Source organism: Hungatella hominis (assembly GCF_014288005.1).
Classification (GTDB): Bacteria; Bacillota; Clostridia; order Lachnospirales; family Lachnospiraceae; genus Hungatella; species Hungatella effluvii.
This window is the reverse complement of the sequence record NZ_JACOPB010000007.1, coordinates 1-57,671: the sequence shown is the minus strand read 5'-3', so window position 1 is coordinate 57,671 and position 57,671 is coordinate 1. Positions and strand designations below refer to the sequence as shown.

Genomic DNA, 57,671 nt, shown 5'->3' with positions numbered 1-57,671 from the left:
CAGTTTGCAGAGGAACGGGACTGGGAAGATGTGCTTGTTATGACGGACGTATCCAACGAGTGCTGGCCGTTTTAGGAGGAGGAAGTATGAGACAGATCGTATTAATTGTGGGTGTCGAGAATCAGGAGGCGCTTGAGACAGCCGCCTGGTACTTAAAACGCGGAGATGCCGTCTATGCGGGGGTAACGAATGGAGACGCGGCGCTTAATGTGAGATTGGAAGAAACGTATCCGGGCCTTCACGTGAACCAGCTCGATCTCGGAACAGAAGAACCGGCAGCGCTGGCGGAGCAGATCATGCAGGCAGAGAAGAAACTGGATGTTCTGGTGCTGCAGGCAGGATGCCGCGCGGAGCACGATGGGGAGATCGGCTGCGAGGACGGCAAATATCATGACTACGATGACATGCTCCGAGTTTTAGATTATAATATAAACGGAATGCGCCAGGTGATTGAACAGAGCATTCCGCTTCTGAGACTGGGGGAAAAGAAGAGGATTGCGGTGATTACCGAAAGCAGCTCCAGTGTCGGATGGACGAGAGAAACAGACGCGTTTGCGTACCGCATGTCACTGGCGGCAATTCATATGATGGAGAAGATATATTTTAACCGTTTGAGGCCGGAGGGATTTACGTTCCGCTGTTATGCGGCGGAGGGGAAGGGCGGCATAAGCGGTGCGGAATACATAGAACAGGGACTCTGCTATGATGAGAAGGAACCGTATATTCATTCGGATGAAAACCGCCTTGTCATGAGGAACCGGTATCTGCAGGAAATCCCGTGGTAGAGGAAATCCCGCCTTTCTTCACAATGCATTACGCAGTGCAGCACTTATTGGGGGGATCAGAAATATGAAACTGATGGTGGTTGATGATGAGACGGCTACTAGAAACGGAATATTAAAGTATGTGCACTGGACAGAGCTGGGGATTGAACAGATCAAGGCCGCAGGCAGCGCCCTGGAGGCGCTGCGCATCAGCTCTGTCTGGGAACCGGATATTGTCATTTCCGATATCCGTATGCCGGATATGGACGGTGTGACCCTGTGCCGGAAGCTGAAAGAAATGCTTCCGGCCTGTTGTCTGATCTTTATCAGCGGCTATGCGGATAAAGAGAACCTGATCGCCGCGATCAGCTTATCGGCGGTGAGCTTTGTGGAGAAGCCATTTTCCATCGAGGAGCTGGAGGCAGCGATCCAAAAGGCGGTGGACCACTGCTTTGCCAGCCATGAGACGGCTTACTTGAAATCATCTCTCCGGTGCAATATGCCGGTGATCGAGGAGTATGTGGTCAAGGGGCTGGTGAGAGAGGAGATTACGGATGAACTGCTGGATAACTGCCGTTTCCTGGAGTTTCCATTGGATCAGAAGACGTGTTTTCAGGTGCTGTTGTTTGAGGCAAGGGAGGCAATTAAGGTTCGGGCGGAGTTTTTGGGAACCATTCTTCCGTACTTCGAAGAACGGCAGGAGCGGACGCTTAAGTATTTTCGCAGCGAACGGGAACTGGTGATGATCCTGTTCAGCCCCGAAAAAGGGTGTTTTATCAAAGAGAGTATACAGAATACAATAATGGAAGTGATTGAGCGGCTGAATCGTGAGGGGATACCGCTCTTTTGTGCTGCCGGCTCCGTTGTCCGGGGATATGAGCAGATTGCGGCCTCTTTTGGAAAAGCAGAGCAGATGAAGGAGGAACTGTTTTTCACCGGTTACGGGAGCGCGTCGTTCTATAGGAAGAACGGCGGGGAGAGGACGACCAGCGGCCAGCTGATGAAGCTGTCAGAGATCGAGGAAGCCATCCGGCGCTACGATGTGCCGGGGATCTGTAAATGGGAGGAACGGCTGTACCGGACGATTCGCCGGGGGAGCGTCTGCTCGGTCAGCGAGATCCGTAAGGTCTATTTCCAGCTGCTCTATGCGGTGGAATGCGCCGCGCTGAAGCTGCTCCACCAGGAGGTGGTGAGGACCGGAGACGAGATCTGGTGTACCGCCTGCGCGGCCAGGACACTGGAGGAACTTCACTCCTGTTTCATAGAAGCAGCGGAGAAAAAGCTGGCGCCCAGCCATGAGAGGGAAGGCTTAAGCGACACCGTCTTCCAGGTGATCTGCCAGATCAAGAAGGATTATTCCAGAGAGGATTTAGATATCACTACGCTGGCGGATAGCGTCTATTTAACGCCCACGTATCTATCCAACCTCTTTAAAAAGGAGACCGGATTCACGATCGGACAGTATATTACTCTGGTGCGGATCAAGGCGGCAAAAGAGCTTCTGGGCGATAAGTCCTTAAAGCTTTACCAGGTTGCAGAGCAGTGCGGCTACAGTGACCAAAACTATTTTGCCAAGATTTTCAAACGGCAGGAAGGCATCAACCCGTCAGATTTCCGGAAGACGAGGATGTAGGGGGAGACGATGAAAAATGCTTCACTGAAGACAAAGTATGTAGTGGTATTTTTAGGTGCCGCCATGGTTTCCTACGCGCTGATCTTCTTCTTTATCTATGCCAGAACCATGCAGTACGAGATGAGTAATCTACAGCATTTTCTCGATAATTCCATGGAACAGGCGAAGACCTTTGTCGAGTCGGAGACAAAGATGGTGACGTATGCCTCGGATACTCTGTATTATAACCGGGACGTATACCTGGTGCTGGACGGATGCGTCAACGAGACGGATCGGGATCCGGGGCAGGAGTATCGGTACTGGTCGGATATATCCAAGTTTATGCAGTCTCTGGAAACGGGCAATATCTGCAATGTCTGCATCTACGCTCCCGACAATTACACCTATAAGGATACCAGCCGGAACTTTTCCTCCCTGGAGCGGCTGGACCCGGCGCTTATGGAGCAGATGGAGGGAAAGGGAGAGCGGGCCGTATGGTCAGCTCCCTATGATTTCATCATGCCTCTGACCGGGGAGACGAAGCGGGTGATTTCTTTGACCAGACGGGTGGTTCAGCAGGACGATTACTCGAAAACCTTCTGCGTGGAGCAGGTCAGCCTGCCAGTGGACTCGGTCAGCGAGATCCTGGAAAAGGCGGACAGCACAGAGCGGGGCTGTGTCTATATTGCCAATCAGGATCACGAACTGATTGGAAGTTCCAAGGCAGCCATGGCCGAATCCATGGAGCCGGATTTCTTCCTGCTGGAAAATGGAGACGGAGCGAACGGGTGGAGAGAGGTAAAGAAGGACAAAGAAATCTATATGATGAACCAGATGGAGCTGGAAAATACCGGCTGGAGTATGGTGGCAGTCGTGCCGTTAAAAGAACTGAGGGCCAAGAGCCGCCGGGTCTGTGATGGCATGATCTGGGGGCTGCTTCCGATTATGGGCGTGGCAACGTGTATCATCTACTTTTTTGCGGGCAGTTTTTCCGATAGGATCAAGCGGCTCTCCTACCAGATGAGCCACTGGCGGGACCAGGATGTGGCGCAGGAGGTCTCCACCGATCCGGCCGACGAGGTCGGGCGGCTGGGACGGGAGTATAAGGAGATGCGCAGGGAGATCGACGAACTGATGCAGCAGAAGTATGAGAGCGGCATTGCCATCAAGGACGCGGAATTAAAGGCGCTCCAGGCCCAGATCAATCCCCATTTCCTCTACAATACACTGGATCTCATCAACTGGGAAGCCATGGAGCGGGATGCGCCCGAGATCGGCGAGCTGGTGCAGATGCTGGCGCGGTATTACAAGTCTGTATTGCGCAAGGGATTTGATACCGTCTCCCTTCACCATGAGATTGAACATATTGTAACTTACGTAAAAATTCAAAATTTCCGGTTTGACGGAAGAATTCATTTAAAAGTGGAAATTCCAGAGGAGCTGATGAGTAAGAAAATGTTGAAGCTGACCCTTCAGCCGATAATCGAGAACTCTGTTTCCCATGGAATCTCTGCCGAGGATGAAGGGGAGGAGACAATTACCGTCAGGGCGCGGGAGGAGGGCGGCGACCTGATCATAGAGGTACAGGATGATGGGAAAGGGATGACGAAGGAGCAGCTGGAGACCATCCTGAAGGTGGACGAGAACAATTCCCATTACGCCGTGTTTAATATTCATGACAGAATACGCTTAAAATACGGGGAGGGATACGGTCTGCGGTATGAGAGCGCCGTTGGGCAAGGAACTACGGTGACGATCCGTACCAAGACACAATCTTAGTTTTGTCCTTAAAATCGCAGTTTCCTTATATTGGAAGTGGCAGGTGGCTATAGTAAGATATTGCTATAGCCACAAGTTATTTCACCAGAGAACTGGGAAAGGGGGAAACGCCCTTTGGGGCAGGGCGTAACGTTAGCAATGAAAAAAGAGGGGATCTTACACGAACTGAAGAGGAACAGAACGCTGTTTCTGATGATTCTTCCCGCAGTACTTATCGTGCTGGTATTCAGCTATATTCCGTTAAACGGACTGGTGCTGGCATTTAAGGATTTCCGGTATGCAAAGGGGATTTGGGGAAGTCCATGGAACGGATTTGAGAATTTCCGGTTTCTGTTTGCGTCGGGCAAAGGCTGGCAGCTGACGCGCAACACAATTCTCTACAACGTAGTAAACCTGCTGATCTCGCAGGGGCTGGCACTGGTCGTGGCCATCGTGCTCAGCGAAATGAGGGGCAGGCGGTTTAAGAAGACGACCCAGTCCATCATCTTTCTTCCTTATTTTATATCCTGGATCATCGTCGGGGCGTTCGTGCAGAACATTTTCAATTATGAAACGGGAACGCTGAACAATCTTCTGACCAGTCTGGGGATGGAACCGATCAACATGTACGCGATACCGGCGGCCTGGATTATCGTTATCATCTTTTTCAACTCCTGGAAATGGGTGGGGTACAATTCCGTGATCTACATAGCGGCGGTCGCGGGCCTGGATCGGGAGTGCTTCGAGGCGGCGGATATTGACGGAGCAAATATCTGGCAGAAGATCCGGTACATAACGATCCCGGGAATCAAGCCTACGCTGATTATCATTTTCCTGCTGAACCTCGGAAAAGTGCTTCGCGGAGATTTCCAGATGTTCTACCAGATCATCGGAATGAACGGCCAGCTCTACGACATTACGGATGTGATCGACACTTACGTATTCCGCTCCCTGCTTTCCGGAACCGATATGGGAATGACGGCGGCGGCCACACTGTACCAGTCGGTGATGTGTTTCGTAATCATCAATATTGCCAATGCCGTTGTGAAGAAGATTGATCCGGATTACGCGCTGTTCTGACCGGAACGGGACGCATGTCTGATGGAAGAGAGGGGAAATAAATGGGGAAATCAAAGGAAAATGAAACAGTTGAGTTAAAGGTAAGACGGGGGAAGGAACAGCGGGTGTTCGATATTCTGGGCGTCGTGATCATGGTGGTTCTGGCAGCGATCTGCCTGCTTCCCTTTATCATGCTGCTGTCCGCTTCCATAACGGAAGAAAACTATATTATGCAGCACGGCTATGGACTTCTGCCGGGAAAGATCAGTTTTCAGGCGTACCGGACGCTGTTTGAGCATCCGATGGATATCTTAAGGGCCTACGGTGTGACGATCTTTATCACGGCAGCAGGAACGGGGCTGGGACTCTTGATCACCTCCATGGCGGCCTATGTGATCTCGAGACCGGACTTCAAATACCGGAACAAAATATCATTCTATTTTTACTTTACCACGCTGTTCAACGGAGGAATGCTCTCTGTCTATATTTTCGTGGTGCGGTACCTTGGATTGAAGGACAGCCTGATGGCGCTGATTCTTCCTTATCTGGTCAACGTATTCTACATGCTGGTGCTGAAGAGCTTTATGTCGAGCGTGCCGATGTCCATTATCGAATCCGCGAAAATGGACGGGGCCGGCGAGTTCCTGATCTTCGTGAAATTCGTTCTTCCGCTGTCCAAGGCGGGGCTGGCCACGGTTGGACTCTTCGTCGCGCTGGATTACTGGAATGACTGGTATAATGCCATGCTTTACATCGAGAGCAACACAAAATATCCGCTGCAGTACCTGCTTTACAACATGCTGGCTGCCAAACAGGTACTGGCGAGAATAGCCGCGCAGATCGGAATTTCCGCCAACAGTATGCCGTCCAATTCTCTTAAGATGGCCATGGCGGTCGTGGCGACGGGGCCGGTAATCCTGGTATATCCATTTGTACAGAAGTATTTCGTACAGGGAATTACCATTGGTGCGGTCAAGGGATAATGGGGTTACTATTAAAAATTTATCATAATAAAAGGAGAGGGAATTTATGAAGAAGCTGAGAAGGAGCGCGGCGCTGCTGCTGACGGCCAGTATGCTGGCGCTTACCGCATGCGGGGGAAACAGTGGGAAGACAAGTACAACGGGGGAACAGACGACATCGGCAAAGGCTGGGGAGACGGAAGGCGCAGGCCTTTCGGAACGGGTGGATTTAGTTATGTATCTGCTGGGGCCGCGGCCCGCCAGATACGACGCAGTTCTGGAGAAATTCAATGAACTGGCGTTAAAGGATTTAAACTGTACGCTGACCGTAAACTTCATCGAATACGGTGACATGGCAACCAAGTATCCGCTTATTTTCTCCTCAGGAGAGGAGTTTGACTTAGCCTACGGCGGAACGTGGGTAAACTTTGCAAACCTGGCTCAGAAGGGGGCATTTATGCCGCTGGAGGACCTTCTGCCAAAATACTGTGCGGAAAGCATGAAGCTGCAGCCGGAGGAGTCCCTGGCCCAGGCAACCATCAACGGCCACATCTACGCGTACCCTACGAACTTTTATACCTACAGTGCCTACGGTGTCACTGTGCGGGGCGATATGATGGAGAAATACGGTTTCAATGAGATTAAGGATATCGACCAGTACATGGAATACTTAGAGGCAGTGAACGCGGGGGAGACCCAGTTCAGCAACTTGGCAGCTATCGGCCAGGATCACGTTCTGACGGATATCTATTTGGAATCTAAGGGGCTTTATCCGGTAAATGGCGGCCAGTATGGAATGTACTATATCGACAGCTCCAGCGGAAGTCCGAAAGTAATTGCGGCTCACGAGTGGGAGGGCTACGAGGATTATTTAAACAAGGCCAAGAAATGGTCGGACGAAGGTCTGTGGCCCAAATCAGCGCTTTCTATTAAAGATACATCAACCGATATGGTCCAGGCCGGTGTGGCAGCGGGCGGTTTCGGCAACTTCGATCAGGGCGTTTCCAACTATCAGTTATGCGATCCCTCATGGAAGGTGCGCTGGTATAATGTTCAGCCCAATGTAAACCATCTGGCTTATACCCAGGACTGTATGGTGGTTCCCAGCTCCTCGAAGCACCCGGAGCGGGCTCTGATGCTTCTTGACAAGTTAAAGACCGATGAAACGTATTATAATCTGCTGACCTACGGCATTGAGGGGGAAGATTTTACCAGAGATGAGAACAACCGCTATACGTGCCTGGACACTGCACAGTTCATACCGGAGCCGGGGACATGGGGCTTCAGAAGTCAGCAGTTCTATCTCGTCCCGACCAATGCACCCGCAGATTACGAGGAGCAGAAACAGGCGCTGGAGGACGTCACGGTAGCGAATATTTTCAGGAACTTCAACATGGACACAGACCCGGTAAAATCAGAGTACGCGGCCATGCAGAACGTATACGCCCAGTATAACGCGCCGCTACGGCTGGGGATGACGACCGATGTGCAGAAGGATCTGGCTCAGCTGACCGAGAAAGCGAAGGCCGCCGGCAACGACAAGGTGAAGGCTGAATTACAGAGGCAGGTGGATGAATTCTATGCAGCAAATAACAAGTAGTATGGCGGTGAAAGGGCAGGCGGTCCACACCGGCCGGATGAAGATCATCATCTACTGCCTGTTCGGAATCATGTTCTTCTTTGCAATCTCTTCGACGATGATCGGAATCCTGATCCCGGAAATGACGGAGAGCTACGGCTTAAACAACACCCAGATCGGAATTATCGGCTCCGTTCAGAATGTGGGCGGAATTGCAGCCATGGTATTCGGCGGAGTCTTATCCGACCGGTTTCCGAAGCTGAAACTGATCGTGGTATTCTTTACCATCTATACCGCGGTGCTGTTCGGAATCGGGGCCGCACCGGCCTATGTCATGCTTCTCGTATTCTTTTTTGCGCTGGGTGTGGCAAACAGTTATTTGAATCTTTTAATCAGCGCATTTGTGTCGGAGGCGTACGGGGAGAAGAGAACCGCATATCTGAATATGATCCATGCATTCTTCAGCCTCGGTTCGCTGGCAGGTCCGATCTATGCCTCCATGGTCCAGCGGAGTGGCCAGCCGTGGAACCGGTCCTTCGTAAACCTGGGCGTTCTCTGCACCGCAGTAACCCTGGCTTTCGTCATCATCGCGATACCGGTGAAGGACCAGAAAAATATGGCGGGCGGCGGCAGCCTGCTGGGAGGCGTAAAAAGCCTCCTGGCGGACCGGACCATCCTGATTCTGGCACTGCTGTGTGCCGCTTACATGGGGCATCAGGCGGCCATAGGCCTGTGGATCACCACCTATATCCAGGAGGGCCTGGGCCTGGACCGAAGCATCGCGAGTATGGCCCTGATCCTTTTCTGGGGCGGAATCGTAGTCGGAAGGTTTATGTAGCCTGCTGTGGACCGTAAGATAGAGTACAGCAAATGGCTCTGTATCACATGCCTCCTGTCGGCCGTCCTTTATACCGCCGCCTTTCTAATCGGAAGCGGAGTCTTCCTGGTTGCCGTCCTCTTTACGGTGGGGGCCCTGACGGGAGCCGCCTTTCCTTCGATCATCGGAATGGCATGCAGCAGGTATCCGCATTTATCAGGAACCGCCACCTCTACAGTCAGCCTGACCAGCTCACTGATCGGCACGCTTCTGTCCGGCTTTATCGGAGCGCTGGTGGATGTGGCCGGTTATCTGGCCGGTATGATGGTTATCCCTGTTTTGCTGGTTTTGTGCACCGTGATCCTGGTTATATACCGGAAATTATAGATACGCCTCACCCCATTTTGCCATCTCTACAAAAATGGGAAACAACGCCCTCCCTTTGTCGGTCAAGGAATACTCCACATGGGGAGGGATTTCGTTAAACTGCTTGCGGGTGACAATGCCTAATTCCTCCAAATCTCTTAATGTGGAGGTCAGCATGGTATTTGTAATTTTTGGAATCGCCTTTTTCAATTCGCCGAACCGGTACGATGGTTTCTGGCATAATTCATATAGAATCCGTGATCTCCATTTCCCGCTGAGAGTCTCCAGCGTTCTGTGGACCGGACATGTATCCGGTGAGACTGTATCCGGCTTACCCTGTAAAGATGCTTCTGCTTTGATTTCCTGTTCCATATGGCAACCTCCTTGATATGAAGTACGCTGAACCGTACCAGGTATGATAATTCTGCGTACTTGCTTAACTTTTTCGTACATAGTATGATTATCATATCATAAGCGAAGGAGGATTCATACTATGGATATGAAACAGACAATATTAACCAGACGGTCATGCAGAAGCTTTACAGGAGAGCAGATTACTGAAAATGAGTGTACTGCCCTTTTGGAGGCGGCCAATGCGGCACCGGTTGCGAATGGAAACTATTCAGACGTTAAAATAAGCGTAATACAGGATCAGGAGCTTCTTGCGAAAATCGAGGCAGCGGTCTGCGCCGCGATACCGGCAGTAGGAGCGCACCCGATCTATCATGCGCCAACAGCGATCCTGATCAGCGGCAGGAAGGGAGAAGGCCCCAATGCTGCCATTCCATACTGCAATGCCTCCTGTATTGTAGAGAACATTTTATTGGAAGCGACCAATCTGGGATTAGGTTCCATCTATTTATTTGCCGTTCCGGCCGTGATGCAGATGCTTCCTGAACTGTGTGAATTAGCGGGAGTTCCGTCCGGATTTATGCCGATTGCAATGGCGGCTGTGGGAAAGGGAACCGATGGGCTGGCGGCCCGGGAGGCAGATCGAACAAAAATCGAAACGGTTCGTTTATAAGAGATGGTTTCAGACTGTATCAGTTTTTATAAGTCAGAAATATGGCTCCTTAGCGGAATATCTGAATAATTTTCCGGAAGGAGCCATTATTAATCTTTCTAATCTAGATTTCTCCGTCCATTTTGGAATACCGGCGGCTGTATTCCATTGCTAAAAATTCTAAAAATATAAAAATTCTAAAAAACACTTGACCCTTCCCTTACGTCACCCTATATAATGGTATCATAAAGATCCCAGAACAAAGGCGGTGATGCAGAATATGCAAGGGTATTATACTTCCGGAGAGTTCGCAAAAAAGGCAAACGTATCAATCCGGACGATCCGTTATTACGACAAACAGGGCTTGCTGAAACCGGCGGGCATGAGCGAGGCCGGATACCGGCTGTACACGGATTCCGATTTTGCCAAGCTCCAGAAGATACTTTCACTGAAATATCTAGGCTTCTCCTTAGACGAGATCCGCTCGATCACCATCAACGATGATGACAACGGCTATGTAGAGCAGTCCCTGGAGCTTCAGCTGGATTTGGTGAAGAAACGGATCGAGCATTTGAAACTGGTGGAGCAGACACTTTCGGAGACCTCGAAGCTGGTAAAGGACAATCCGGTCATTGACTGGAATAAAATCCTGCACTTAATCCATATTACCAATATGGAAAAGAGTCTGGTGGAGCAGTACAAGAATGCGGCCAATATCAATATCAGGATCGATCTTCACAAGAAATATGCGAAGAATCCCATCGGGTGGTTTCCGTGGCTGTACTCCCAGCTGGAGCTGAAGGACGGTGAAACAGTTTTGGAGACCGGATGCGGAAATGGAGAACTGTGGAGAGAAAACCGGGATTTAATCCCGCCGGAAGCGGTGATCTGCCTGTCCGATGTCTCGGAGGGTATGATCCAGGATGCCAGGGAACATTTAAAAGGTGTGCCGGGCAGATTCTCCTATGAAGTCTTTGACTGCGGCAGGATTCCGAAGGCGGAGGAGAGCTTCGATAAGGTCTCGGCCAACCATGTGCTGTTCTATTTAAAGGACTTAGACGGTGCGCTGGAGGAAGTGCGGCGGGTGCTGAAGCCGGCCGGGACATTTTTCTGCAGCACCTACGGCCGGGAACATATGAAGGAGATCAGTCAGCTGGTGAAGGAGTTTGATTCACGGATCGTGCTGTCGGAAGTGAACTTATACGACGTGTTTGGCCTGGAAAACGGCCGGGAGATTTTGAACCGCCATTTTGACCAGGTGGAAGAGATCCTGTATGAGGACCATTTGGAGGTACGGGACGAGGGGCCGCTGATGGAGTATATTCTTTCCTGTCACGGTAACCAGCAGGAGTATTTGAGCGAGCGGTACGATGAATTCCGGGAATTTCTAAAAAAGAAGATCGAGAAAAAGGGGACGCTTTATGTCACCAAGAGAGCCGGTATCTTTCGATGCAAGAAGAAAATGAACGGAAGAAAAATACCGGAAAAAATGAGTTCAAGAACTAAAACTGAAAACAGATAAAATAAAATACGGAGGAATACACTATGAAGGGAATTATCCTCGCCGGAGGCTCCGGCACAAGACTTTACCCGCTGACCATGGTCACATCGAAGCAGCTTCTGCCGATCTACGACAAGCCGATGATCTACTATCCGCTGTCCGTTCTGATGAACGCGGGAATCAGAGATATTCTGATTATCTCCACACCGGACGACACGCCGCGGTTCGAAGCGCTCTTAGGCAGCGGAAGCCAGTTTGGGATCCACTTGTCCTACGCGGTTCAGCCGTCACCGGATGGGCTGGCCCAGGCGTTTATCATCGGCGAGGAATTTATCGGGGACGATCATGTAGCCATGATTCTGGGCGACAACATCTTCGCAGGACACGGTCTGACCAAACGTCTTCTGGCGGCCGCCAACAAGAAAGAGGGGGCTACCGTGTTCGGATATTATGTGGACGATCCGGAACGGTTCGGCATCGTGGAATTCGATTCCAACGGAAAGGCCATCTCCATTGAGGAGAAGCCGGAGCATCCGAAGAGCAACTACTGCGTGACCGGGCTCTATTTCTACGACAATAAGGTCGTGGAGTATGCGAAAAACCTGCGGCCTTCCGCCCGCGGTGAGCTGGAAATCACCGATTTAAACCGGATCTATCTGGAAGAGGGCAGACTGGATGTGGAACTTCTCGGACAGGGCTTTACCTGGCTCGATACAGGAACCCACGAATCCCTGGCGGACGCCACCAACTTTGTCCGCACCATGGAGACCCATCAGCACAGAAAAGTGGCGTGTCTTGAGGAGATCGCGTATTTAAACCACTGGATCACCAGGGATCAGCTTTTAGAGGATATTGAACCACTTAAGAAGAATCAGTACGGCCATTATCTTATGGATGTTCTGGCCGGTAAATATATTGATATTAAGTAAAAACAGGAGGAAATCACATATGAAAATCATCGTTACAGGAGGCGCAGGCTTCATTGGAGGCAACTTCGTCCATCACATGGTAAACAAATACCCGGATTATGAGATCATCAACTTAGACTTATTAACGTACGCGGGCAACTTAGAGACTTTAAAGCCGGTAGAGGACAAGCCGAATTACAAGTTCGTAAAGGGTGATATCGCGGACCGCAAATTCATCTTCGACTTATTTGAAAAAGAGAAACCGGACGTGATCGTCAATTTCGCGGCGGAGAGCCATGTAGACCGCTCCATTACCGATCCGGAAAGCTTCGTCAGAACGAATGTTATGGGAACCACCACTCTGCTTGACGCCTGCCGTGAGTATGGAATCAAGAGATACCACCAGGTATCCACCGACGAAGTGTACGGAGATCTTCCGTTAGACCGTCCGGACTTATTCTTCACGGAAGAGACCCCGCTCCACACTTCCAGCCCGTATTCGTCCTCCAAGGCGAGCGCCGATTTATTCGTGCTCTCTTACCACAGAACCTTCGGGATGCCGGTAACCATCTCGAGATGTTCCAACAACTACGGACCGTACCATTTCCCGGAGAAACTGATTCCGCTGATTATCAGCCGCGCGCTGGCCGATGAAGAGCTTCCGGTCTATGGAACAGGTGAAAATGTCCGTGACTGGCTCCATGTAGCTGACCACTGCGAGGCAATCGACTTAATTATCCACGAGGGCAGGGAAGGCGAGATCTACAACGTAGGCGGCCACAATGAGAGAACGAACCTGGAAGTGGTAAAGACGATTTTAAAGGCATTAAACAAGCCGGAAAGCTTAATCAAGTACGTATCCGACCGTCCCGGCCATGACAGACGTTACGCCATCGATCCGAAAAAGCTGGAGACAGAGCTTGGATGGAAGCCGAAATACACATTTGATACGGGAATCGAACAGACTATTCAGTGGTATCTGGACAATGAAGACTGGTGGAAGCACATCATCAACGGAGAGTACCAGAACTACTTTGAGAATATGTACGGAGACCGTTTATAATTCGCAGAAAGCACACTGGAGGCGTATATGAAAGTATTTGTAACAGGAGTAAAGGGCCAGCTGGGCCACGATGTGGTCGATGAGCTGGAAAAGAGAGGCCATGAGGCGATCGGCGTGGATATCGATGAGATGGACATTACAGATGCCGGGAGCGTAAACCGTGTGATCCGGGAAGCCAGTCCGGATGCGGTGATCCACTGTGCGGCCTATACGGCAGTGGACGCGGCGGAGGACAATTTGGAGCTTTGCAGACGCGTGAATGCATACGGCACGGAGAATATTGCCAGGGTCTGCCGGGAGCTGGACATCAAGATGATGTACATCAGCACGGACTACGTATTTAACGGCCAGGGCACCCGTCCTTGGGAGCCTGACGATGAGAGAGAACCGTTAAATGTCTACGGCCTTACGAAGTACGAGGGTGAGCTGGCGATCGAGCAGAATCTCACCAAATACTTTACCGTACGCATCGCCTGGGTGTTTGGCGTAAACGGCAGGAACTTCATAAAGACCATGCTGAATCTGGGAAAGACCCGCGACAAACTCACCGTGGTATCCGACCAGATCGGTTCCCCCACCTACACCTACGATCTTGCCCGCCTTCTGGTGGATATGATTGAGACCGACAAGTACGGCCGCTATCATGCCACAAACGAGGGACTGTGCAGCTGGTGTGATTTTGCACGGGAGATATTTAAACAGGCAAACATGAATGTCGAGGTAATTCCGGTCACCTCCGCAGAGTACCCGGCAAAGGCGAAACGGCCGATGAACAGCCGCATGAGCAAGGATAAGCTGGAAGAAAACGGATTTGAGAGACTGCCATCCTGGCAGGATGCGCTGGAACGGTATCTGAAAGAAATCCAGTAACGAAGTACAGAAGCAGTACAAAGAAATAGGATTCTCCGCTGTTATAATCGGAGAACCCTATTTTTTGTTCCGCAGGAAGGATCAGCGGTCTTTTCTATACTCGCTGGGAGTCATATAGTAAAATTTCTTGAAGAAACGTATGTAGCTTCTTACATCGCTGTAGCCCACGGCTTCGCTGATCCAGCCGATGGTCTCCTCCGTATTCATCAGCAGATCCAGGGACTTCTGGGTGCGGTAGTAGTTTAAATACTCCGACAGCGTCTTTCCGGTAGAGAGCTTAAACAGCTTCGTCAGATAGATGGAACTGACGCCCACGAAGCCGGCAATCTGCGGGATGGTGATGGGCTGCGAGTAATTCTGTTCGATATACTGGATCGCCTTCTGGATGTAACCGTAGGATTCCGTGGAAATCTTGTTCTTTGCATCCAGCATCCCAAACAGGCAGTTGTAGAAATACTTATTGATTTCCTCGATGGAGGAGGCGTTTTCCAGCTTGCGCACAGAGGCGTTTATCTGGATGTCAGGAATGTCCCCGTTGATCTCCAGAAGAGAGGCGTAGATGGTGCTGACGGTGATGAGAGCCATCCGCCTGACTTCTTCCTGGTCCTCGCTCTCCAGATAGCGGTCGCGGAAGGCATCGGTCTGCTCCTTTAAGCCGGCGCCGTCTTTATCGATGATTGCCTGGGTGATGCGGGACAGCATATCCTGGTCGATAGAGGAGGTGAATTCATTCTGATAGCTGAGCAGAACGAAATCATCGGCATCCGCGGCCGTAAAGATGAAGTTACGCCGGGCCAGCTGCCATACCTGCCATGGGGCCGGTTCCGTCTCGGAACAGATACCTATGGAGAACAGCGGGTAGACACTGAGACTCTGTTTCATCCGCTTCTTCAGGGCGGTACACAGCTTCGACAGCTCCTTTCCCAGGGCGTCGGACAGTCCGGTATTCAGGATAATGCAGATGCTTTTATTGTCAATATAAAGGCTGTAGGCAGTGCCCAGGGCGGAAAAGGCGTTGGTGGTATTGGTCCGGATGACCAGCTTCAGCTGTTCGCGCCTCGTATAGTCCTCCATCTCGTCAAGAGAGGGAAGGGAAATAAGGATAACGGCGTAAAACGGATAGGGAAATACCAGCCCGTGTTCCTCGTATTCCGGCGGAAGACTGGTGATATCCACGTAATTATAGAGGATGCCCGACAGCAGCCGTTCGCGTACCAGCTGCTGGTTTTCATGCATGACGGTCCCGATGTCGGACAGCTGCGCGTTCAGATTATCGAGTGCGGTGCTGATCAGCGAAAATTCGTCTTCCCGGACTCCGGGAATCTCCGTGTAGGGATTGATCCCGATTTTCTTCATGATCGCATCCACCGGGCGCAGCATAATCATGCCGTAAATCATGGAAGCGGCGAAATCGGCCGCAGCCACGGCCAGATAGATGATAAACCACTGCAGGAGCGTGGCGCTTACTGCGGTGAAGAGGTCTATCCTTGACGCATAAAAAGAGCACCTGGCCCCGATGGTGGAGAAGGAGGAGAACGTGGAGGTGCCTGGCAGCAGAAGTTCCTCATTCTCAGAGACAGACAGCCCGTTGTCCCAGTTCTTCATGACGGTATTGGAGGAAGACCAGAGCAAATGGTCCTGAAAGGAAACCGTGGCCGTGTAAGGATTGTGGCCTGCGGTTTCTGCGGCGGCCTTCTGAAGCCGGTCGAGGGAGTAGGACACCGTCACATAGCCCCGCCCCTGGGATTTATACAGAGGGAGCCTGCGCGCATAGGTTATTACGGTAACCGCCGGAGAGGGGGCGTAGTAACGTTTATAGGGAACGTTAATCAGCCACATCTCTTCTCCCTTCATATTCTCAAGGGTGTTTAGCAATTCTTTATTATAGAAATCACTGTAATCATACATCCCGCCGCTGGAGTCAAAGACTCTCTGGGAGCGGTTGAAAAAGAGGCAGATGGACTCGTAGTGGTACAGGGTGGAGTAGGGAGTCACATCGTTGGTCATGCGTAAGAGCTGATCCAGTGTGGGCGCCTTCGACTCCAGAACCTGCTCGATGGATGCCAGATTCCCCATAAATACCGCGCTGCTTTTCATGTTGGACAAATTATCCTGAACCGACAGCGCCACATAATTCGCTTTCATCTCCAGATTTTCGTGAAGCTTCATCCGGTTCTGAAGCGTAATCACCACGCCGCCAATGATAAAGATTACAGTAGTGAATAGAAATGTAATATAGAAAAATGAACGGAAATGTCTGGATTTCAGAATGTTTTTCCATTTGCTGTCCCTGGTGTTTTTGTGCTTAATTCCCAATGGTCCCATCCTTTCCAATGATTAGTTGTATCCAATTATAACAAAAAACGGGCAGATAGTCAAAAAGATTTGTACGAAATGAGCGAAAAGGTTTCCGCGTAATGGTAAAAATCAAAACACAAATTGGATATAATGTATAAAATCAATAGCAAAAAATAAACTTAATTGGTTAAAAGGCAGATGAATTTTTGCAATCCTCATTGAAAATAAGGTAAATATGACGGTTTGTGAAAAAATGAACGAAATAGGCTTATTTTTTGTACTTATTTTAGTACAATAGTTTGCTATGCTTTAGTCACGAGAAATGTAAGAGATTTCACGTAAGCGGCCAAAGGATGTCCGCTAAATGCTCATAACGAGGAGGGAGAAGGTTGGGGAAAGCAGTCGTAAGTAAAAACAGAAAGGTGAGAAATGGGCCCGGTATCAAAACTTATATATGGAAACACAAGTATCTGTATCTGATGCTGGTTCCGGCAATTGTCTATTACATCATCTTTTGTTACGTACCAATGTATGGGGTGACAATCGCATTTAAGGATTTTAACCCGATGAAAGGAATTATGAGGAGTTCCTGGGTCGGCTTTGAAACATTTCAAAAGCTGTTTTCTATGGAAAAGTTTTATTCGGTGTTCTGGAATACCATAAGGATCAGCCTGATCCGTCTGATATTCGGTTTCCCATTTCCGATTATCATTGCTCTCATGTTAAATGAACTGCGCCACCTGCGGATGAAGAAAGTGATTCAGACGGCCATCTACATTCCCAACTTTATATCATGGGTAGTTCTTGGCGGTATTCTGACGAGTATTCTTTCCATGGATTCGGGAATTGTCAACGGAGTGATCAAGAGTCTCGGCTTTCAGCCCATCGGATTTTTGACGGATGAAAAGTTTTTCGTGCCGACCATGGTAGTGTCCATGATCTGGAAGACCTTCGGCTGGAATACCATCATCTATCTGGCCGCAATTACAGGCATCGACACCCAGCTCTATGAGGCGGCGACCGTGGATGGCGCCAACCGGTGGCAGAAGCTCGTACATATTACGGTTCCCTGTATTCGTTCCATCATCATTGTAATACTGATTACCCGTATCGGAAGTCTGATGCAGGCCGGATTCGAGCAGATCTTCGTTCTCTACCATCCGGGTGTCTACGGGACAGCGGATATTATCGACACGTACGTATACCGAATGGGCCTTCAGGACGGAAAATTCGAACTGGCCACGGCGGTCGGCCTGTTTAAATCGGTCATTAACTTCGGCCTGGTAGTGGCCGCCAATAAGATTGCAAGAATGTCGGGAGAGGAGGGAATTTACTGATGCTGAGATTGAAAAAACAAGAGGGAGGAAGCCATGTTAAGGTTTCCGCAGGAAGCAAAGTCTTTGATGTCGTCAATGTGACGCTGCTGACGCTGCTGGCTCTGACGACCTTTTATCCCTTCTGGGACTGTCTGGTGGTGTCATTTTCCTCACTGAAAAGCTATCTTGCGACCAGTATCCATCTGTGGCCTTCCGAATGGTCACTTGACGGCTACGCCTACATGGTGAAGAATATAGAACTGTGGACCTCCTACGCTAACAGCCTCTTCATAACAATTGTAGGTACTCTGATTAATATGACGATCACGACGATGGCGGCCTATGTGCTGTCAAAGAAGGATTTAAAGGGACAGCGGTTCTTCATGTTCCTGGCGGTGTTTACCATGATGTTCTCAGGCGGTATTATTCCGACCTATATCGTGGTTAAGGACCTTCATCTGATGAATTCCCTGTGGTCCATGATCCTTCCATCGGCGATCAATACCTACAATCTGATTATTTTACGCAATTTCTTCATGGATTTACCGCTGGAGCTGGAAGAGGCGGCGCTGCTGGACGGCTGTACGGAAGTTGGAGTCCTGTTCCGTATCATGCTTCCTATCTCCAAACCGGCTCTGACGACCGTTACGCTCTTTTATGCGGTGGATCACTGGAATGACTTTTTCTCGGCGATCATGTATATCAACAGCAAACAGGCGTGGCCGCTGCAGTTGTTCCTTCGTTCCATGCTGTTTCAGAACGATGCAGCGTATTCCAGCGGAGGCGAGAGCCTGTTCCTGCTGGGGCAGCCGATGAAGATGGCTGCGGTTATGATGGCGATTATTCCGATCATGTGCGCCTACCCATTCTTCCAGAAATATTTTACAACAGGAATGACGGCGGGGGCGGTCAAGGGTTAGTACTACCTTGCGCAAGGTTGTACTGGAAGTGTACCAGGAACACCCGAAATACGGTAAACAGCAGATTTATATAAAAGAAAGAGAGGGTATGTAATGAAAAAAAGACAGGTAATGAGTTTGGTACTGGCGGGAGTTATGGCAGCCTCTTTAACGGCCTGCGGGGGCCAAACCGCGAAGACAGCCGGTAAGACGGAGACGAAAGAGGCATCTGGCAAGGAGGCAGCTTCTTCAAAATCAGAGGATAGAGTTCCCATTCACTGGCTGACAACAGGTGATGGGGCAGCGAAGGCGATCAAACCGGATGACCGGATTGTGGCAGCCATTAATGAAAAACTGGGCATTGATCTGACTGTAGAGATCGTGCCGGAGGCAAATACGGAGAAGGTTAATGTGGCCATGGCTTCGGGAGATTTTCCGGATGTTGTGACGGGAGCTTATGGAACAAGCGCTACGAAGCAGTGGATTGATGACGGAATGGTAATTCCGCTGAATCAGTATTTTGACACGAAGCCCAATATAAAAGCATGGCTGGAGAATGACTACCAGTGGTCTGCTATCGACGGGAACTACTACGGACTTCCATTTATTACGCAGTACAGTGCGGCCAATTCCCTGATTGTTTTCAGACAGGACTGGCTGGATAAGCTGGGGCTCTCTTATCCGAAGACACTGGATGATATGAAAAATACGCTGATTGCATTTACAAACGATGATCCGGACGGCGACGGAAAGGCCAATACTTATGGATATACCGCTGAGAAACCGAGCAGCACAACAGGAGGCACGCCGTTTGACTGGGTATTTTTTGCCTACGGTCTCCCTTATGCCGACTACTCTGTTAATGCGGGCGGAGAGGTCATTCCATTTTTCGAAGATCCCTCCTTTATCCCGGCGATGAATTATATCAAGGATTTATGGGATATGAAAGTGGTGGATCCGGAGCTGATGCTGAATGATAATCCGAAAAAAGAAGAAAAATTCTATCAGGGTAAATGCGGCTCCATGCTAGCGCCATTGTTCCGCCATGTGACACGCCATGAAAACAGTGTAAAAGAGCTGTTTCCGGACGCTTCTATTAGCTACGGACTTCCACCGGAAGGACCGGACGGCGCAAGCGGATTGAATAAGCAGGGGAAAAACGGCATGATGACCTGTATCACCACAGCGTGCAAGAACCCGGATAAGGCGGCTGAATTTGTCGATTTCATGGTTTCTAAGGAAGGCAATGACTTACTGAGACTTGGTATTGAAGGAATCCACTATACAAAAGACGGAGACACCATCACCTTTAACGAAGAAGAACGTGCAAAAGACGCATTTGCAGATGACGGCTGGGCCCATGCTCTGGCCTGGGGCTCCTTCTACTGGCCGTTAGAGAGCGGATATATTCCGGTATCCGATCCCAACAGAGAACGTGCTCTGGATACCGTAAAGGTAGCTACAGAGTGCCAGATGCCGAATTTGATCAAACAGAAGACCCCGGCGGAAATTGAAAATGGATCCGCAGTGAATGACGTATTTATCCAGTATTTCTCCGATATGCTTCAGGGAAAGATTTCCATCGAGGATGGCGTGGTATCTCTTGGGAAAGAGTGGAGAAACCAGGGCGGCGATGAGATCTTAAAAGAAGCCAATGAGATCTACAAGTCAGAAAAACAGGTGGAATAATCGATGAGAAAGAAACCAAATATACTCTTCATACTTACAGATGATCAGGGGGCCTGGGCAATGCATTGCTCGGGCACCCCCGAGCTTTCTACCCCGAATCTGGACAGAATAGCCGCTTCGGGGATGCGTTTCGACAACTTCTTCTGCGCCTCGCCGGTCTGCTCGCCGGCCCGTGCGTCACTCCTCACCGGAAAGATTCCGTCGGGCCACGGTGTCCTGGACTGGATCCGGAGCGGAAGTGTGGACGCGGAGAAATTTGCCGCCCAGGGAAAAGAGAATCCCTATGCGGACGGCTATAAGAATGAGCGGAAGCCTATCGCCTATTTAGACGGGCAGACTGCCTATACGGACATCCTGGCGGAGGACGGATATCACTGTGCCCTGGCGGGCAAATGGCATCTGGGGGACAGCGTGACGCCCCAGCATGGATTTGAAAAATGGTACACTATCGGTCTGGGCGGCTGCTGTTATTACCATCCGGACATTGTGGATCACGGGGAGATCACGGTGGAGCACGGCAAATACGTGACGGAACTCTTCGCCGATAAGGCCCTGGACTATTTAGAGGAACTGGCAAAGGAGGAGGAACCGTTCTACCTGGCTGTGAACTTCACAGCGCCTCACGCCCCATGGGGAAAGGAGCACCATCCGGCCAAATGGATCGATTTCTATGAGGACTGTGATTTTGCCTCCATTCCGGATATTCCGGACCATCCCGATTTGCTGACCGGGCCGGTCTACGGTACGGAAAAGAGGAAGGAAAATCTGCGGGGCTATTTTGCGGCGGTCAGCGCCATGGATGAGCAGGTAGGAAGAATTTTAGACGCCCTGGAAGAGAAGCATTTGACAGAGGATACCATCGTGATTTTCTCTGCGGATAACGGCATGAGTATGGGGCAGCACGGAATCTGGGGAAAGGGAAACGGAACCTTTCCTATGAATATGTACGATTCGGCAGTCAAAGTGCCGTTTCTTATATCTTGGCCTTGCCATATCGCTCCCGGAAGTGTATGCTGTGAGATAGTGAGTGCGTATGATTTGTTCCCCACACTGCTGGAACTGACCGGCCTGTCTGACCGGTTCCCGGAAGGTCTTCCGGGGAAGAGCTTTTCCAGCCTGCTTACCGGCGGGGAACAGGAGCGGACGGGAGAGATCGTCGTGTTTGACGAATATGGCCCGGTGCGGATGATTCGGAACAGAGAATGGAAGTATATCCACAGATATCCCTATGGAACGCACGAACTCTATCACCTGACCGACGACCCGGGAGAGACAGAAAACCTCTTTGGGCTTCCGGAGTATGAAGCTAAGGTTCTGGAGCTGAAGAAGCAGATGGAAACGTGGTTTCTCAAGTATGCGGATCCTGCGATCGACGGGGTAAGGGAAGGTGTGACAGGATCGGGACAGCTTTGCAGACCCGGCCTTTACGCTGTACGCACAGATGTATATGGCCCGGTGGGGACGTAAAGTAGTGCATGTTTGGAAACAGAGGAGAGAAATCATGGCAGTACAACCGAATTTTTTATTTATCTTTATGGACGATATGGGCTGGAGGGATCTGGCCTGTACCGGCAGTACCTTTTATGAGACGCCCAATATTGACCGGCTTTGCAGGCAGGGGATGGTATTTGCCAATTCCTACGCGTCCTGCCCGGTCTGCTCTCCGTCAAGAGCCAGCTATTTAACCGGACAGTATCCGGCCAGGCTGGGAGTGACGGACTGGATCGATATGGAAGGGACCTCCCACCCCTTAAGGGGAAAACTCATTGATGCTCCGTATATCAAGCATCTGCCGGAGGGGGAGTATACAATCGCTCAGGCGCTAAAGGATGCGGGATACGAAACGTGGCATGTTGGGAAATGGCATCTGGGAGGAAGAGAATACTACCCGGAACATTTCGGATTTGATGTCAATATAGGCGGCTGTTCCTGGGGCCATCCCCACGAAGGATATTTCAGCCCCTATGGGATCGAGACGCTTCCCGAAGGGCCGGAAGGGGAATATCTGACAGACCGGATCACGAACGAGGCGGTCCGCCTGCTGAAAGAGCGGAAGGCGTGCGGGAGCAGGAAGCCATTTTACATGAATTTATGTCATTACGCAGTACATACACCGATACAGGTGAAGGATGAGGACCGGGAGCGCTTCGAAAAGAAGGCGAGAGAGCAGGGGCTCGATCGGGAGACGGCCCTGGTGGAGGGAGAATTCCACCATACCGAGGATAAGAAGGGACGGCGCGTGGTCAGAAGAGTGATTCAGTCGGATCCGTCCTATGCGGGAATGATCTGGAATCTGGATCAGAATATCGGACGGCTGCTGGAGGCGCTTTCCGAGTGCGGAGAAGAGGAGAATACCGTGGTGGTATTTACTTCTGATAACGGCGGACTCGCCACAAGCGAAGGCTCACCCACCTGCAATCTGCCCGCTTCGGAAGGAAAGGGCTGGGTCTATGAGGGCGGGACCAGGGTTCCGCTGATTGTTAAGTATCCGGGCCACGTGGCTCCGGGGAGCCGGTGTGACGTGCCTGTTACGACCCCGGATTTCTATCCCACATTCCTGGAACTGGCCGGCGTACCGCAAAAAGCGGGCACTCCTATCGACGGAAGGAGCATTGTTCCTCTGCTGGCCGGTAATCACATGCCGGAAAGGCCTGTCTTCTGGCACTACCCACACTATGGTAACCAGGGAGGGACTCCTGCCGCTTCCGTTGTTCTGGGAGACTACAAGTATATTGAGTTTTTCGAAGACGGACGCGGGGAACTTTACGACCTGAAGGCGGACTTCAGTGAGACGAACAATATTTATGAAAAAATGCCTGAGATGGCTTCGCGGCTCCGGATGCTCCTGCATGGATGGCAGCGGGAGGTATGCGCCCGTTTCCCGGAAGTAAATGAGGCGTATGGGGAGGCGTGATGAAAGAGAACAGAGAATATCAGATAAAACTGATGAGCGCACTGGCGAAGGTATTTCCCGGACAGGAGCCGGAAGAGGACCCGTGCTGCACCGGATTTACGATGCTTCGCGGGGAGACGTTCAGCTTCGTGACCGCGTATACCTGCGGCGGCGGAAATGGCGGCCGGGGAAATTTCGATGCAGTGGTGCGGGTGGAATCACCGGCTGCAGAATACTGCCGTATCCGGGAGATCATCCCGGTTCCATCCTTACGTCCGGTAAACAGCTGCGCGGACAGCAATTATCTGCGCACACAGCCGGGAATGTATCCGGATCTGCTGACCGAGCCGGCAGGAGGTCGCATTACCTTCACGCCGGGCCAGTTTAAGAGCCTGTGGATTGATGTGGAGATTCCGGAGAACGGACCATATGGGGATATTCCTGTGGCTGTGGTATTTGCCTCGCCAGAGGGAGAGGAGCTGTGCAGGAGAGAGGCCTCCATAAAGGTGTACCGGACCATACTCGGTCCCCAGAGACTCCTGCGCACGGAATGGTTCCACGGAGACTGCCTTGCCGACTATTACCAGGTGCCTGTCTTTTCCGAGGAGCACTGGAGGATCATGGAGAATTTCATATCGGCTGCTGCGTCCAGGGGCTGTAACATGATCCTGACGCCGCAGTTCACCCCGCCTCTCGACACGGCGCCCGGCGGAGAGCGGACTACAATTCAGCTGGTGGGAGTAAAGGTGCTTCCCGGGGGCGGCTATGAATTCGATTTTGCCAGGCTGGAGCGATGGGTTGCCATGTGCTTATCCTGCGGCATGACCTGTTTTGAAATGTCCCATCTCTTTACCCAGTGGGGAGCCGGTCATCCTCCGAAGATCATGGCCGAGGAGAACGGGAAGGAAATAAAGCTGTTCGGCTGGGATGATCCGGCCGTGGGCGGACGCTACACCACATTCCTGGAGGCCTATCTTCCCAGGCTGACGGAAAAACTGCGGGAATTAGGCATTGCCGGGATAACCAGATTTCACATTTCCGATGAACCGGAGCCGCAGCATCTCTTATCCTATAAGCAGGCGAGAGAATCCGTGGCGCCGTATCTGAAGGATTTTGTCATCATGGACGCCATCTCCAGCATCGCGGTCTGCAGGGAGGGAGAAATCGACTGCCCGGTGTGCTCCAATGACCATATGGAACCATTTCTGGAAGCGGGCGTTACGCCTCTGTGGAGCTATTACTGTACAGCCCAGGATTATCTGGTCAGCAACCGCTTCATGGCCATGCCGTCCGCCAGATGCCGTATCTATGGCGCGCAGGTCTTTAAATACGGCATGGAGGGGATCCTTCACTGGGGATACAATTTTTATAATTCCCAGTACTCATTAAAGACCCTGGATCCCTACCGGTCCACGGATGCCGACGGCGCATTTCCATCCGGTGATTCATTCCTGGTGTATCCGGGGGCGGACGGAAAACCGGAGGAATCCATACGCATGATGGTCCTGTGCCATACGATGCAGGACGTGAGGGCCATGGAGCAGCTGGCCGATAAGAAGGGGAGAGAGTACGTCGTTGATATGCTGGAGGAGGATTTGGGAGAGCCCATCACCTTTAAGCGGTATCCGAAGTCGGATTACTGGATTCTCCAGATGAGAAACCGGATTAACCGGGAATTGGATGAAGATTAGTGTGTGTTTGTTTGTTTCAATCCACATTCTGAGTCCAGAATACAACACCCAGAATGACATGGCAGTGGGGGATATATGCCCGCCACTGCCGCTGAACTTGTTTTTGCGATTCATCTCCCAGCCTCTTCAGGTGGGAGATGAATCGCATATTTTGTTAAATTACATTGCAGAGAACCACAATGCTGTACTAGATACTACTGCAGCATAATCTTAATAATCTCTTTATCGGTCTGTTTCATGCCTTCTTTTCCAATGTATCCCACACAGCTGATCGTCTCGCCGGCGTCCTCCTGGAGAATGCCGCTGTCTGCCTGGTAGGCCCTGTCGTTCATGGCGAGATAGTGGGCCATCATGGCGGCATCCAGGCTTGTGGCGATCTTGGCGGCGCAGGAAATCTTCGCTCCGTCGCAGATGATGCCCGGGATATTGGCTAAGACATTCCCGATGGTGTTCTTAATCTGTTCCAGGGTTCCGCCCACCAGATAGGTGATGGCGGCTCCCGATGCGCAGGAAGCGGATACGGCGCCGCAGAAGGCAGACAGCTTGCCGATAAACTCCTTCTGATAGATGGTCAGCAGGCTGGAAAATGCGAGAGCCCGGTATAGACGTTCCTGGCAGATATTATTTTCCCTTGCATAGACAATGACAGGTACAGAGGAGGCGATTCCCTGGTTTCCGCTGCCGGAGTTGATCATGACCGGCATGTCACAGCCGCCCATTCGGGCCTCCGATCCGGCGGCCGCGTAGGCTTTCATGCGGACAGCCACGCCGTCCGGGTACGATTCCTTGATGATCTTTCCGATGCCGAGTCCGTAGCTTCCGGCCATTCCCTCATAGGCAATGTTCATATTATGAATGATGACCCGGTCCAGCAGCTCATGGATATCCTTAAGCGGTACCTGGTCTGCAAAATCCTTGATATTATCCACGGAGAGCAGGCTGCGGTCCGCCAGACTGCATCCGCCTTCCTTATGGTCTGAACTGAAAATCACTTCTTCGTCTTTCGTAATCTTCGTGATGTTGGTGTGGTCATACCGGATCTCCAGCGTTACAACGGAAGCGTCCTTATGCAGCTCCAGGATGATGTGCAGCGGAATCTCAGAATCCAGATATTCCACGGTACAGACTCCGTCTCTCAGCATAGCGGCCGCCGTCTTCCGGTCCTCATCTGTCAGATCTTCTAAAACTTCCATACATTTGGAGGCATTGCCTCCGACAATTCCCAGCATGACGCCGGCTTCGATGCCGACCATACTCTCTGAGTTGGGAATCGTGACACAGCGGACATTTTTAATCATGTTGCCGCTGCAGTAAGCGATGACTCTGTCGGGCAGGCAGCCCAGCACCTCTCTGGCCCTGGCTCCGGCGTAGGCCAGTGCGATGGGTTCAGTGCATCCCATGGCGGGGATCAATTCTTCAGCCAGTATCTTCAGGAATTCATCGTGTATTCTCTCGTTCATCATGAGTATCTTCACCTTTCCATTCATTCATATTGTAAGCAGGTAAATCAGCATGAAGCCCGAACAGGTAGTGAAATTCCTTGTGGCTGCTGCGCTGAATTAGGATGTTTTAATAATAAAAATTTATCAAATTCCGAATGGAAAGTCAATGGTTTTGGGGATATTGCATCGTTTCCAGCCACGGTTTGAGTTTCGGGCGACGTATCAGCCGATATTTTTATACAGGAAATGGATGAAACACTTTTTTTCTGATCTCCTAACAGATAATATTTTCTTTGGTATCGGTAATAATAGTGCATAAAACGTAAAATTGAAAAGGAGAAGACAGATGGAGACAGAAATGAATGCAGATATGATGTTAGAAGAGTATCGAAGGTATCTCATCTACAATGAGAAAAGTAAGTCGACAGTCAGTAAGTATGTACGGGATGCTGGTAAATTTCTGGATTTTTTGCAGACCTGTGGGGGAACGGAAGACAAAATAACGAAAGAAAACGCCATGCACTACAAAACAGAATTAATGGGAAGATATAAGCCTTCCAGTGTGAATTCCTTTTTAACCGCGCTGAACAGTTTCCTTACATTTTACGACAGACAGGAATGCCGCGTCAGGCTGCTGAAGATCCAGAAACGCGTTTTTACCGATCAGAACAGGGAGCTGACCAGAGAGGAATACATTCGACTGGTCGAAGCGGCCCAGATTGAGAAGAAAGACCGGCTGGCCCTGGTTATGGAGACGATCTGCGGGACCGGAATTCGCATCAGCGAGCTGCGCAATATAACAGCAGAATCCCTGCAGAGGGGGTATGCGAGCGTCTCGTGCAAAGGAAAGGAGCGGATTATCCTGATTCCTCTAAAGCTGAAGGACAAACTAAAAGACTACTGTATCAATAACGACATCCAGTCGGGAAGCATCTTTATAACCCGGACAGGTAAACCGATCGACCGCAGCAATGTCTGGACTGAAATGAACAAAATATGTGAGAGAGCAGGGATTTCCCATGAAAAAGTATTTCCCCATAATATGCGTCATCTGTTTGCAAGGACATATTATGGAAAACAGAAAGATATTGTGCATCTGGCAGATATTTTGGGGCACAGCAGCATCGAAACAACCAGGATTTATACTATGACGAGCAGTTGGGAATATGAAAGACAATTAAATGAAATGGGTCTAATAATATAAAAATACAACATATTACACATTATGTTGTGACAATTATACAACTCTTAGATTTTTATGTCAAGGATTTAATACGGTAAACTACATATTACACAATATGTAGTAAAAAAGGCCTGCGCTGTCATGTATTTGCGGCCTTTTTCCGTATTTGGAATAAATGCCGCTGTCCGAGCGCAGACCTGATCCTATTCGTTTTTATTGCCGCAAAGCCTTACAGGTTCTATAAAAAAATACCCTGTCGTATATTGACAACGAAACTTCGTTGCTGTATGCTTATCACAACATAATGTGTATTATGTTGTAAACCGAACTTGGACGGTTATTTCTCGGGCAGAATCAGAGAGCCGAGGCGGCATAATATTCCAATCATGCAGACAGGGCAATTGCGGACAGGTCTTTTAATCAGGTTATTTCAATCAGGAGGAGAAAAGATGAGAGGAAAAACATGGAAACTAGCAGCTGTTACACTGGGACTTAGTATCAGCGCGGCAGCAGCCGTCTACGCGCAGACGCCGGGATGGAGTTTAACCGGGGAGGGCTGGCGTTATATGTCTGTAGAAGGGCAGTATCAGGCAGCCAGATGGTTCCAGGATACAGATGGGCGCTGGTATCATTTTGACCAGAATGGAATAATGCAGACCGGCTGGTTTCAGGATGGCAGCGGCTTGTGGTATTTCCTGGCAACAGACACAGGAGCGATGAAGACCGGCTGGCACCAGGATCCTGATGGAAAATGGTATTTTCTCGCTTACAGCGGAGCCATGCAGACCGGCCTGATCAAAGTAGACCAGAAAGTATACTATATGGAACCGGGCGGAGCGCTGTTTACTGGGGATAAGGAAATTAACGGTGTGATCTATCACTTTACGGAAAATGGAACCGTAGGATCCGTACCTCCTGTTCCGACTGCGCAGGTGTGGTCCGCCAACGGAAACCAGACTTCCGGTTCAGACAGCAGTTCATCCAGGGAAAAAGTGCGGGTCAGGGACGTCGTACAGAATGACATCATAGATGCAGTCAATCAGACAAGCGGGAGCGAACACATAGCCAGCGCTTCCATTGACGGACAGAGCATTCGTGTGACTCCGGTTGCAGTTTCTACCATGCTGGAGGGACTTCCGGCTGCACAGTCGGTTTTTGAGGTGTTTCTGTCCTCCGGATATATCAATGAAGTGACAATCAGCGGTCCGGGAGGAAGCGCAGTGGTTCATGAGGCAGGCGACCTGGTGGGAGCGGCGAGAAGCCTGGGCTTTTCGGGAAGCGGAAGCTTTTCTCAGGCCAGAGGGTCCTACACGGTGACGGTATCCTATTCCGGAACGCTGGACTATGGTTATGAAGACGGAACTCTCGTATATTCCGTTGCTGTCAATTGAGTGACGGTCCTCTGAGATGATTCAAAGAACAAAATGTTTATCAGTAATCCTTTTTACATTTCTTTTATCCATTATATTTGTTTTGATCACACCGTTGACCGGCTGCGCCTCCGGATTAAATGCCAGCGAGCAGGAGCTGGTGGCAAAGGCCAAAGGTACGTTTGAATGGAATGGAAAAGAGTACCGGGCAAAACAGACGTATATCGACCAGCTGATCGCATACCTCTGCAGGGAGGATGTGGACTTAAACGCAGATACCTGCGCCGCCGCGGCCGCAGAAATGTACGGCAGTGTGGAACGCGGTGTGACGGAAGGCTATCTCTATGAAGTCGGAGGCAGTGGGGATACCGCTACAGATACCAGAGAAGCGATGGAGTCAGATGTGGGATCTCAGGAAGAAAAGGGCTATGGACAGGAAGGCTTGTCAGGAGATGAGGAGCGGTCCAACAAACAGCTTGGGGAGAGGTCTGACGAACCATTTGAGGAGTGGACTGGCAATAAGCTTGATGAAAAGTTCAAGAAGTGTGCTCCTGTTATTGTCCGGCTGCCGGGGTGTTGGTGGTTCGGAGGGAATCGTGCGGGAGGAGAGAACGCAGGAACTGGAGTTGGAACAGAAAATGGGTGGCTCCGTCTGTTAGATCCGACTCTTTACTGCCTGCTCATGGTGGGCGAAGCCGTGTGTTTACTCATTTTGATAACGGCATTGGCCCAAACTGCCAGGAACCGGAGCTTAAGGCGCCGGAGCAAGGTGAGAAAAGTGCTGCAGACGATTGTAATCTGCATGACGGCCGGCGCCTGTTTCCTTTCAGGACTGCTTCTATCGCTTCGCATTGGAGCATTTTCAGAACAGGCGGTGTTAAACCAGATCGAAAAGACTTCCTGGTACCAGACGGTTTATGACGATATGAAACGGGAGACATTCAGGACTCTGTCCTTGATCCAGGCGCCTGAATATGATTACGGGGACACGGTCAAGTATTCCAATGTGGTACTGACTGCCAGGCAGCAGGTAAAAGCAGAGCTTGAGGGAGAATCGCCGCACACTGATTTAGCGGGAGCGATGGAACCGCTGCGGTCTTTTGTATCTGCCGGTTACAGGCATGCATATCCGAATTCTGAAGTGGCTGCCGCGGGCATGGAGTACCTGATGAACGGCCTGGAGGCACGGTGTGAGAATCTGGTGCACTGGGCGGGGATGGACTGGTGGCGCCAGAAGACGAGGGATTTTGTGCGCTGGATGCCGGTTTTACTGGGAGGCGCTGTTCTGGTCTTTTCACTGGGGACCACAGAACTGATCTGCCTGAGCCGTTCCGGTTACCGGGCAGTCAATAGATTCGGAGCCAGCCTGTTTGTGGGATTTTTAGGCCTTGCCGTCTGCGGTCTTTTGCTTTGGCGATTCGGAGGGGATGGAACTGTATGGACAGAACCGGTCTATATGAATGAATTTGCCCGGTATCTGTCAGTCTCAGCCGGATACAGTGCACTTTCACTTGGAGGCATGGGCTGCTGTTTGTCAGCAATGGCATTCTATATATCAAAATGTATGAAGTACGAAAGATGAAGTCGGGAGGATGGCATGAGAGGAATGAGAAAAGGAAGAAATAAAGATAATAATGATTATCAGAATCATTTCGGGGGGGGGGGGGGTACAAAAATGCCGCTCGGTCTATTTGATCTCCACTGCCATCTGCTTTATGGAATAGATGACGGTGCCGTTTCTCTGGAGGAGTCTCTGCGTGCTGTTCAGATGGCGTGGGATGAAGGTATCAGCCATATCGTATTTACCCCTCATTATACACCGGGGAAGGTTTCGGCGGAGAAGGAAGTCATTGTAAAACGAATAAATGAGGTCAAAGAGGCCGCCGAAAATGCAGGGATTCAAGGCATAAAGTATTACTGTGGCAACGAAGTGCTCTGCGTTTCCGGTGTGGAGGAACTGTTAAAACAGGGCGAGATATTTACAATTGCAGATACAAAGTACGTGCTTCTGGAATTCTATCAGGGGGTAAGATACCAGGATATGTTTCAGGGGCTTTCTCGCGTGGTGAGAAAGGGATATATCCCGGTTTTGGCACATGTGGAGCGATATGTCTGCCTGTATCAGAGCGTGGAGAGAATAGAGGAACTGCGTGATTTGGGAATTGTGATTCAGATGAACACAGAGTGCTTTTTTCAGCGGATTCCGGACGTGCGGATGGTCTGGTACAGAAAATTGATGAAAGCCGGTTATGTCCAGTTGATTTCCACGGATGCACATGGCGCGGACAGGAAACCGCCGCGGATGAGAAAGGCGGTGGAATGGCTGGAACGCCACTGTGATCATGGGCTTGTGGAGCGTGTGCTCTATGAAAATCCTGCGAGGCTGCTGGAGGACCGGATACTATAAGAATTTCAGAGGGAGAACGATGAAAGATACAAGAGACGATGAGATAGAGATTGATTTGCTGCAGCTTTTCTGGGTGATGAAAAGAAGGCTGTGGATTATGATTCTGGCGGTTGTCGTGGGGGCGGCGGCGGCCATGCTGTACACAACAACCCTGATGGAACCGGTTTACACTTCTTCCACCATGATTTACATATTAAACAAGACAAACAATATTACATCGCTGTCAGATCTTCAGTTGGGAACACAGCTGACAAAGGATTATAAGGTGCTGGTGACCAGCCGTCCGGTTCTTGAGCAGGTGACAAGGAATCTGGGATTAGACATGAGTTATCAGCAGTTAAATGGGAAAATTACGGTCAACAATCCGGCCGATACGAGAATTCTGACTATTTCAGCCAGGGATACAAATCCAGAGACAGCACGGGCCATTGCCGATGAGATGGCATCGGTGTCGGTAGCGCGCATTGCCGAGATCATGGACTCGGTGCCGCCAAAAATCGTGGAAGAGGGAAATCTCCCCACAGCGCCTTCCAGTCCCAATGTGAGAAAGAATACGGTACTCGGCGGACTGGCGGCAGGAATCGCGGCCGCAGGCGTTATCATTCTGCTGTATCTGATGAACGACAGCATTCGGAATGCCGGAGATATCGAGCGCTATCTGGACCTCAACACGCTGGGGCAGATACCGGAATTTGAAGAAAATGAGAAAAGAAAAAGAAAGAAAAGCAAATGGGGAAGAAGGGCGGTGGAGTAAATGCAGAAGGTAGAATTTAATAAAATACCGCAGCTGGATTTCCGGACAAACGAAGCGTTCAAAACGCTGAGAACCAACATCACATTCTGCGGTGACGACCAGAGGGTGATCCTGTTTACCAGTACCATTCCCAACGAGGGAAAAACTTCAGTCGTATTCCAACTGGCGAGATCATTTGCCGAGGATGGGAAACGGGTGCTTCTGCTGGACGCGGATATGCGCAAATCCGTCCTGATGGGCCATTACCGCGTCGACCGGGAGACGAGAGGACTGAGCCATTATCTCGTAGGTCAGGAATCCGCCGAAAATGTCACTTACAGCACAAACATAGAAAACATGGAAGTAATTTTCGCCGGCCCGTCCACACCGAATCCGGCGGAGCTTCTGGGAAATGTCAGGTTTGAGGAGATGCTCGGCGAACAGCGGGGAAACTACGATTACATTCTGATTGACACCCCGCCTCTGGGCAGCGTCATTGACGCGGCGATCATTGCGCGAAATGTGGATGGAGCCGTTATCGTGGTGGAGAGCGGAGTCATCAGCTATAAGATGGTTCAAAAGGTAAAAGGCCAGCTGGAGAAGAGCGGATGCCGGATCCTGGGCGCGGTTCTTAACAAGGTGGACCAGGAGAATAAAGGCTATTACAGCGGGTATTACAGTAAGTACTATGGGAAGTATTACGGTTATGGGGCCAGCGGAAGCAGTGAAGAAAAACAGGCAAAGCGTTCCAGACGGCGCAAGTAGGATACGAAGGGGATAAAATGATAAAGACACGTATTATAGCAAATAAATGGTTCCGATCGGTATTATTTCTTATCTACGATATCTGTATGATTCAGATCTGCTCATTTTTAGCTCTTTGGATCCGGTTTGATTTGTCCACAAAATCCATACCCTCACAATATATAAGCGCAGTCAAGTCATACAGCGTGATTCTGACGGTGACGACCGTTCTTGTATTCGCTCTGTTCCGCCTGTATTCCATTATGTGGAGCAGCGCCGGGATAATAGAGCTGGAATCCATTGTTGCGGCCTGTGGTACAGCGTTTGTTGTTCAGATTCTGGGGATGAAGTTTTTGGAGGTTGAGCTTCCGAGGAGCTACCATATCCTGTGGCTTCTGTTTTTGACGGCATCAGTGGGGGTAAGCCGTATGAGTTACCGGGCTTTACGCCAGGCGGGTCGGCATTTGGGAAGAAAGCGCAATGTTGTGAAGCGGATTATGATTGTTGGGGGCGGCCAGGCGGGAGCGCTTCTGGTAAAAGAATTGAACGGCAGCGACAAAGCGCCGGGGGTTCCGGTCTGTATTATTGATGATGACAGGAATAAAACCGGAAAATATATGAATGGCGTTCCCATCCGCGGAACAAGGCAGGACATACCGGAACTGGCAGAAAAGTACAATATTGATGAAATCTATATTGCAATTCCTACAATAACCGGCTTAGAACGAAAAAAAATCCTTGAGATCTGCCAGAAGACAAAATGCAGTTTGAAAATTCTGCCGGGCCTCTACCAACTGATGAGCGGCGAAGTCAGTATTTCCAAGCTTCGGGATGTTGAGATTGATGATCTTTTAGGACGGGAACCGATCAAGGTCAATTTAGATGAGATCATGGGATACGTAAAAGACAAAGTCGTCATGATAACAGGAGGCGGCGGATCAATCGGCAGTGAGTTGTGCAGACAGCTGACCGGGCACGGAGTAAAACGCCTGATAATCTTTGATATGTATGAAAATAATGCCTATGAAATACAGCAGGAACTAAAACGGAACTGTCCGGACCTGGATCTAGTCACACTGATCGGATCGGTGAGAAATACGAACCGATTGGATTCTGTTTTTAAGACATATCGGCCGGACGTCGTATATCATGCTGCGGCGCACAAGCATGTGCCGCTTATGGAGGACAGTCCAAACGAATCGATTAAAAATAATGTAATAGGTACATATAAGACCGCCAAGGCGGCCATGAAATACGGAACGAAACACTTTGTCCTGATTTCCACCGACAAAGCGGTTAATCCAACCAATATCATGGGAGCCAGTAAGCGTCTCTGTGAAATGGTAATCCAGATGTGTAACAGTAAGAGCAGTACGGAATTTGTTGCAGTAAGATTTGGCAATGTACTGGGAAGCAGTGGAAGCGTGATCCCGTTATTTAAGAAGCAGATTGAAGCGGGTGGGCCGGTTACAGTTACAGATCCGAATATTATTAGGTACTTTATGACCATTCCCGAGGCAGTGAGCCTGGTTCTGCAGGCAGGAGCTTATGCAAAGGGCGGAGAAATCTTTGTTCTTAATATGGGGGAACCGGTGAAAATTCTGGATATGGCGGAGAATTTAATTCGGTTGTCTGGATATGAGCCATATAAAGATATTGATATCGTGTTTACGGGGCTGCGTCCGGGAGAAAAGATGTATGAGGAGCTTTTGATGGCAGAGGAAGGACTGCAGGGGACGAAGAACAGTCGTATTTTTGTGGGAAAACCGATCCAGATGGATTATGGTAAATTCGAGAACGACCTGCTCAGGCTTGATGAAGCAGCCTGGAATGAGACAACGGATATGAGGGAGCTGGTCCATCAGATTGTACCGGAATATCATTACCAGTAGAACAAATTTCAATTGGCTGAAATCGTCGCACTGCCGCGTTTTAGACTGATTGAATGATAGAAGAAACGACGTGAATCCGCCTGGAACAGGACGGAGTGGCGGAGCACGCCCTTGGGAGAGGATAAAGTATTCCATGCATTCAAGAGCGGTTGAGGAATTTATATTATGTGGTATGTGATACAGGTAAGGACGGGAACAGAGGAATCCATAAGGCTTCAGTGCGGGAAGTTGATAGACAGAGCGGCAATGGAACGGTGTTTTATCCCATACTGTGAGGAAATGAAACGCTACCACGGAGAATGGCATAAAGAGAAGAAGATTCTGTTTCCTGGGTATCTCTTTGTCATCAGCCAGGATGTGGAGGCGCTTTTTCTGGGCCTGAAAAGGATCTGCGGACTTACAAAACTACTTGGCAGCGGAAGCGTGATCGTTCCTTTAACAGCGGAAGAAGAACGTTTTTTGAAACAGATCGGCAATGATGATCAAATTGTAAACGTGTCGAAAGGTGTAATCGTTAATGGTCAGGTGATTATACTGGACGGCCCCTTAAAAGGACAGGAGGGGGTTATCTGTAAGATAGACAGGCATAAACGAAAGGCATGGCTGGAACTTCTCCTGTTTGGAAGAAAACAGAGAGTGGAGTTGGGATTGGAGATTTTGGGAAAAATGGCAGATGGTTCAATTTACAATGGTAAATGAAAAGATAGATTATGAGGGAGTAAAGAGTAATGGAAAGAGAGAAGTACTTATCAGATCCCAGGTTTCATGGAATAAAGCCATTTGAGAATAAAGTATGGCTTTCCTCCCCTACCATCCACGGTGATGAACGGAAATGGATAGATGAAGCCATTCGTACAAATTGGGTGTCTACAGTAGGTGTCAATATTAACGAAGTGGAACGTATGATAATGGAGAAGGTTGGACGTAAGTATGCAGTGGCATTGTCTTCTGGTACTGCGGCACTTCATTTAGCAGTAAAACTCTGTGGTGAAAAGCTCTATGGACGACCAAAGGCAGGTCACGGAACGCTTGAAGGTAAAAAAGTATTCTGTTCGGATATGACTTTTGGTGCGACAGTTAATCCGATAGTCTACGAGGGTGGAGAACCAGTATTTATTGATTCGGAGTATGATACTTGGAATATGGATCCAATAGCTTTGGAGAAGGCATTTGAGATTAATCCAGAAGTAAGATTGGTCATCTTGGCACATTTGTATGGTACTCCCGGAAAGATTGAGAAGATCAAAAAAATTACGGATAAACATGATGCATTACTTATAGAGGATGCTGCGGAGTCTTTGGGAGCTACATATAACAATATACAAACAGGCATGTTTGGAGATACAGCTTGTATCTCCTTTAATGGCAATAAGATTATTACCGGTTCATCTGGAGGCATGCTTTTGACTGATGTTGAAGAGAATGCTAATAAAGTGCGTAAATGGTCTACACAAAGCCGGGAAGCCGCTTCATGGTATCAGCATGAAGAATTGGGCTTTAACTATCGTATGAGTAATGTTATTGCAGGCATACTTCGAGGGCAGATCCCATATCTGGAAGAACATATCGCTCAAAAACGAGCGATTTATGAAAGGTACAAGGAAGGCTTAAAAGGATTGCCGTTGATGATGAATCCCTACGATAAGGATAACAGCGTTCCAAATTTTTGGTTGTCTTGTATGATAGTAGATTCTGGAAGCATGTGCAGACAGATCAGAGGAGAATACGAGGCACTTTATGTACCAGAGCATGGCAAGAGCTGTCCGACAGAGATATTGGATACGATTAGTATTATCAATGCTGATGGACGCCCTATCTGGAAACCGATGCATATGCAGCCGATATATCGAATGAATGATTTTGTGACTAGGGAAGGCAATGGCAGGGCTAATACAAATGCCTATATTGACGGTGCAACGATCGGACAGGATGGAAGGCCGCTGGATGTCGGAATGGATATTTTCCATAGAGGACTTTGTTTGCCAAGCGATAACAAAATGAGCATGGAGCAGGTGGATGGAATTGTTGATATTATCCATCGATGTTTTAGATAGGAGATATGAATGTACACAAAGCATTTTAAACGAAAAATTGATTTCATACTTTCCTTGTGTGCAATTATAGTACTTTCTCCGATATTCATTATTTTAATTGTTATCGGCGCAATCAAAATGAAAGGTAATCCATTTTTTACGCAAGAGCGTCCAGGCTGGCATGGAAAGATATTTAAAATGATAAAATTCCGTACTATGAGTAATGAGAAAGATAAAGCTGGAAATCTATTAGCGGATGAGATGCGATTGAATAAATATGGCAGATTTCTGCGCTCTACATCACTGGATGAACTTCCGGAAATCTTTAATATTTTAAAAGGTGATATGTCTATTATAGGGCCGCGTCCGCTACTGATTGAGTATTTACCGTGGTATACCAAAGAAGAATATAGGCGTCATGATGTCAGACCAGGTTTAACAGGCTGGTCACAAGTAAATGGAAGAAATAATCTGGATTGGGATCAGAGATTTAAAACAGATATATTTTATGTGGACCATATATCTTTTCGATTTGATTTAAAGGTTTTTTTCTTGACAATAAGGAAGGTTCTTGTACATGAAGACGTTGCAGAGAATACGCGGACTGTTGAACCAAATTTTGCAGATCAAAGACGCGAGCAAGCAGAGAAGGCAAAATAGAAAAGGAGTTTTCTGTAATAATGAATAAAAGTTTAGGACTTTTACAGCGAATTCTTGATTTTATAGGAAAAAATATTTGATAAAACAGGGAGTCAGGTAATGAATATTCTAATACTTGCAGTTGGAACAAGAAACAAAATTGTTCAATATTTTAAGAAAACTTTTGCAGGATCAGGGAAAGTGGTTGCTACGGATATTAGCAATTTAGCTCCTGCTATATACGATGCGGACAAGTACTATATTGTACCGGCGATTACGTCACCAGAATATATGGACTTGATTCTAGATATTTGCAAAAAAGAAAGTATTAATGGAGTTCTTAGTCTTATTGATCCAGAACTGAGTATGTTGGCAGAATATAAGGAGGCTTTTCAAGCTGTTGGAACAACAGTTATTGGTAGCTGTTATGAACTGTGTGAAATGGCTTTGGATAAATACCAGATGTATCAATGGTTAATCAACCATGGATATAATTGTGCCAGATCATGGCTGGATAGAGAGAAATTCTATAGTGCCATTGAGAAAGGTGAAGTTGAATACCCAGTTGTTGTTAAGCCAGCGAAAGGTTCAGCATCAATAAGCATATCTAAAGCCTACGACAGGGAAACTGTTGATATGCTTTTTGACCATGAGAATAATTTAATGATTCAAGAGTTCCTTAATGGGCAAGAAATTGGTGCAGATGTATATATCGATTTGATATCGGGTGAAGTGGTATCTATTTTTACAAAGAAAAAAATTAAAATGCGTGCTGGGGAAACAGATAAGGCCGTAACTTTTAAGAGCGATAAATTATTTGATCTTATTAAAAAATTTGTTTCAGAGGCTGGATACTGTGGTCAAATCGATATTGATATTTTTGATATTGCAGGCGAGTATTATATTTCTGAGGTCAATCCAAGGTTTGGCGGTGGATATCCACATGCTTATGAAGCTGGTTGTGATCATACAAAAATGATTTTAAATAACTTGCGGGGAAATATAAATCCTGGATGCATAGGAAGTTATGAAGAAGGAATTTATATGATGAAATACAACGAGGTAAAAATAGTAAGGATATAATTTATGAAAAAAATCGTGATTATTGATCATTTTAGCCAAACACCTGATGAACCAGGAAATAACCGATTTGTTTATTTAGCGGAAATGCTTATTACAAAAGGATTTCAAGTTGAGATTATTACAACGAGTTTTTCACATAAGGCAAAGCAACAAAGGGATTTACAAAAGGGGATGCTTGATTTGGTCTTATATGATTTTACTATGCTATATGAACCAGGATATAAAAAAAATGTTTGCCTTAAAAGGTTTTATAGCCATTATGTTTTTGGTGAAAAATTGAAAAAATATTTAAAAAAGATTGAGAAGCCAGATTTGATCTTTGCTTCTGTTCCATCGTTAAATGTCGGGGCGACTGCATCAAATTACTGTAGAAAGAATAATATACCATTTATTATTGATATTCAAGATTTATGGCCAGAGGCATTTAAACTGGTGATTCATGTTCCTTTTATTAGTGATATGATTTTTTTCCCTATGACTTTACAAGCCAATAACTTTTACGCACAAGCGGATAAAATTATTGCTGTATCTGATACATATAAGAATCGCGGACTAAAAAATAATAAAAAGGATCCAGATGGTTTATGCGTCTTTTTGGGAACGGATCTAAAAAAGTTTGATGAAAACAGTAAGTTGTTTTCAGTTGAGAAGCCTCCGAATACTATTTGGGTTACTTATGTGGGTACATTAGGACATAGCTATAATATAGAAATCATTATTGATGCATTAAATATCATTGCTGAAAAAGTTCAAAGACCGGTGAAATTCAATGTTTTTGGAGATGGTCCTTATCTAAACAGATTTAAAAAGTATGCAGCTGATTGTAAAATACCAGTGACATTTTTTGGTAGATTAAATTATTCACAAATGTCAGCTTATTTATGTAAATCAGATATTGCGGTTAATCCGATTGTAAAAGGAGCGGCACAGAGTATTATCAACAAGCATGCTGATTATGCAGCGGCTGGACTGCCAGTGTTAAACACGCAGCAATGTCAGGAATACCGTAACCTGATAAATGAGTATCAGTGCGGAATTAATTGCGACGTAGATTCAGTGGAGCAGGTTGCAAATGCACTTTTGAAACTTATAGAAGATGAAGAGTTGCGTAAAAAAATGGGGATGCAGTCCAGAAGAATGGCAGAAGAGAAATTTGATCGGGTTAATACATATCGTTTAATTGTTGCTGAAATAGAAAAGTTGGTATAGGAAAAATGAAAAAACTGTTGATTATGGCATCATTATTCTGGCCGCAAAAAAAAAGTGGAGGGCCCCCTGTTAGTGTTATGAATGTAGTTCAGTCAATAAAGGGAAGGTTCGATATTTATATAATTTCAAAAAATCATGAATTGGATGACGATCGCCCCCTTCCAAATATTCAAAATGGTTGGAATAAATTCGACTTTGGAAAGGCCTATTATGTGCCTAAGGGATATCATACTTTCAGCAATATTATGTCATTGATAGAGGAAGTAAAGCCGGATGTAATTTATCAGAATAGCTTTTTTAGTATGGACGATTTACTTCCTGTACTGATATATAAAAAAAAACATAGCAATGTGAAGGTTATTGTCGCGCCAAGGGGAGAATTTTATCCGGAACGGATTGAAAAGGGGAAGATAAAAAAGAATCTTTACTGTAAACTTTTTCAATATTCCGGCCTGTTAAAAGAGATCTACTTTCAAGGGACGGGGCGGGAGGAGTGCATTCAGGAAATGCGTTTGTTAGGAATTCAGGATAGATATATTCTGAACATACAGAATATTTCTACAATTATGAATTGCTGTTATGAGAAACTAGAAAAAAAACCGAATGAATTAAAGCTAGTATATATTGCGAGAATCCATCCCACTAAAAATGTCCTGAAAGCAATTAAATGGTTAAGAAAACTTTCAGGTAAAATTAAGTACGATATTTATGGTTCTATAGAAGATAAAGAATACTGGAAAGAGTGCCTGGCAGAAATTGAAAAGCTTCCTACAAATGTTACTGTAAAATACTGTGGTGTACTTGAACATGATGAGGTGCCTGCGACGATTGCTGCCTATCATGCATATTATATGCCAACTACTGGAGAGAATTTCGGACACTCTATTGTAGAAGCAATGCTTATTGGTAAGCCAGTAGTGATAAGCGACCAAACACCTTGGAAAGACGTAAATGGAAATGGTGGATATGTCATTGCGTTACATGATGAGGGCGGATTTATCCATGCACTTAACTCTCTGATGTGTATGGAAGCAGATGAGTATGACTCTATGTGTAATCAAATAAAAATATATATTACACAGAAACTGAATGTTAATGAGATTGTATCGCAGTATATAGAGGCTTTTAATAAGATAGAAGCGTGAAGGGGATATATGTTAAATAGAAATATAGCTTTTCGACCAAAAAAACGTGGATTATGGAAATTGTTCATATTTAAAATAAGAATAGCAGTAAAAGTTTTATTAACAGCATTTTTTGGGAAGTGTCCGCATTTGATTTCTGATAAACAACATTCAAAAATGCTTTTTACAGTTATGTTTGGCTATATTCCTGATTTTGCGCATCCGCGAACAATGAATGAGTATATTTGTGCCAATAAATTTTCTGATCAAAAACTTTCATTAAGTCAGTATACAGATAAGTATGAGGTTCGAAAATATGTTGAGAAGATTGTAGGAAAGAAATATTTGAATGATGTGCTGGGTATTTACGATAAGTTTGATCAAATAGATTTTGAGGTTTTGCCGAATTCTTTTGCTTTAAAAGCAACTCATGGGTCTTCTTATAATGTAATTGTGCAGGATAAAACTAAATTGGATAAAAAAGAGGCGAAAAAGAAATTTGATCATTGGTTGTCACAGAATTTCTATTATAAGGATAGAGAAAAAAATTATAAAATTATTAAACCGCGTATTATGTGTGATGCATTTCTTTTACCTGAAGATGGGGAGCTGGAGGAGTATAAGTTATTCTGCTTTCGTGGAAAAGTGGGATTTATTCAGCATAATAAGCAAATACTTGGGAGACGATATGATAATATTTTCGATTCAAATTGGGATATTGTGCCTGTGAAATATGGGTATGATGGATTTGACGGAGATGGAAAACCGGAAAATGGAGATACATTAATTGAAATTGCAGAACGTCTGGCAGTACCTTTTGAGTTAGTCAGAGTGGATTTGTACAATATAGATGGCCGGATTGTGTTTAGTGAATTGACATTTCATTCTGGAGGAGGATTAATTCCCTTTGAACCCAAGGAATATGATCGAAAATATGGAAAGATGTTAGGGTTATAAAATATGGATAGAGTTAATAGAAAAAATATTTTTGTAGCGGCTATCATGCACCACATACAGCACTATAATCCAGATAAGTATTGGAAAATGCGGAAAGTAGTCATTACTCCAGGCAGTGGAATACTATACAGAATAAAACAACTCTTTTATTTGTTTAGAATAAAAAGAATGGATGCTTTCAATAATGCTTCTATGGGAACCGATATTGGATTTGGAGCACATTTTGAAACGCCGCCTCATTTACAGCATGGACTGAATGGAATTATTATTTCACATTATGCACATATTGGAAAAGACGCATGGATTGCACAGCAAGTAACAATAGGCCAGGAAATTGATAAAAAGGTGGCTCCAATACTTGGAAACAATGTAATTATTGGTGCAGGAGCTAAAATATTTGGGGCCGTGAAGATTGGAAATAATGTAACAATCGGAGCAAATGCAGTGGTTACACATGATATGCCAGATAATTGTGTTTGTGGTGGAATTCCGGCTGAAATAATTAAATATAAGGATTGAGAACAATATGAAAATACTATTACTTGGCTCTCTAATTTCCACAGAACAGATGGAGTTGTTAAATAGAAACAGTAAAGAAAAAGCTTCTGTTGCTCCGGTAAATTATGAGACCATGTTAGCAAAAGGATTATCAGAGAATGGAGCAGAGGTGGAGGCACTTAGCATTCCAGCGGTAGCAGCTTATCCATATAGTATCTACAAACGAATAAATTCCAGGCATGAGGTGATTTTCAACAAAATTCATGTTCAATGGGTGCCATTCGTTAATGTTCAAGGATTGAAGCAGGTCACAATTAAGAAAAGTGTGGAGCGTTTGCTTAAATTATGGTTGAAGAATAATGAAGGGATAAATAATAAAGTTGTGCTGATGTATTCTATGTATCCATCATATTCGGAGCCAGCTATCCAGTTATGTAAAAAGTATGGCTGTCATTTGTGTGCTGTGGTACCGGATCTTCCTGAGTATATGTATTCTTGGAAGAAAATGAAAGGGATAAGGGGGGGATATTCTCAAAAAATAACGCAGCAGATGCTTCGATTACAGGGTGCCTGTGATAGCTACGTGCTGTTTACTAAGCCGATGGCGAAAAAAATGAAGATTGACAACAAACCATATCTTGTGTCAGAAGGTTTTTGCGACAAAAGCATTTTCGAGGATATTCCAGAACAGGAAAAATACGAAAAGAAAACTATTTTGTATGGTGGAAATCTTAGCAAATTGTACGGTATACATAACTTGGTAGATGGTTTTATGAAAACAAATATGGATGCCGAATTACATCTTTATGGCGCGGGAGCAGATGCTTCATATATTGAAGCATGCGCAGTAAAAGATCAACGTATTAAATTTATGGGAAGGGTTGAGCGCACGGAATTGCTAATAGCACTTAAAAAAGCTCATCTTCTTATAGTCAATAAACCTACGGATGACGATTACAGCAACTACTCATTCTCTTCAAAGATACTAGAGTATATGATATCAGGTACACCGATACTCACTACTAAGGTTAAAGGAATGCCAGAAGAATATTATCCATTTTTCTTCTTTATTGAAAATGAAACAGTTAATGGAATTGCAGATAGTATATTTCAAGTATTGCAAAAAGAACAAAACGAATTGTTGAGAATGGGTAAGTCTGCTGAAGCTTTTGCATTAAAGTCAAAAAATTATAAAATTATGGCGAAGCATATTGTTGACTTTCTTATGAGGCAAATTCAATTTTAATTATAAGGGAGTATTATGAAGTATAAAATGAGAATTTCATACCATACCATACAATTATTCTCTTGTATTTTTGTGTTGTTATGGATAAATGCTGGTAATTTTTCATTAGTTGTAGATAAAGTTCCAGCGGTAATAAAACTTGGAACTGTAGGTATGTGGTTCCTTTTTACATATTTGAGCGGAAAAGAGTTTATTGCTAGATTTATAAAAATTGGTTGGCCAATAATTATTTTTGATTTTCTTTTATTTTTTTCAAAGTTAATGGGTCATTCAGATTTTTATAATCAGTATTGTCAAATATACATTTATATAACTATTTTGACATTGTTTTATTCGTACTATTTTTTTTACGGGAAGAGACGGGATCTAGAACTTATCCTGACTATATTAGCTATAGATATTGTAATTGTTATTATAAGAACAATTGCTGCTTTACTGCAAAATCCATTGCTGGCTAGAGCGATTAGTACAAGCTATAGCGTTGCGCTTTCTGTTTTAGGTACAGAAAAACCTCGGGGGATAGGTGGTTATGGTTTATGTTATGAGTTGGTCATTTTAACGCCTTTTATTGCATATTTATTTAGCCGTGATAATAAGAAAAAAGCAATTAAGTATGCTTTCCTGGCAATGTGCGCAATTTTCTTGTTTCAAGCCCAAATTACCATGGCTGCCATTATGTTTATTGCAATTTATATAGTTTCTCAGTTTTTCTTTTCGAATCAAGGAAAATATGCTTTTTTGAAAAGAATCCTGATCGGCATATTAGCTATAGTTATAATTATATATTCAGATAATATTATATCGTTTATTATTCCATATGCAGGAAGTGAGCTGGGAAATCGTTTAGGTGAACTTCGGGCAGTAATACAGTATGGTGGATCATCAACAGGAGATTTAGCAACAAGATTTAGACTTTATAAAGAGTCGTTAGATGCGTTTGCAAGTAATCCGATTTGGGGAAGCTTCGGAAATAAACCTTTTGGGAATCACTCCACTTTATTTGACCTATTAGCAGCGTACGGTATTTTAGGAATGGTTGGTTATGCAGGATTGTTGCGTCCACAATTAAATGCCACATATGTATTTAGAAAAAAAAAGATGGCAACTGTAATTGTTATTACAATTATAAGCTATTTGATGCTCTCAATTGTAAATGTATCTGTTGGAAGTGAGATAATGGTCGCGTTTATTATTATCGCTCCGTTGGGATTACGGTTATTTGATAGGGTAAATTAATAAAATAAGACTGGAGAATTGTTATGATTTTACAAAAACTTATCTATAGCTATTACTTTTTTAGAGATGCATCGATTGTATATTTTCGTAAACTGACCAAAAGTAAAAAAAGACCAAATGGAAAGTTATTTCGTACTAGAATTTCAGACATAGAGGGAAATGATTTGGTATATAAATTATTATCATCTAATGAACCATTTGCTGTAGGTCGTATTGGTGCCTCGGAGACTTTTAATATTAACGAGTACTTTGCTGTGAAATTTGGGTATAAAAAACATATGAAAGAACGATACCGTATTCAACTCCACACACTATCTGGATTTTTTCCGCCTACAGAAGATAATGTGAAAAGGTTCTGTGATATTTTTTTGGAATCATTAAAAGAAATTGATGTGCTTCCAACATATCGGAGCTTTATGGAAGAATATATAATCCGCGAATATGCAAAGAAAGATGTGGTATTGACTGAACCCCATACTTACGAACCGTATTTTTTTGAAAATCCTTGGTCACGAGGTTTGGAGGGGAAAAAGGTTCTTGTTGTAAGCCCTTTTGCAGACTCAATAAAAGAACAATATGCGGGGAAGCAGGAACGTATTTTTAAAAATCCGGAGGTTCTTCCCAAATTTGAATTAAATGTTGTTAACGCAGTACAAACAATTGCAGGGAATAAAGACGATAGATTTGATGATTGGTTTGAAGCTCTTGACTATATGTACAATGAATGTATGAAAGTTGATTTTGACGTGGCTTTAGTTGGATGCGGGGTATATGCACTGCCTCTTTCCGCAAGGATTAAAAAAGCTGGTAAGCAGGTTATTATGATGTGTGGTTCTACGCAGTACTTATTTGGTATTAAATCTTCTAGAACAGATGCAAGGCCTTATATGAGAGAGCTCTATACAGATGCATGGATTTATCCTTCGGAAAAAGAAAAACCGAGGAATTCTTCCGCTGTAGAAGGTGGATGCTATTGGAAATGAATCAACACAAGGAGGTTTTGCAGTGTCTGAAAGAAAAACGGGAGCATTGTTATCATATATATCTACGATCTTGAACTCGGCAATTTCAATCTTTCTTACACCATTTATTTTGACTTCATTGGGGGAAGCTGAATATGGGATATATCGATCTGTTCAGGCTTTAACCGGACAGCTAGCTATGGTTTCCATAGGCATTGGTACAATCTCTGCAGTTATTGTGGCAAAGAATAATGCTCGAAATGACAGTAAGGTAAAAGAAGAGAAAGAGAACTTTTATGCGACAGCAATGAGCGTAAGCTTTGGAATATCTATGCTTATTCTGGCAGTTTCATGTATCTTGTTTATTTTTATTGGTGATATATATAAAAGTACATTGTCTTATGAACAAATAAAGCTCGTTCAGTCCATGTTCATTCTACTGGCTATAAATGTAGCATTATATCAGTTTCGAGATGTATTTGTTGGATTTGTTAATGGTCATGAAAAGTTTATTTATAGTAATGGTATAAAAGTAATTCGTTTATTACTGAGAGTTCTTTTAATTGTATTTTTATTGAAGCGAGGGTATAAGGCAATTAGTTTGGCCATAGTTGATCTTGTATTGTCAATTGTTCTTATTCTTTTAGATGTAATGTTCTGTTTTACAATATTAAAAATTCGTCCTAAATTCCATTGCTTTGATAAAGTATTATTTAAATCAATATTTACTTTTTCATTAGCTCTTTTTTTACAGACAATTGTGAATCAGATCAATCAAAACTTGGATAGTGTGATTCTTGGCGCAATGATTCAACCTGAACGCGTTGCAGTATATTCTTTAGGTTTAACAATTTATGTAGCTTTTAATTCTTTGACAAGTTCAGTTGCAAATTTGTTTACACCTGAGGCAGCTCGTTTGGTACAGAAGAATGCAGCTACATCTGATTTAATGAAATTTACAATTCGAGTTGGAAGATACCAATTTCTGTTAAGTGCTTTAGTTGTGGGTGGATTTATTTCTATTGGAAAAGAGTTTATTTTACTGTGGGTAGGAAATGGAAAAGGTGATGTGTATTATATTACTTTGATATTAATGATTCCGATGGCATTTGCATTGCTGCTATCTGGAGCCAATAGCATATTAGACGTGTACATGAAAAGATTGGGCAGGTCGATCATATTAATTTGCACAGCAGCTCTTAATCTGGTAATTAGCATAGCTCTAATTCATGTTATTGATTATTGGGGTGCTGCTATTGGAACTGCCACATCAGTAATTATTGGACAGATTATTTTTATGAGCATTCATTATGATAAAATCTTTGGGTTTGATATATTACAATTTGCCAGGTCTGTAATGAAGGGAATCTTAGTGTGTACGATTATTAGCATAATGGTTACATTTCCAATTAATTATATTATAGAAAATAATACTTTCAGATTATTGGTTAAAGGAATTGTCTACACAATATCTTATTGTATTGGTATTTATTTCTTCGGAGCAAATGAAACAGAAAAAATAATGATGCAAAAGGCAATGAAGAGGGTTATCAGAAGGTAAATTTAAGATTGGGGGAGATAGATACTATGAAAATTTTATGGGTTACAAACCAAATTATTGGACAGCTTGCAGAGCGTAAGGGAATTAAGGCTGTCACTGGACAGTGGCTTAATGCAGAGATTAATATGGAAATTAAGCAAAATGAAAACAAATTAGTAGTTTGTACCGTCGGCAGCGAAAATGTCCATTATAAAGATGCTAATGTCACCTATATTGTGCTTGGGCAAGGAAATCTTTATAACTATTATCCAGATGAAAAAAAAATAGCAGAGTGGAAGCAGGTTTTGGAAACAGAAAATCCTGATATCATTCTTATTTGGGGAACTGAATACGCTATTGGATTGTCAGTTTTATTGGCGAATCAAGGAGTAAGACCCACAGCAATATACATTCAGGGAGTAATGGCTGCGATATATGAATCCTATCGCGGTGGTTTGTCGGATAATCAGATTAGGCGGTTTACAACTATAATGGAAAGAATACGTAAGAACTCTGTTTTTGATACTGAAAAAGTTTATGAAAAGAGAGCACTTGTTGAAAAACAAATGATAGAGCTTTGTGATTACATAATTCTTGAAAATAGTTGGTCAGAGAATATTTATACACATATTAATCCAAAGGTGAAAGTTTTGTTTGCGAGGTTGCCAATAAGGGAAGAATTCTCAAATTTCAGGTGGAAAAAAGAATCTTTTCACCAGCATCAGATTGTTACTACGGCAGCAGGATATCCATTGAAAGGTATTCATCAATTGATACAGGCAGTATCAAGAATCAAAATAGAATATCCAGATGTTGTACTAATGGTTCCTGGTAACAATATGTTTGTTGTTAAAGGAATAAAAAATCGAATTCGTCAAAGCGGATATCATAAATATATAAAGACCTTAATTAAACGAAATAAGTTAATGAATAATGTTATATTTACGGGACCACTGGATTCACAAGAATATGCCCGTTTAATGATGAAGTCAGAGATTTTTATTTGTGCATCTGCTATTGAAAACCATTGCTCGTCCCTGAGAGAGGCTATGACAGTTGGCGTTCCATGTATTGCCTCGAAAGTTGGAGGAGTACCGGAATACGCAATAGATGGCTACAATTGTTTACTATATAATTATGGAGATATTGATACTCTTGTTTCGAACATAAGGGATGTTTTTGAAAGTATTGAAATAAAAAAACAATTATCAAAGCGTGGCAAGGAAGCGATGTATTATTTATACCAAACGAATCCATTGCTTTCTATGCAAAATATTTATGATTATATTTTAAAAGAAAGGAAATGCGCACCAGTTCAGCGCTGAATACTAAAGAGGTTGTATAAATGAAAATAGTTATAATAAATCATACTTTTCAGCAAGAAAGGTTTTATAAAAGATGGAAAGCGTTAGCTGAAATGCATCATGATTTAGATGTCACATTACTTACACCAAGAAAATGGGTGGATGGGAAAAGGCGTACATTAACTTATGGAAAAGAAATTGAAAGATATGGAAAAGAAATTGATGGAGAGAATTTTCACATTAAATTAATTGAAATGATTGAACATAAGATCGGAACTTGGACATCTGATGAAATGATACGTATTATTACAGAAATTCAACCGGATATAATTTATCACATTGGTGAGCATAGACAAGATTCGCTTCTTCAAATTTTAAAAAACAGGAAAAAGTATTATCCGAAAGCAAAAGTAATCGCCTTTAGCATGAGAGGACACCAACAATCATTACAACTAAAAATATCAAATAATTTCTTGAAACAGGGAAAGCATTGTGTTGGATATTTGTGGAATTATTCAAGACTTCAATATTTTAATAGAAATTGCGATGCTGTGTTTTGTCATTATCCTGAAGCAATGTCTGAATTCAGAAGAGAAGGTTACAAAAAACCAATATTTATGCAAACACAGGTAGGGGTCGATACAGACGTGTTCTATGCAAACGCTGAATCAAGGCAAAGAATTAGAAATATGTACAATATTGGCGATGCTTATTTATTTGGCAGTGCATCAAGATTTGCAGACGGAAAGGGTCTGACAGAAATCATCCAGGCGCTTCCCAAGGAAGGGAATTGGAAGTATTTGATGATAGGGTCTGGCAGATCTGATGAGGTGAAAAAGATACAGCAGCAGATTCAAAATAGAGGACTTTCAAATAAAATAATTCTGACAGGATTTATAGAAGACTGGGGCGATATGGCAGCATATTGGAATGCAATTGATTGTGCAGTTCACGTGCCATTAACAACTGCTGAATGGGAAGAAACCTTTTCTTTGTCATTGGTACAAGCTATGGCAACTCGATTACCAGTGATAGGCAGTTCTTCTGGATCAGTTCCTTATCAAATTGGAGATAATGGAATCATTGTTGAAGAAAAAGATATTCAGGCATTGCATGACAAATTCGTTTATATGATCAATAATCCGGATTATGGAAGACAAATAGGTGAAATAATGATGCGAAGGGCCGTCAATTGCTTTAGCATTAAACATTTAAATGATATATTTTACGACACGATTGTAGATATAAATCACGGAATATATGATTGGCGCAAAATAGATATGACCAAATATCGAGAGTGTGAATATATAGGATGATTTTTATGCAGGACAAGGGAGAAACTTAGCCATGCAGTATCTAATAAAATTTCCGGTGCTGCACACAGTGGGTAAAGAGGTATAGAAAAAAATGGAAAGATTGGATTTGAAAAATAAAACGGTTCTTGTCACGGGGGCTGCAGGTTTTATTGGCAGTAATTTAGTATTAGAGCTCTTGAAAAATATTTCACCGATTACAATTATTGGTGTGGACAGTATGAACGATTATTATGATGTCTCTATTAAAGAATATCGACTAGATAAAATTGAAAAGATGGTAAATCAACTTCCTGAATCAGTATGGAAGTTCATAAATGGTTCCATTGCCAATAAAAAATTAATCGAATCAATTTTTAATGAATACAAACCTTCTGTCGTAGTAAATCTCGCTGCACAGGCAGGTGTACGCTACTCTATTACAAATCCGGATGCCTATATTGAGTCCAACCTTATTGGTTTTTATAATATTTTGGAAGCCTGCCGTCATTCTTATGTTGGTGGACAAACTGGAGTGGAACATTTGGTATATGCATCTTCATCATCTGTTTATGGAAGTAATAAAAAGGTCCCTTATTCAACCGATGATAAAGTAGATAATCCGGTTTCGCTTTATGCGGCAACTAAGAAAAGCAATGAATTAATGGCTCATGCCTATTCGAAATTATATGATATTCCATCTACAGGTTTACGCTTTTTTACAGTATATGGACCTGCGGGACGCCCGGATATGGCATATTTTGGTTTTACAAATAAGCTGCGAAACGATGAGAAAATTCAAATTTTTAATTACGGAGATTGTAAACGGGACTTTACATACATAGATGATATTGTTGAAGGCGTAAAACGCGTAATGCAGATACCGCCAGAGAGAAAGTTGGGGAAAGATGGGTTACCTATTCCACCATACGCAATTTATAATATTGGAAACAATCAACCTGAGAAGTTGCTTGACTTTGTAGATATTCTTCAGCAGGAATTAATCCGATCTGGTGTATTACCCCCCAATTATGATTTCGAAGCTCATAAAGAACTCGTACCCATGCAGCCGGGAGATGTGCCAACTACATTTGCGGATACAAGTGCACTTGAAAATGATTTTGGATTTAAACCAAATACAAGTTTGCGGGAAGGACTTCGTAAATTTGCAGAGTGGTATAAAGCGTTTTATATGAGAGAGGAAATGTGAAAATGAAAATTGCAGTAGCAGGAACAGGATATGTAGGCTTATCCATAGCCACATTATTATCACAGAATCATAAGGTTGTAGCCACGGACATTGTACCGGAAAAGATTGAGTTAATCAACAATCATAAGTCGCCAATTCAGGACGAATATATCCAGAAGTATCTGGCTGAAAGGGAACTGAATATAGTGGCGACTTTGGATGCGGAAGCGGCATATAAGGAGGCGGATTTTGTTGTTATTGCAGCACCTACAAATTATGACAGCAAGAAAAATTTCTTTGATACAAGTGCGGTAGAAGCTGTCATTAAATTAGTTATTCAGTGCAATCCGGAGGCGATTATGGTAATTAAGTCCACGGTTCCGGTAGGGTTTACAGCATCAGTACGCGAAAAATATCATTGCGATAATATCATTTTTAGCCCGGAGTTTTTAAGAGAATCTAAGGCTTTGTATGATAATCTTTATCCAAGCCGCATCATTGTTGGTACCGATGTTGAAAATGCAAGATTAGTGAATGCTGCTAATATTTTCGCGGATTTACTAAAGGAAGGTGCGATAAAAGAAAATATTGATACTATAATCATGGGATTTACAGAGGCGGAAGCAGTAAAACTGTTTGCCAATACATATCTCGCTTTGAGAGTTTCTTATTTTAACGAGTTAGATACTTATGCAGAAATGAAGGGATTAAATACACGGCAGATTATTGGTGGAGTTTGTCTTGATCCACGTATAGGTTCACATTATAATAATCCATCATTTGGCTATGGTGGTTATTGCCTGCCAAAAGATACGAAACAGCTGCTTGCTAACTATGAAGATGTTCCGCAGAACATGATTTCTGCAATTGTGGAATCAAATCGTACGAGAAAAGATTATATTGCCAATAAGGTGTTAGAAATTGCAGGTACATATGAGGAGAATGATGATTACGATATTAAAAAAGAACAGGAAGTAGTTATAGGTGTATATCGGTTAACAATGAAATCTAATTCTGATAATTTCCGCCACTCATCAATTCAAGGGGTTATGAAACGACTTAAGTCAAAAGGTGCGATGGTCATAATATATGAGCCAACATTGGAAAATGGCAGTACTTTTTTTGGCAGTAAGATAATAAATGATTTGGCGAAGTTTAAAGAAATGAGCCATGCTATTATTGCAAACAGATATGATGCGAGCTTAGATGATGTACGTGATAAAGTTTATACAAGAGATATTTTTGAACGGGATTGATCGTGTGTGGAGGAAGATCTGAAATGTCTGATAATGGTCAGGTTTGGTTTACAGACAGCGATAATCCTGTAGCATATCAGTAGTATACAAGAACAGAATAAAAAAGAACGAAAGGTGATTTAATAAAATGAGTATTTTTGAAAATAAAACACTTTTAATTACTGGCGGTACCGGATCTTTTGGTAATGCCGTGCTAGACCGTTTTCTTGACACTGATATTAAGCAAATCAGAATATTCTCACGTGATGAAAAAAAACAAGATGATATGCGCCATGAGTACCAGGCAAAATATCCTGAGGTTAGCGATCGTATTAAATTTTACATAGGCGATGTCCGTGATATCAGGTCTGTTCGTAATGCCATGTACGGCGTGGATTATGTTTTTCATGCAGCAGCCCTAAAGCAGGTGCCATCTTGTGAGTTCTTTCCGGTTGAAGCAGTACGGACAAATGTTTTTGGTACGGAAAATGTTTTGACAGCAGCCATTGAAGCGGGGATCAAGAAGGTTATCTGCCTGTCTACAGATAAGGCGGCCTACCCAGTGAATGCAATGGGTACTTCTAAGGCGATGATGGAGAAAGTGATTGTCGCAAAATCAAGAACGGTGCCACCAGATGAGACAAGCATCTGCTGTACGAGATATGGCAATGTCCTTTGTTCAAGAGGTTCCGTTGTGCCGCTTTGGATTGAACAGATAAAAGCAGGCAATCCGATTACGATTACAGAGCCGTTTATGACCCGTTTTGTGATGAGCCTTGAGGAAGCCATTGAGCTTGTTATCTTTGCTTTTCAGAATGCAGATTCCGGGGATATTATGGTGCAGAAAGCGCCGGCTTGTACCATTGAAGTTTTAGCACAGGCAGTGAAGGAGTTGTTTTATTCGGAAGATGAGATTAAGGTGATTGGTATCCGCCACGGTGAGAAGATGTATGAGACACTCTTGACAAATGAGGAATGTGCCAATGCTATTGATCTGGGTAATTTCTATCGGGTACCATGTGATAAACGAGATTTGAATTATGATAAGTATTTTAAGGATGGCGATATTGAACGAAACAAGCTGACAGAGTTTAATTCTAATAATACAGACTTGTTGACTGTAGAACAGGTAAAGACAAAACTGATGGAGTTAAGCTATATTCGCGAAGAACGGTTTAAGGTTTTGGAAAACAGATAAGGATAGAAAAGAGATGAAAATATTAGTAACAGGCGCAAAGGGGATGGCAGGAACCGCTTTTGTCGACAATTTGAAAAGTATTAAAGAAAATAAGAATCATAACCGCTATAAACTGTTTATTGATGAGATTTATGAGTATGATCTGAACTCTACGGAAGAAGAACTGGAAGAATATTGCAGGAAAGCAGATTTTATCTTTAACTTTGCAGGTGTAAATCGTCCAGAGAACCCGGAAGATTTTATGAAAGGTAATTATGGATTTGCCTCTGAATTATTATCACTTTTAAAAAAATATAACAATAAGGCAACGATCATGCTGAGTTCCTCTATCCAGGCCACCCTGGCAGGAAGATTTGGCAATTCTGAGTACGGACGCTCGAAGAAGGCAGGAGAAGAGTTATTCTTTTCTTACGCAGAGGAAACTGGGGCAAAGGTGGCTGTTTACCGTTTCCCTAACTTGATGGGGCATAGCCGTCCAAATTATAATTCTGCTGTATCTACATTCTGTTGGGCAATCGCAAACGATGAAGAATTTATAGTTGATAACCGCTGTACAGAACTGGAGCTTCTCTATATTGATGATTTAGTAGAAGGGATGTTTGACCTGCTGGAAGGGAAAGAAATCCACTGTGATTTTGATGGTGTGGAGACAATTCTGGATGCCAATGGACGCTATTGTTGTGTGCCTGTAGTACATAAAGTTACTCTGGGAGAAATTGTAGATCTGTTGCAGCAGTTCAAAGAGCAGTCAAAGACACGGATGATGCTTAAAATGCCAGAAGGTTCTTTCATAAAGAAGCTGTATAGCTTATACCTGACTTATCTTCCGACGGATAAGTTTAAGTATGGGCTGAAAATGAATTGTGATGACCGCGGCAGCTTCACGGAAGTGCTGCAAACTGCAGAGTATGGGCAAGTGAGTGTCAACATCAGCAAACCAGGAATTACAAAAGGGCAGCACTGGCATAATTCTAAATGGGAATTGTTTATTGTAGTTGCTGGCCGGGGACTCATTAAGGAACGTAATATCCATACAGGTGAAATAGTGGAGTTTGAAGTTAGTGGGGATAAACTTGAAGTTGTCCAAATGATTCCGGGGTGGACGCATAATATTATTAATTTATCTGAAACAGATAATCTTGTGACAGTAATGACCTGTAATGAGGTTTTCAACCCGGAAAAGCCGGATACTTTTTTTGAACCGGTATAAAAGGGGGGGAAACAATGGGTAAAAATTCAACTATTAGAAATGATTTTTCAGATATTCAATTTAAAAACAGTGGCAAGCTGAAACTTCTTATTATTGTAGGTACCCGTCCAGAGATTATCCGTTTGGCAGCAGTGATAAATAAATGCCGGAAGTATTTCGATGTGGTGTTGGCACATACTGGGCAAAATTATGATTATAACCTCAATGGCATATTTTTTGAAAATTTAAAGATTGGTAATCCAGATGTATATATGGAGGTTGCGGGAGATGACCTAGGCGAAACAATCGGTAATATTATTAACTGTTCATATAAGCTGATGAACCAGATCAATCCGGATGCACTCCTGGTTTTGGGTGATACTAATTCCTGCCTGTCAGCCATATCGGCAAAGCGGTTGCATATTCCGATATTTCATATGGAAGCGGGAAACCGTTGCAAGGATGAGTGTCTTCCAGAGGAGACAAACCGTCGTATTGTAGACATTATTTCTGACGTAAATCTAGCTTATTCAGAACATGCCAGGAAATACCTGCACGAGTGCGGACTGCCCAAAGAGCGTGTTTATGTGACGGGATCTCCGATGGCTGAAGTATTGCGCCAAAATTTCTCAGATATAGAGAAATCAGACATTCTGGGGAAGTTGGGATTGGAGCCGCGGAAATATATCCTGTTGTCGGCACATCGAGAAGAGAATATTGATACAGAAAAGAATTTTCTGCTGCTGTTTACTGCAATTAACAAGATGGCTGAGAAGTATGATATGCCAATTCTGTATTCCTGTCATCCACGCTCGCGGAATCGTTTAATGGCATCCGGTTTTGAGCTGGATAAACGTGTAATCCAGCATGAGCCGCTTGGATTTCATGATTATAATCATTTACAGATGAATGCATTTGCGGTTGTTTCTGATTCCGGTACATTACCGGAGGAGAGCAGTTTCTTTACAAGTGTAGGACATCCTTTTCCGGCTATATGTATTCGTACATCTACAGAACGTCCGGAGGCAATGGATAAGGGCTGTTTCTTGCTGGCAGGTATTGATAAAAAATCGTTGTTGCAAGCAGTAGATATAGCAGTGCAGATGAATCTGGATGGTGATTATGGTATCCCGGTACCAGATTATGCAGATGAAAATGTCAGTGCGAAAGTAATCAAAATTATTCAGAGCTACACAGGTGTTGTTGAGAAGATGGTGTGGAGAAAAATGGAGTCATAATCTAGATTTGGTAATGCGAATTCTGAAGAATATAATAACTGGCATGGGGAATGTAGTTGCCCCCCAACTTGATTATTGTGATTGGTCCTTTTTTATATTAAAATATTAAGTTTTACAGAAGACAGATAACCACAGATAAAACCAACATACAAAGGAGAACAACTCATGTCAAAATACTTCGGCACTGACGGTTTCCGCGGCGAAGCCAACGAAACTCTGACCGCAGAACACGCATACAAAACAGGTCGTTTTATCGGCTGGTACTATGGATTAAAACGCGCGGACGGACGCGCAAAGGTTGTAATAGGCAAGGATACGAGGCGTTCCTCCTATATGTTTGAGTACGCCCTGGCTGCGGGACTTACGGCCTCGGGGGCGGACGCCTGTCTTCTCCATGTCACGACAACACCCAGCGTATCGTACGTAGTGAGAACGGAGGACTTCGACTGCGGCATCATGATTTCAGCAAGCCACAACCCGTATTATGATAATGGTATCAAATTGATCAATTACTACGGCGAAAAGATGGAGGAAGATACAATTCTGAAGGTAGAAGCGTATCTGGATGGCATTACTGGAGAGATCCCGTTTGCAAAAGGAGAAAGGATCGGCAGAACTGTCGATTACGCCATCGGGCGGAACCGCTATATCGGCTATCTGATCTCGCTGGCCACCCGCTCTTATGAAGGATTAAAGGTCGGCCTGGACTGCGCCAACGGCAGCGCATGGATGATTGCCAAGAACGTCTTTGACACATTGGGGGCGCGGACATATGTGATACATAACAATCCCGATGGCATTAATATCAATCAGGGCTGCGGTTCCACCCATATTGAGGCCCTGCAAAAGCATGTCATGGAAAACGGCCTGGATGTGGGATTTGCCTTCGATGGGGACGCCGACCGCTGCCTCTGTGTCGATGAACATGGAAATGTTGTAGATGGAGACGCAATATTATACATCTATGGCTGCTACATGAAGGAGCGGGGCAAGCTGGCAGGAAACAAGGTGGTCACCACCATAATGTCCAACTTCGGCCTCTACAAGGCGTTTGACGCAGCTGGAATCGAATATGAAAAGACCGCAGTCGGAGACAAGTACGTATATGAAAATATGGAAGCGAACGGCTACCGGCTCGGCGGGGAGCAGTCCGGCCACATTATTTTTCGGAAATATGCCGCCACAGGGGACGGAATTCTGACTGCCATAAAGATGATGGAAGTGATGCTGGAGAAGAAAATGACGCTCAGCAAACTGGCCGAACCGTTTACGGTTTATCCACAGGTATTGAAAAATATCCGTGTCAGGGACAAGGCTGCCGCCAGAAATGACGAGGCAGTTAAAAATGCGATTGCCATAGTGGAAGAGAAACTGGGCGAGGAAGGACGCATTCTGGTACGTGAAAGCGGAACAGAGCCAGTACTTCGGATCATGGTTGAGGCGGATCAGATAGAGACGTGTGACGCTTACGTGAATACGATACTGCATACCATCATTGACAGAGGGTATCAGGCAGAATAACAGAAAATACAAACCGGATCATTTTTTATTGGGGGAAATAAAGTCCAGCTAAGAAATGTCAAGAGGTGATGTGAAAAAAGTTGATATTTTTATTATCCTAAAAAAGGGTAACTTAAATAAGCCTAGCTACATGGAGATTTTAAAATTAGATGTCCAATT

At 45.1% G+C, this 57,671-nt stretch carries 50 protein-coding genes (1 of these 50 running past the window's edge); 47 read left to right on the top strand and 3 right to left on the bottom strand.

Annotated elements, in window-relative coordinates:
• The 9 genes from H8S75_RS16350 to H8S75_RS16310 form a co-directional block, all read left to right on the top strand.
• On the top strand, positions 1-75 hold the end of the coding sequence (locus tag H8S75_RS16350) for an SDR family NAD(P)-dependent oxidoreductase (RefSeq protein WP_187022561.1). It extends 615 nt beyond the left edge of the window; the window shows 75 of its 690 coding nt (coding positions 616-690); the start codon falls outside the window, past its left edge; it ends in the stop codon at positions 73-75.
• Positions 76-86: 11 nt separating this feature from the next.
• Positions 87-785: an SDR family NAD(P)-dependent oxidoreductase gene (locus tag H8S75_RS16345; protein WP_187022560.1), complete on the top strand. Its 699-nt coding sequence runs from the start codon at positions 87-89 to the stop codon at positions 783-785.
• 64 nt (positions 786-849) lie between these two features.
• Positions 850-2,397, top strand: a complete 1,548-nt coding sequence (locus H8S75_RS16340; protein WP_187022559.1) for a response regulator — start codon at positions 850-852, stop codon at positions 2,395-2,397.
• Between the two features lie 9 nt (positions 2,398-2,406).
• Positions 2,407-4,155 carry a sensor histidine kinase gene (locus H8S75_RS16335; RefSeq protein WP_187022558.1) on the top strand — a complete coding sequence of 583 codons (1,749 nt, stop codon included), beginning with the start codon at positions 2,407-2,409 and terminating at the stop codon, positions 4,153-4,155.
• A gap of 114 nt (positions 4,156-4,269) precedes the next feature.
• On the top strand, positions 4,270-5,214 hold the full coding sequence (locus tag H8S75_RS16330) for an ABC transporter permease (protein ID WP_002601778.1): 945 nt from the start codon (positions 4,270-4,272) through the stop codon (positions 5,212-5,214).
• Positions 5,215-5,255: 41 nt separating this feature from the next.
• Positions 5,256-6,176, top strand: coding sequence for a carbohydrate ABC transporter permease (locus tag H8S75_RS16325; protein WP_187022557.1), 921 nt, complete (start codon positions 5,256-5,258; stop codon positions 6,174-6,176).
• 46 nt (positions 6,177-6,222) lie between these two features.
• Complete coding sequence (locus tag H8S75_RS16320; protein ID WP_187022556.1) at positions 6,223-7,755, top strand: ABC transporter substrate-binding protein; 1,533 nt, start codon at positions 6,223-6,225, stop codon at positions 7,753-7,755.
• Positions 7,736-8,572: an MFS transporter gene (locus H8S75_RS16315; protein ID WP_187022555.1), complete on the top strand. Its 837-nt coding sequence runs from the start codon at positions 7,736-7,738 to the stop codon at positions 8,570-8,572. The genes H8S75_RS16320 and H8S75_RS16315 overlap by 20 nt, the downstream gene beginning before the upstream one ends.
• A 6-nt stretch (positions 8,573-8,578) precedes the next feature.
• Positions 8,579-8,938, top strand: a complete 360-nt coding sequence (locus tag H8S75_RS16310; RefSeq protein ID WP_187022554.1) for a hypothetical protein — start codon at positions 8,579-8,581, stop codon at positions 8,936-8,938.
• Here H8S75_RS16310 and H8S75_RS16305 read toward each other — a convergent pair.
• Positions 8,933-9,289 carry a winged helix-turn-helix transcriptional regulator gene (locus H8S75_RS16305; RefSeq protein ID WP_187022553.1) on the bottom strand — a complete coding sequence of 119 codons (357 nt, stop codon included), beginning with the start codon at positions 9,287-9,289 and terminating at the stop codon, positions 8,933-8,935. The two genes, H8S75_RS16310 and H8S75_RS16305, sit on opposite strands and share 6 nt — an antisense overlap.
• 121 nt (positions 9,290-9,410) lie before the next feature.
• On the opposite strand from H8S75_RS16305, the gene H8S75_RS16300 reads away from it, so the two are divergent.
• The 5 genes from H8S75_RS16300 (at position 9,411) to rfbD (ending at position 14,262) form a co-directional block, all read left to right on the top strand.
• On the top strand, positions 9,411-9,941 hold the full coding sequence (locus H8S75_RS16300; protein WP_187022552.1) for a nitroreductase family protein: 531 nt from the start codon (positions 9,411-9,413) through the stop codon (positions 9,939-9,941).
• Between the two features lie 259 nt (positions 9,942-10,200).
• Complete coding sequence (locus H8S75_RS16295; RefSeq protein ID WP_187022551.1) at positions 10,201-11,442, top strand: MerR family transcriptional regulator; 1,242 nt, start codon at positions 10,201-10,203, stop codon at positions 11,440-11,442.
• Positions 11,443-11,465: 23 nt separating this feature from the next.
• Entirely contained in the window at positions 11,466-12,350 is an 885-nt protein-coding gene (gene rfbA, locus H8S75_RS16290; RefSeq protein ID WP_187022550.1) for a glucose-1-phosphate thymidylyltransferase RfbA, read from the top strand.
• 19 nt (positions 12,351-12,369) lie between these two features.
• On the top strand, positions 12,370-13,392 hold the full coding sequence (gene rfbB, locus H8S75_RS16285; RefSeq protein ID WP_187022549.1) for a dTDP-glucose 4,6-dehydratase: 1,023 nt from the start codon (positions 12,370-12,372) through the stop codon (positions 13,390-13,392).
• A gap of 27 nt (positions 13,393-13,419) precedes the next feature.
• Positions 13,420-14,262 carry a dTDP-4-dehydrorhamnose reductase gene (gene rfbD, locus H8S75_RS16280; RefSeq protein ID WP_187022548.1) on the top strand — a complete coding sequence of 281 codons (843 nt, stop codon included), beginning with the start codon at positions 13,420-13,422 and terminating at the stop codon, positions 14,260-14,262.
• Between the two features lie 81 nt (positions 14,263-14,343).
• On the opposite strand, the gene H8S75_RS16275 is transcribed toward rfbD, so the two are convergent.
• Complete coding sequence (locus tag H8S75_RS16275; protein ID WP_187022547.1) at positions 14,344-16,578, bottom strand: helix-turn-helix domain-containing protein; 2,235 nt, start codon at positions 16,576-16,578, stop codon at positions 14,344-14,346.
• Positions 16,579-16,949: 371 nt separating this feature from the next.
• On the opposite strand from H8S75_RS16275, the gene H8S75_RS16270 reads away from it, so the two are divergent.
• The 6 genes from H8S75_RS16270 to H8S75_RS16245 all read left to right on the top strand — a co-directional run bounded on the left by H8S75_RS16270 (position 16,950) and on the right by H8S75_RS16245 (position 25,048).
• Positions 16,950-17,897, top strand: coding sequence for an ABC transporter permease (locus H8S75_RS16270; protein WP_002601767.1), 948 nt, complete (start codon positions 16,950-16,952; stop codon positions 17,895-17,897).
• Positions 17,897-18,796, top strand: coding sequence for a carbohydrate ABC transporter permease (locus tag H8S75_RS16265; RefSeq protein ID WP_187022546.1), 900 nt, complete (start codon positions 17,897-17,899; stop codon positions 18,794-18,796). The genes H8S75_RS16270 and H8S75_RS16265 overlap by 1 nt, the downstream gene beginning before the upstream one ends.
• 93 nt (positions 18,797-18,889) lie before the next feature.
• Positions 18,890-20,464 carry an extracellular solute-binding protein gene (locus H8S75_RS16260; RefSeq protein WP_187022545.1) on the top strand — a complete coding sequence of 525 codons (1,575 nt, stop codon included), beginning with the start codon at positions 18,890-18,892 and terminating at the stop codon, positions 20,462-20,464.
• Positions 20,465-20,467: 3 nt separating this feature from the next.
• Positions 20,468-21,931, top strand: coding sequence for a sulfatase family protein (locus H8S75_RS16255; protein ID WP_187022544.1), 1,464 nt, complete (start codon positions 20,468-20,470; stop codon positions 21,929-21,931).
• Between the two features lie 34 nt (positions 21,932-21,965).
• Positions 21,966-23,378, top strand: a complete 1,413-nt coding sequence (locus H8S75_RS16250) for a sulfatase (RefSeq protein WP_187022543.1) — start codon at positions 21,966-21,968, stop codon at positions 23,376-23,378.
• Positions 23,378-25,048, top strand: coding sequence for a DUF4091 domain-containing protein (locus tag H8S75_RS16245; RefSeq protein WP_187022542.1), 1,671 nt, complete (start codon positions 23,378-23,380; stop codon positions 25,046-25,048). The genes H8S75_RS16250 and H8S75_RS16245 overlap by 1 nt, the downstream gene beginning before the upstream one ends.
• Positions 25,049-25,242: 194 nt before the next feature.
• Here the strand turns inward: H8S75_RS16245 and H8S75_RS16240 are convergent, their stop codons facing one another.
• Positions 25,243-26,511 carry an L-cysteine desulfidase family protein gene (locus H8S75_RS16240; protein ID WP_187022541.1) on the bottom strand — a complete coding sequence of 423 codons (1,269 nt, stop codon included), beginning with the start codon at positions 26,509-26,511 and terminating at the stop codon, positions 25,243-25,245.
• A 325-nt stretch (positions 26,512-26,836) separates the two neighbouring features.
• Here H8S75_RS16240 and H8S75_RS16235 point away from each other — a divergent pair, with 325 nt between their 5' ends.
• The 27 genes from H8S75_RS16235 (at position 26,837) to glmM (ending at position 57,512) form a co-directional block, all read left to right on the top strand.
• Positions 26,837-27,694, top strand: coding sequence for a tyrosine-type recombinase/integrase (locus tag H8S75_RS16235; protein ID WP_187022540.1), 858 nt, complete (start codon positions 26,837-26,839; stop codon positions 27,692-27,694).
• Between the two features lie 428 nt (positions 27,695-28,122).
• On the top strand, positions 28,123-29,064 hold the full coding sequence (locus H8S75_RS16230) for a hypothetical protein (RefSeq protein WP_187022539.1): 942 nt from the start codon (positions 28,123-28,125) through the stop codon (positions 29,062-29,064).
• 16 nt (positions 29,065-29,080) lie between these two features.
• Positions 29,081-30,625: a tudor domain-containing protein gene (locus H8S75_RS16225; protein WP_187022538.1), complete on the top strand. Its 1,545-nt coding sequence runs from the start codon at positions 29,081-29,083 to the stop codon at positions 30,623-30,625.
• A gap of 93 nt (positions 30,626-30,718) precedes the next feature.
• Positions 30,719-31,450: a CpsB/CapC family capsule biosynthesis tyrosine phosphatase gene (locus tag H8S75_RS16220; protein WP_187022537.1), complete on the top strand. Its 732-nt coding sequence runs from the start codon at positions 30,719-30,721 to the stop codon at positions 31,448-31,450.
• Between the two features lie 19 nt (positions 31,451-31,469).
• On the top strand, positions 31,470-32,204 hold the full coding sequence (locus H8S75_RS16215) for a YveK family protein (RefSeq protein ID WP_187022536.1): 735 nt from the start codon (positions 31,470-31,472) through the stop codon (positions 32,202-32,204).
• The gene (locus tag H8S75_RS16210; RefSeq protein ID WP_187022535.1) at positions 32,205-32,948 is read left to right on the top strand and encodes a CpsD/CapB family tyrosine-protein kinase; all 744 of its coding nucleotides are present in this window, start codon (positions 32,205-32,207) and stop codon (positions 32,946-32,948) included.
• Positions 32,949-32,965: 17 nt separating this feature from the next.
• Positions 32,966-34,819 carry a polysaccharide biosynthesis protein gene (locus H8S75_RS16205; RefSeq protein ID WP_187022534.1) on the top strand — a complete coding sequence of 618 codons (1,854 nt, stop codon included), beginning with the start codon at positions 32,966-32,968 and terminating at the stop codon, positions 34,817-34,819.
• Between the two features lie 165 nt (positions 34,820-34,984).
• Entirely contained in the window at positions 34,985-35,518 is a 534-nt protein-coding gene (loaP, locus tag H8S75_RS16200) for an antiterminator LoaP (protein WP_187022533.1), read from the top strand.
• A 29-nt stretch (positions 35,519-35,547) separates the two neighbouring features.
• A complete protein-coding gene (locus H8S75_RS16195; protein ID WP_187022532.1) occupies positions 35,548-36,873 on the top strand; it encodes a DegT/DnrJ/EryC1/StrS family aminotransferase in 1,326 nt (441 codons plus the stop codon).
• Between the two features lie 9 nt (positions 36,874-36,882).
• Positions 36,883-37,512 carry a sugar transferase gene (locus H8S75_RS16190; RefSeq protein WP_187022531.1) on the top strand — a complete coding sequence of 210 codons (630 nt, stop codon included), beginning with the start codon at positions 36,883-36,885 and terminating at the stop codon, positions 37,510-37,512.
• A 99-nt stretch (positions 37,513-37,611) separates the two neighbouring features.
• Positions 37,612-38,574, top strand: a complete 963-nt coding sequence (locus tag H8S75_RS16185; protein ID WP_187022530.1) for an ATP-grasp domain-containing protein — start codon at positions 37,612-37,614, stop codon at positions 38,572-38,574.
• 3 nt (positions 38,575-38,577) lie between these two features.
• The gene (locus H8S75_RS16180) at positions 38,578-39,783 is read left to right on the top strand and encodes a glycosyltransferase family 4 protein (protein ID WP_187022529.1); all 1,206 of its coding nucleotides are present in this window, start codon (positions 38,578-38,580) and stop codon (positions 39,781-39,783) included.
• 5 nt (positions 39,784-39,788) lie between these two features.
• Positions 39,789-40,928: a glycosyltransferase family 4 protein gene (locus H8S75_RS16175; RefSeq protein ID WP_187022528.1), complete on the top strand. Its 1,140-nt coding sequence runs from the start codon at positions 39,789-39,791 to the stop codon at positions 40,926-40,928.
• A 9-nt stretch (positions 40,929-40,937) separates the two neighbouring features.
• A complete protein-coding gene (locus H8S75_RS16170; RefSeq protein ID WP_187022527.1) occupies positions 40,938-41,864 on the top strand; it encodes an ATP-grasp fold amidoligase family protein in 927 nt (308 codons plus the stop codon).
• A 3-nt stretch (positions 41,865-41,867) separates the two neighbouring features.
• Positions 41,868-42,383: a serine O-acetyltransferase gene (locus H8S75_RS16165; protein ID WP_207729162.1), complete on the top strand. Its 516-nt coding sequence runs from the start codon at positions 41,868-41,870 to the stop codon at positions 42,381-42,383.
• 7 nt (positions 42,384-42,390) lie between these two features.
• Positions 42,391-43,608, top strand: a complete 1,218-nt coding sequence (locus H8S75_RS16160; RefSeq protein ID WP_187022526.1) for a glycosyltransferase — start codon at positions 42,391-42,393, stop codon at positions 43,606-43,608.
• Positions 43,609-43,623: 15 nt separating this feature from the next.
• On the top strand, positions 43,624-44,844 hold the full coding sequence (locus H8S75_RS16155) for a hypothetical protein (RefSeq protein ID WP_187022525.1): 1,221 nt from the start codon (positions 43,624-43,626) through the stop codon (positions 44,842-44,844).
• A gap of 23 nt (positions 44,845-44,867) precedes the next feature.
• On the top strand, positions 44,868-45,827 hold the full coding sequence (locus tag H8S75_RS16150) for a hypothetical protein (protein WP_187022524.1): 960 nt from the start codon (positions 44,868-44,870) through the stop codon (positions 45,825-45,827).
• A gap of 22 nt (positions 45,828-45,849) precedes the next feature.
• The gene (locus tag H8S75_RS16145; protein ID WP_187022523.1) at positions 45,850-47,367 is read left to right on the top strand and encodes an oligosaccharide flippase family protein; all 1,518 of its coding nucleotides are present in this window, start codon (positions 45,850-45,852) and stop codon (positions 47,365-47,367) included.
• Between the two features lie 26 nt (positions 47,368-47,393).
• Positions 47,394-48,671 carry a glycosyltransferase family 4 protein gene (locus tag H8S75_RS16140; RefSeq protein ID WP_187022522.1) on the top strand — a complete coding sequence of 426 codons (1,278 nt, stop codon included), beginning with the start codon at positions 47,394-47,396 and terminating at the stop codon, positions 48,669-48,671.
• Between the two features lie 20 nt (positions 48,672-48,691).
• Positions 48,692-49,966 (top strand): glycosyltransferase family 4 protein, encoded by a 1,275-nt coding sequence (locus H8S75_RS16135; RefSeq protein ID WP_187022521.1) that lies wholly within the window; start codon positions 48,692-48,694, stop codon positions 49,964-49,966.
• Between the two features lie 91 nt (positions 49,967-50,057).
• Positions 50,058-51,152, top strand: coding sequence for an NAD-dependent epimerase/dehydratase family protein (locus tag H8S75_RS16130; RefSeq protein WP_279288686.1), 1,095 nt, complete (start codon positions 50,058-50,060; stop codon positions 51,150-51,152).
• A gap of 2 nt (positions 51,153-51,154) precedes the next feature.
• Complete coding sequence (locus H8S75_RS16125) at positions 51,155-52,387, top strand: nucleotide sugar dehydrogenase (RefSeq protein ID WP_187022520.1); 1,233 nt, start codon at positions 51,155-51,157, stop codon at positions 52,385-52,387.
• Positions 52,388-52,514: 127 nt separating this feature from the next.
• Positions 52,515-53,564, top strand: coding sequence for a polysaccharide biosynthesis protein (locus H8S75_RS16120; RefSeq protein ID WP_187022519.1), 1,050 nt, complete (start codon positions 52,515-52,517; stop codon positions 53,562-53,564).
• Between the two features lie 13 nt (positions 53,565-53,577).
• Positions 53,578-54,774, top strand: coding sequence for a polysaccharide biosynthesis C-terminal domain-containing protein (locus H8S75_RS16115; RefSeq protein ID WP_187022518.1), 1,197 nt, complete (start codon positions 53,578-53,580; stop codon positions 54,772-54,774).
• A gap of 14 nt (positions 54,775-54,788) precedes the next feature.
• On the top strand, positions 54,789-55,991 hold the full coding sequence (wecB, locus tag H8S75_RS16110) for a non-hydrolyzing UDP-N-acetylglucosamine 2-epimerase (RefSeq protein ID WP_187022517.1): 1,203 nt from the start codon (positions 54,789-54,791) through the stop codon (positions 55,989-55,991).
• Positions 55,992-56,156: 165 nt separating this feature from the next.
• A complete protein-coding gene (glmM, locus tag H8S75_RS16105; protein ID WP_187022516.1) occupies positions 56,157-57,512 on the top strand; it encodes a phosphoglucosamine mutase in 1,356 nt (451 codons plus the stop codon).
• The last annotated feature ends 159 nt before the right edge of the window (positions 57,513-57,671 follow it).

Bases quoted from the DNA above. Each gene is read 5' to 3' on its own strand.
- H8S75_RS16345 (WP_187022560.1), top strand. From the start codon at position 87: ATGAGACAGATCGTATTAATTGTGGGTGTCGAGAATCAGGAGGCGCTT.
- H8S75_RS16340 (WP_187022559.1), top strand. From the start codon at position 850: ATGAAACTGATGGTGGTTGATGATGAGACGGCTACTAGAAACGGAATA.
- H8S75_RS16335 (WP_187022558.1), top strand. From the start codon at position 2,407: ATGAAAAATGCTTCACTGAAGACAAAGTATGTAGTGGTATTTTTAGGT.
- H8S75_RS16325 (WP_187022557.1), top strand. From the start codon at position 5,256: ATGGGGAAATCAAAGGAAAATGAAACAGTTGAGTTAAAGGTAAGACGG.
- H8S75_RS16320 (WP_187022556.1), top strand. From the start codon at position 6,223: ATGAAGAAGCTGAGAAGGAGCGCGGCGCTGCTGCTGACGGCCAGTATG.
- H8S75_RS16315 (WP_187022555.1), top strand. From the start codon at position 7,736: ATGCAGCAAATAACAAGTAGTATGGCGGTGAAAGGGCAGGCGGTCCAC.
- H8S75_RS16305 (WP_187022553.1), bottom strand. From the start codon at position 9,289: ATGGAACAGGAAATCAAAGCAGAAGCATCTTTACAGGGTAAGCCGGAT.
- H8S75_RS16300 (WP_187022552.1), top strand. From the start codon at position 9,411: ATGGATATGAAACAGACAATATTAACCAGACGGTCATGCAGAAGCTTT.
- H8S75_RS16295 (WP_187022551.1), top strand. From the start codon at position 10,201: ATGCAAGGGTATTATACTTCCGGAGAGTTCGCAAAAAAGGCAAACGTA.
- rfbA (WP_187022550.1), top strand. From the start codon at position 11,466: ATGAAGGGAATTATCCTCGCCGGAGGCTCCGGCACAAGACTTTACCCG.
- rfbB (WP_187022549.1), top strand. From the start codon at position 12,370: ATGAAAATCATCGTTACAGGAGGCGCAGGCTTCATTGGAGGCAACTTC.
- rfbD (WP_187022548.1), top strand. From the start codon at position 13,420: ATGAAAGTATTTGTAACAGGAGTAAAGGGCCAGCTGGGCCACGATGTG.
- H8S75_RS16265 (WP_187022546.1), top strand. From the start codon at position 17,897: ATGCTGAGATTGAAAAAACAAGAGGGAGGAAGCCATGTTAAGGTTTCC.
- H8S75_RS16260 (WP_187022545.1), top strand. From the start codon at position 18,890: ATGAAAAAAAGACAGGTAATGAGTTTGGTACTGGCGGGAGTTATGGCA.
- H8S75_RS16255 (WP_187022544.1), top strand. From the start codon at position 20,468: ATGAGAAAGAAACCAAATATACTCTTCATACTTACAGATGATCAGGGG.
- H8S75_RS16250 (WP_187022543.1), top strand. From the start codon at position 21,966: ATGGCAGTACAACCGAATTTTTTATTTATCTTTATGGACGATATGGGC.
- H8S75_RS16245 (WP_187022542.1), top strand. From the start codon at position 23,378: ATGAAAGAGAACAGAGAATATCAGATAAAACTGATGAGCGCACTGGCG.
- H8S75_RS16240 (WP_187022541.1), bottom strand. From the start codon at position 26,511: ATGATGAACGAGAGAATACACGATGAATTCCTGAAGATACTGGCTGAA.
- H8S75_RS16235 (WP_187022540.1), top strand. From the start codon at position 26,837: ATGGAGACAGAAATGAATGCAGATATGATGTTAGAAGAGTATCGAAGG.
- H8S75_RS16230 (WP_187022539.1), top strand. From the start codon at position 28,123: ATGAGAGGAAAAACATGGAAACTAGCAGCTGTTACACTGGGACTTAGT.
- H8S75_RS16225 (WP_187022538.1), top strand. From the start codon at position 29,081: ATGATTCAAAGAACAAAATGTTTATCAGTAATCCTTTTTACATTTCTT.
- H8S75_RS16220 (WP_187022537.1), top strand. From the start codon at position 30,719: ATGCCGCTCGGTCTATTTGATCTCCACTGCCATCTGCTTTATGGAATA.
- H8S75_RS16215 (WP_187022536.1), top strand. From the start codon at position 31,470: ATGAAAGATACAAGAGACGATGAGATAGAGATTGATTTGCTGCAGCTT.
- H8S75_RS16210 (WP_187022535.1), top strand. From the start codon at position 32,205: ATGCAGAAGGTAGAATTTAATAAAATACCGCAGCTGGATTTCCGGACA.
- H8S75_RS16205 (WP_187022534.1), top strand. From the start codon at position 32,966: ATGATAAAGACACGTATTATAGCAAATAAATGGTTCCGATCGGTATTA.
- loaP (WP_187022533.1), top strand. From the start codon at position 34,985: ATGTGGTATGTGATACAGGTAAGGACGGGAACAGAGGAATCCATAAGG.
- H8S75_RS16195 (WP_187022532.1), top strand. From the start codon at position 35,548: ATGGAAAGAGAGAAGTACTTATCAGATCCCAGGTTTCATGGAATAAAG.
- H8S75_RS16190 (WP_187022531.1), top strand. From the start codon at position 36,883: ATGTACACAAAGCATTTTAAACGAAAAATTGATTTCATACTTTCCTTG.
- H8S75_RS16185 (WP_187022530.1), top strand. From the start codon at position 37,612: ATGAATATTCTAATACTTGCAGTTGGAACAAGAAACAAAATTGTTCAA.
- H8S75_RS16180 (WP_187022529.1), top strand. From the start codon at position 38,578: ATGAAAAAAATCGTGATTATTGATCATTTTAGCCAAACACCTGATGAA.
- H8S75_RS16175 (WP_187022528.1), top strand. From the start codon at position 39,789: ATGAAAAAACTGTTGATTATGGCATCATTATTCTGGCCGCAAAAAAAA.
- H8S75_RS16170 (WP_187022527.1), top strand. From the start codon at position 40,938: ATGTTAAATAGAAATATAGCTTTTCGACCAAAAAAACGTGGATTATGG.
- H8S75_RS16165 (WP_207729162.1), top strand. From the start codon at position 41,868: ATGGATAGAGTTAATAGAAAAAATATTTTTGTAGCGGCTATCATGCAC.
- H8S75_RS16160 (WP_187022526.1), top strand. From the start codon at position 42,391: ATGAAAATACTATTACTTGGCTCTCTAATTTCCACAGAACAGATGGAG.
- H8S75_RS16155 (WP_187022525.1), top strand. From the start codon at position 43,624: ATGAAGTATAAAATGAGAATTTCATACCATACCATACAATTATTCTCT.
- H8S75_RS16150 (WP_187022524.1), top strand. From the start codon at position 44,868: ATGATTTTACAAAAACTTATCTATAGCTATTACTTTTTTAGAGATGCA.
- H8S75_RS16140 (WP_187022522.1), top strand. From the start codon at position 47,394: ATGAAAATTTTATGGGTTACAAACCAAATTATTGGACAGCTTGCAGAG.
- H8S75_RS16135 (WP_187022521.1), top strand. From the start codon at position 48,692: ATGAAAATAGTTATAATAAATCATACTTTTCAGCAAGAAAGGTTTTAT.
- H8S75_RS16130 (WP_279288686.1), top strand. From the start codon at position 50,058: ATGGAAAGATTGGATTTGAAAAATAAAACGGTTCTTGTCACGGGGGCT.
- H8S75_RS16125 (WP_187022520.1), top strand. From the start codon at position 51,155: ATGAAAATTGCAGTAGCAGGAACAGGATATGTAGGCTTATCCATAGCC.
- H8S75_RS16120 (WP_187022519.1), top strand. From the start codon at position 52,515: ATGAGTATTTTTGAAAATAAAACACTTTTAATTACTGGCGGTACCGGA.
- H8S75_RS16115 (WP_187022518.1), top strand. From the start codon at position 53,578: ATGAAAATATTAGTAACAGGCGCAAAGGGGATGGCAGGAACCGCTTTT.
- wecB (WP_187022517.1), top strand. From the start codon at position 54,789: ATGGGTAAAAATTCAACTATTAGAAATGATTTTTCAGATATTCAATTT.
- glmM (WP_187022516.1), top strand. From the start codon at position 56,157: ATGTCAAAATACTTCGGCACTGACGGTTTCCGCGGCGAAGCCAACGAA.